The 57,671-nt window shown below is 48.5% G+C and carries 58 protein-coding genes and 2 pseudogenes (2 of these 60 cut by a window edge); 44 read left to right on the top strand and 16 right to left on the bottom strand.

The window, feature by feature from the left end; translation table 11 throughout:
- The 4 genes in view from spoIIIAE to BMW55_RS09700 are tightly spaced (at most 14 nt apart) and all read left to right on the top strand, a layout consistent with a single transcriptional unit that may run on beyond the window.
- Positions 1-1,081, top strand: the 3' portion of a protein-coding gene (gene spoIIIAE, locus BMW55_RS09715; RefSeq protein ID WP_170839852.1) for a stage III sporulation protein AE. 113 nt of this gene lie to the left of the window's left edge; the window shows 1,081 of its 1,194 coding nt (coding positions 114-1,194); its start codon lies off the left edge, out of view; its stop codon occupies positions 1,079-1,081.
- 3 nt (positions 1,082-1,084) lie between these two features.
- Complete coding sequence (spoIIIAF, locus tag BMW55_RS09710) at positions 1,085-1,750, top strand: stage III sporulation protein AF (protein WP_089968021.1); 666 nt, start codon at positions 1,085-1,087, stop codon at positions 1,748-1,750.
- Between the two features lie 14 nt (positions 1,751-1,764).
- Entirely contained in the window at positions 1,765-2,382 is a 618-nt protein-coding gene (gene spoIIIAG, locus BMW55_RS09705) for a stage III sporulation protein AG (RefSeq protein ID WP_089968018.1), read from the top strand.
- A gap of 14 nt (positions 2,383-2,396) precedes the next feature.
- Positions 2,397-2,966 carry a SpoIIIAH-like family protein gene (locus BMW55_RS09700; RefSeq protein WP_089968014.1) on the top strand — a complete coding sequence of 190 codons (570 nt, stop codon included), beginning with the start codon at positions 2,397-2,399 and terminating at the stop codon, positions 2,964-2,966.
- Between the two features lie 93 nt (positions 2,967-3,059).
- On the opposite strand, the gene BMW55_RS09695 is transcribed toward BMW55_RS09700, so the two are convergent.
- The 6 genes from BMW55_RS09695 to BMW55_RS09670 form a co-directional block, all read right to left on the bottom strand.
- Positions 3,060-3,848: a putative hydro-lyase gene (locus BMW55_RS09695; RefSeq protein WP_089968012.1), complete on the bottom strand. Its 789-nt coding sequence runs from the start codon at positions 3,846-3,848 to the stop codon at positions 3,060-3,062.
- Positions 3,849-3,884: 36 nt separating this feature from the next.
- A complete protein-coding gene (locus tag BMW55_RS09690) occupies positions 3,885-5,045 on the bottom strand; it encodes an NRAMP family divalent metal transporter (protein ID WP_089968262.1) in 1,161 nt (386 codons plus the stop codon).
- Between the two features lie 76 nt (positions 5,046-5,121).
- The gene (locus BMW55_RS09685) at positions 5,122-5,886 is read right to left on the bottom strand and encodes a LamB/YcsF family protein (RefSeq protein ID WP_089968009.1); all 765 of its coding nucleotides are present in this window, start codon (positions 5,884-5,886) and stop codon (positions 5,122-5,124) included.
- 21 nt (positions 5,887-5,907) lie between these two features.
- Positions 5,908-6,912, bottom strand: coding sequence for a 5-oxoprolinase subunit C family protein (locus BMW55_RS09680; protein WP_089968006.1), 1,005 nt, complete (start codon positions 6,910-6,912; stop codon positions 5,908-5,910).
- Positions 6,909-7,607, bottom strand: coding sequence for a 5-oxoprolinase subunit PxpB (gene pxpB / locus BMW55_RS09675; RefSeq protein WP_089968003.1), 699 nt, complete (start codon positions 7,605-7,607; stop codon positions 6,909-6,911). Before pxpB ends, BMW55_RS09680 begins: the two co-directional genes overlap by 4 nt.
- A 4-nt stretch (positions 7,608-7,611) precedes the next feature.
- Complete coding sequence (locus BMW55_RS09670; protein WP_089968000.1) at positions 7,612-8,394, bottom strand: IclR family transcriptional regulator; 783 nt, start codon at positions 8,392-8,394, stop codon at positions 7,612-7,614.
- Positions 8,395-9,093: 699 nt separating this feature from the next.
- Here BMW55_RS09670 and accB point away from each other — a divergent pair.
- The 19 genes and pseudogenes from accB to spoIVB all read left to right on the top strand — a co-directional run bounded on the left by accB (position 9,094) and on the right by spoIVB (position 26,830).
- Positions 9,094-9,612 carry an acetyl-CoA carboxylase biotin carboxyl carrier protein gene (gene accB, locus BMW55_RS09665; RefSeq protein WP_089967997.1) on the top strand — a complete coding sequence of 173 codons (519 nt, stop codon included), beginning with the start codon at positions 9,094-9,096 and terminating at the stop codon, positions 9,610-9,612.
- Positions 9,613-9,631: 19 nt separating this feature from the next.
- A complete protein-coding gene (accC, locus tag BMW55_RS09660) occupies positions 9,632-10,999 on the top strand; it encodes an acetyl-CoA carboxylase biotin carboxylase subunit (protein WP_089967994.1) in 1,368 nt (455 codons plus the stop codon).
- Entirely contained in the window at positions 10,992-11,393 is a 402-nt protein-coding gene (locus BMW55_RS09655) for an Asp23/Gls24 family envelope stress response protein (protein WP_089968258.1), read from the top strand. Before accC ends, BMW55_RS09655 begins: the two co-directional genes overlap by 8 nt.
- A 21-nt stretch (positions 11,394-11,414) precedes the next feature.
- On the top strand, positions 11,415-11,978 hold the full coding sequence (gene amaP, locus BMW55_RS09650; RefSeq protein WP_089967991.1) for an alkaline shock response membrane anchor protein AmaP: 564 nt from the start codon (positions 11,415-11,417) through the stop codon (positions 11,976-11,978).
- 14 nt (positions 11,979-11,992) lie between these two features.
- Positions 11,993-12,223 carry a DUF2273 domain-containing protein gene (locus BMW55_RS09645; protein WP_089967988.1) on the top strand — a complete coding sequence of 77 codons (231 nt, stop codon included), beginning with the start codon at positions 11,993-11,995 and terminating at the stop codon, positions 12,221-12,223.
- 49 nt (positions 12,224-12,272) lie between these two features.
- Positions 12,273-12,703: pseudogene (nusB, locus tag BMW55_RS19950) on the top strand (transcription antitermination factor NusB).
- An 87-nt stretch (positions 12,704-12,790) separates the two neighbouring features.
- On the top strand, positions 12,791-14,002 hold the full coding sequence (locus BMW55_RS09635) for a glycosyl hydrolase family 18 protein (protein WP_244527519.1): 1,212 nt from the start codon (positions 12,791-12,793) through the stop codon (positions 14,000-14,002).
- Positions 14,003-14,153: 151 nt separating this feature from the next.
- Complete coding sequence (folD, locus tag BMW55_RS09630; protein WP_089967985.1) at positions 14,154-15,023, top strand: bifunctional methylenetetrahydrofolate dehydrogenase/methenyltetrahydrofolate cyclohydrolase FolD; 870 nt, start codon at positions 14,154-14,156, stop codon at positions 15,021-15,023.
- A gap of 59 nt (positions 15,024-15,082) precedes the next feature.
- Entirely contained in the window at positions 15,083-16,435 is a 1,353-nt protein-coding gene (gene xseA / locus BMW55_RS09625; protein WP_483099583.1) for an exodeoxyribonuclease VII large subunit, read from the top strand.
- Positions 16,428-16,694, top strand: coding sequence for an exodeoxyribonuclease VII small subunit (gene xseB / locus BMW55_RS09620; protein ID WP_089967978.1), 267 nt, complete (start codon positions 16,428-16,430; stop codon positions 16,692-16,694). The genes xseA and xseB overlap by 8 nt, the downstream gene beginning before the upstream one ends.
- Position 16,695: 1 nt before the next feature.
- The gene (locus BMW55_RS09615; protein WP_244527518.1) at positions 16,696-17,592 is read left to right on the top strand and encodes a polyprenyl synthetase family protein; all 897 of its coding nucleotides are present in this window, start codon (positions 16,696-16,698) and stop codon (positions 17,590-17,592) included.
- 728 nt (positions 17,593-18,320) lie between these two features.
- On the top strand, positions 18,321-18,941 hold the full coding sequence (locus BMW55_RS09610; RefSeq protein ID WP_089967975.1) for a hypothetical protein: 621 nt from the start codon (positions 18,321-18,323) through the stop codon (positions 18,939-18,941).
- A complete protein-coding gene (gene dxs / locus BMW55_RS09605) occupies positions 18,922-20,814 on the top strand; it encodes a 1-deoxy-D-xylulose-5-phosphate synthase (protein ID WP_089967972.1) in 1,893 nt (630 codons plus the stop codon). The genes BMW55_RS09610 and dxs overlap by 20 nt, the downstream gene beginning before the upstream one ends.
- Positions 20,801-21,613 carry a TlyA family RNA methyltransferase gene (locus BMW55_RS09600; protein WP_089967969.1) on the top strand — a complete coding sequence of 271 codons (813 nt, stop codon included), beginning with the start codon at positions 20,801-20,803 and terminating at the stop codon, positions 21,611-21,613. The genes dxs and BMW55_RS09600 overlap by 14 nt, the downstream gene beginning before the upstream one ends.
- 104 nt (positions 21,614-21,717) lie before the next feature.
- The gene (locus tag BMW55_RS09595) at positions 21,718-22,251 is read left to right on the top strand and encodes a hypothetical protein (protein ID WP_089967965.1); all 534 of its coding nucleotides are present in this window, start codon (positions 21,718-21,720) and stop codon (positions 22,249-22,251) included.
- A gap of 32 nt (positions 22,252-22,283) precedes the next feature.
- The gene (locus BMW55_RS09590; RefSeq protein ID WP_089967962.1) at positions 22,284-23,219 is read left to right on the top strand and encodes an NAD(+)/NADH kinase; all 936 of its coding nucleotides are present in this window, start codon (positions 22,284-22,286) and stop codon (positions 23,217-23,219) included.
- Positions 23,164-23,610 carry a transcriptional regulator AhrC/ArgR gene (gene ahrC / locus BMW55_RS09585; RefSeq protein WP_089967959.1) on the top strand — a complete coding sequence of 149 codons (447 nt, stop codon included), beginning with the start codon at positions 23,164-23,166 and terminating at the stop codon, positions 23,608-23,610. The genes BMW55_RS09590 and ahrC overlap by 56 nt, the downstream gene beginning before the upstream one ends.
- Positions 23,611-23,622: 12 nt before the next feature.
- On the top strand, positions 23,623-25,350 hold the full coding sequence (gene recN / locus BMW55_RS09580) for a DNA repair protein RecN (protein ID WP_089967956.1): 1,728 nt from the start codon (positions 23,623-23,625) through the stop codon (positions 25,348-25,350).
- A gap of 157 nt (positions 25,351-25,507) precedes the next feature.
- The gene (gene spoIVB / locus BMW55_RS09575; RefSeq protein ID WP_089967953.1) at positions 25,508-26,830 is read left to right on the top strand and encodes a SpoIVB peptidase; all 1,323 of its coding nucleotides are present in this window, start codon (positions 25,508-25,510) and stop codon (positions 26,828-26,830) included.
- Positions 26,831-26,887: 57 nt separating this feature from the next.
- Here spoIVB and BMW55_RS19375 read toward each other — a convergent pair whose 3' ends face one another.
- The 3 genes from BMW55_RS19375 to BMW55_RS09565 are packed head-to-tail and all read right to left on the bottom strand — an operon-like array spanning position 26,888 to position 28,856.
- Positions 26,888-27,061, bottom strand: coding sequence for a hypothetical protein (locus tag BMW55_RS19375; RefSeq protein WP_170839851.1), 174 nt, complete (start codon positions 27,059-27,061; stop codon positions 26,888-26,890).
- Positions 27,058-28,392 carry an MFS transporter gene (locus tag BMW55_RS09570; RefSeq protein ID WP_089967950.1) on the bottom strand — a complete coding sequence of 445 codons (1,335 nt, stop codon included), beginning with the start codon at positions 28,390-28,392 and terminating at the stop codon, positions 27,058-27,060. Before BMW55_RS09570 ends, BMW55_RS19375 begins: the two co-directional genes overlap by 4 nt.
- Positions 28,389-28,856 (bottom strand): MarR family winged helix-turn-helix transcriptional regulator, encoded by a 468-nt coding sequence (locus tag BMW55_RS09565; protein WP_244527517.1) that lies wholly within the window; start codon positions 28,854-28,856, stop codon positions 28,389-28,391. The genes BMW55_RS09570 and BMW55_RS09565 overlap by 4 nt, the downstream gene beginning before the upstream one ends.
- 524 nt (positions 28,857-29,380) lie before the next feature.
- On the opposite strand from BMW55_RS09565, the gene BMW55_RS19695 reads away from it, so the two are divergent.
- Together BMW55_RS19695 and BMW55_RS19945 are read left to right on the top strand one after the other, a co-directional pair.
- On the top strand, positions 29,381-29,605 hold the full coding sequence (locus BMW55_RS19695; RefSeq protein WP_342027749.1) for a dihydrofolate reductase family protein: 225 nt from the start codon (positions 29,381-29,383) through the stop codon (positions 29,603-29,605).
- Between the two features lie 411 nt (positions 29,606-30,016).
- Positions 30,017-30,301 (top strand): CGNR zinc finger domain-containing protein, encoded by a 285-nt coding sequence (locus BMW55_RS19945; protein ID WP_089967947.1) that lies wholly within the window; start codon positions 30,017-30,019, stop codon positions 30,299-30,301.
- Between the two features lie 264 nt (positions 30,302-30,565).
- Here BMW55_RS19945 and BMW55_RS09550 read toward each other — a convergent pair whose 3' ends face one another.
- The gene (locus BMW55_RS09550; RefSeq protein WP_244527516.1) at positions 30,566-31,195 is read right to left on the bottom strand and encodes a DUF2306 domain-containing protein; all 630 of its coding nucleotides are present in this window, start codon (positions 31,193-31,195) and stop codon (positions 30,566-30,568) included.
- 187 nt (positions 31,196-31,382) lie between these two features.
- On the opposite strand from BMW55_RS09550, the gene BMW55_RS09545 reads away from it, so the two are divergent.
- The 6 genes from BMW55_RS09545 (at position 31,383) to BMW55_RS09520 (ending at position 37,777) form a co-directional block, all read left to right on the top strand.
- Complete coding sequence (locus tag BMW55_RS09545; protein ID WP_089967944.1) at positions 31,383-31,976, top strand: TetR/AcrR family transcriptional regulator; 594 nt, start codon at positions 31,383-31,385, stop codon at positions 31,974-31,976.
- Between the two features lie 264 nt (positions 31,977-32,240).
- The gene (locus BMW55_RS09540; protein WP_342027754.1) at positions 32,241-33,035 is read left to right on the top strand and encodes an AAC(3) family N-acetyltransferase; all 795 of its coding nucleotides are present in this window, start codon (positions 32,241-32,243) and stop codon (positions 33,033-33,035) included.
- A 329-nt stretch (positions 33,036-33,364) separates the two neighbouring features.
- Positions 33,365-33,547, top strand: coding sequence for a hypothetical protein (locus tag BMW55_RS09535; RefSeq protein ID WP_089967937.1), 183 nt, complete (start codon positions 33,365-33,367; stop codon positions 33,545-33,547).
- A gap of 427 nt (positions 33,548-33,974) precedes the next feature.
- Positions 33,975-34,847, top strand: a complete 873-nt coding sequence (locus BMW55_RS09530) for an AraC family transcriptional regulator (RefSeq protein WP_089967933.1) — start codon at positions 33,975-33,977, stop codon at positions 34,845-34,847.
- 419 nt (positions 34,848-35,266) lie between these two features.
- Positions 35,267-36,916: a recombinase family protein gene (locus BMW55_RS09525; protein ID WP_089967930.1), complete on the top strand. Its 1,650-nt coding sequence runs from the start codon at positions 35,267-35,269 to the stop codon at positions 36,914-36,916.
- A 207-nt stretch (positions 36,917-37,123) separates the two neighbouring features.
- Positions 37,124-37,777, top strand: coding sequence for a PrsW family glutamic-type intramembrane protease (locus BMW55_RS09520; RefSeq protein WP_170839848.1), 654 nt, complete (start codon positions 37,124-37,126; stop codon positions 37,775-37,777).
- Between the two features lie 209 nt (positions 37,778-37,986).
- Here BMW55_RS09520 and BMW55_RS09515 read toward each other — a convergent pair whose 3' ends face one another.
- The gene (locus BMW55_RS09515; RefSeq protein WP_089967922.1) at positions 37,987-38,439 is read right to left on the bottom strand and encodes a helix-turn-helix domain-containing protein; all 453 of its coding nucleotides are present in this window, start codon (positions 38,437-38,439) and stop codon (positions 37,987-37,989) included.
- Between the two features lie 440 nt (positions 38,440-38,879).
- On the opposite strand from BMW55_RS09515, the gene BMW55_RS09510 reads away from it, so the two are divergent.
- A complete protein-coding gene (locus BMW55_RS09510; protein WP_089967920.1) occupies positions 38,880-39,437 on the top strand; it encodes a hypothetical protein in 558 nt (185 codons plus the stop codon).
- A 551-nt stretch (positions 39,438-39,988) separates the two neighbouring features.
- On the opposite strand, the gene BMW55_RS09500 is transcribed toward BMW55_RS09510, so the two are convergent.
- Entirely contained in the window at positions 39,989-40,372 is a 384-nt protein-coding gene (locus BMW55_RS09500; RefSeq protein WP_089967913.1) for a hypothetical protein, read from the bottom strand.
- A 41-nt stretch (positions 40,373-40,413) separates the two neighbouring features.
- Here BMW55_RS09500 and BMW55_RS09495 point away from each other — a divergent pair, with 41 nt between their 5' ends.
- The gene (locus BMW55_RS09495; RefSeq protein WP_089967910.1) at positions 40,414-41,469 is read left to right on the top strand and encodes a trypsin-like serine peptidase; all 1,056 of its coding nucleotides are present in this window, start codon (positions 40,414-40,416) and stop codon (positions 41,467-41,469) included.
- A gap of 125 nt (positions 41,470-41,594) precedes the next feature.
- On the opposite strand, the gene BMW55_RS09490 is transcribed toward BMW55_RS09495, so the two are convergent.
- The gene (locus BMW55_RS09490; protein WP_089967907.1) at positions 41,595-42,305 is read right to left on the bottom strand and encodes a hypothetical protein; all 711 of its coding nucleotides are present in this window, start codon (positions 42,303-42,305) and stop codon (positions 41,595-41,597) included.
- Positions 42,306-42,806: 501 nt separating this feature from the next.
- Between BMW55_RS09490 and BMW55_RS09485 the strand changes: the two genes are divergently transcribed.
- The 4 genes and pseudogenes from BMW55_RS09485 to BMW55_RS09475 all read left to right on the top strand — a co-directional run bounded on the left by BMW55_RS09485 (position 42,807) and on the right by BMW55_RS09475 (position 46,922).
- Complete coding sequence (locus BMW55_RS09485) at positions 42,807-44,396, top strand: phosphodiester glycosidase family protein (RefSeq protein WP_244527527.1); 1,590 nt, start codon at positions 42,807-42,809, stop codon at positions 44,394-44,396.
- A gap of 646 nt (positions 44,397-45,042) precedes the next feature.
- Positions 45,043-45,165, top strand: a pseudogene (locus BMW55_RS19005) (SpoIVB peptidase S55 domain-containing protein); the annotation flags it as partial.
- A 189-nt stretch (positions 45,166-45,354) separates the two neighbouring features.
- Positions 45,355-46,137, top strand: coding sequence for a sporulation transcription factor Spo0A (gene spo0A / locus BMW55_RS09480; RefSeq protein WP_089967901.1), 783 nt, complete (start codon positions 45,355-45,357; stop codon positions 46,135-46,137).
- Between the two features lie 248 nt (positions 46,138-46,385).
- On the top strand, positions 46,386-46,922 hold the full coding sequence (locus BMW55_RS09475; RefSeq protein WP_089967897.1) for a cysteine hydrolase family protein: 537 nt from the start codon (positions 46,386-46,388) through the stop codon (positions 46,920-46,922).
- A 219-nt stretch (positions 46,923-47,141) separates the two neighbouring features.
- Here BMW55_RS09475 and BMW55_RS09470 read toward each other — a convergent pair whose 3' ends face one another.
- From BMW55_RS09470 to BMW55_RS09460, 3 genes are all read right to left on the bottom strand, one after another.
- On the bottom strand, positions 47,142-47,381 hold the full coding sequence (locus tag BMW55_RS09470; protein WP_089967895.1) for a hypothetical protein: 240 nt from the start codon (positions 47,379-47,381) through the stop codon (positions 47,142-47,144).
- 52 nt (positions 47,382-47,433) lie between these two features.
- Positions 47,434-48,414: a superoxide dismutase gene (locus BMW55_RS09465; RefSeq protein WP_244527514.1), complete on the bottom strand. Its 981-nt coding sequence runs from the start codon at positions 48,412-48,414 to the stop codon at positions 47,434-47,436.
- Between the two features lie 110 nt (positions 48,415-48,524).
- Entirely contained in the window at positions 48,525-48,806 is a 282-nt protein-coding gene (locus BMW55_RS09460) for a DUF2627 family protein (RefSeq protein WP_244527513.1), read from the bottom strand.
- Positions 48,807-48,945: 139 nt separating this feature from the next.
- Here BMW55_RS09460 and BMW55_RS09455 point away from each other — a divergent pair, with 139 nt between their 5' ends.
- The 7 genes from BMW55_RS09455 to BMW55_RS09425 form a co-directional block, all read left to right on the top strand.
- Positions 48,946-51,003 carry a sigma-54 interaction domain-containing protein gene (locus tag BMW55_RS09455; RefSeq protein WP_089968238.1) on the top strand — a complete coding sequence of 686 codons (2,058 nt, stop codon included), beginning with the start codon at positions 48,946-48,948 and terminating at the stop codon, positions 51,001-51,003.
- A gap of 230 nt (positions 51,004-51,233) precedes the next feature.
- Positions 51,234-52,163, top strand: a complete 930-nt coding sequence (ptb, locus tag BMW55_RS09450; protein WP_089967892.1) for a phosphate butyryltransferase — start codon at positions 51,234-51,236, stop codon at positions 52,161-52,163.
- Complete coding sequence (bcd, locus tag BMW55_RS09445; RefSeq protein ID WP_089967889.1) at positions 52,160-53,254, top strand: branched-chain amino acid dehydrogenase; 1,095 nt, start codon at positions 52,160-52,162, stop codon at positions 53,252-53,254. The genes ptb and bcd overlap by 4 nt, the downstream gene beginning before the upstream one ends.
- A gap of 43 nt (positions 53,255-53,297) precedes the next feature.
- Complete coding sequence (buk, locus tag BMW55_RS09440) at positions 53,298-54,407, top strand: butyrate kinase (protein WP_425283836.1); 1,110 nt, start codon at positions 53,298-53,300, stop codon at positions 54,405-54,407.
- On the top strand, positions 54,400-55,827 hold the full coding sequence (lpdA, locus tag BMW55_RS09435) for a dihydrolipoyl dehydrogenase (RefSeq protein ID WP_089967883.1): 1,428 nt from the start codon (positions 54,400-54,402) through the stop codon (positions 55,825-55,827). Before buk ends, lpdA begins: the two co-directional genes overlap by 8 nt.
- A gap of 23 nt (positions 55,828-55,850) precedes the next feature.
- Positions 55,851-56,840 (top strand): thiamine pyrophosphate-dependent dehydrogenase E1 component subunit alpha, encoded by a 990-nt coding sequence (locus tag BMW55_RS09430; protein ID WP_089967880.1) that lies wholly within the window; start codon positions 55,851-55,853, stop codon positions 56,838-56,840.
- Between the two features lie 18 nt (positions 56,841-56,858).
- Positions 56,859-57,671: the 5' portion of an alpha-ketoacid dehydrogenase subunit beta gene (locus tag BMW55_RS09425; RefSeq protein WP_089967877.1), read on the top strand. 171 nt of this gene lie beyond the right edge of the window; 813 of the gene's 984 nt are visible here — the first part of the coding sequence; its start codon is at positions 56,859-56,861; the stop codon falls past the right edge of the window.

Below are 57,671 nucleotides of genomic sequence, written 5' to 3'. Positions count from 1 at the left end.
GATTCGAACCCAATTGAATCAATTGCAGACGGAAGAGGTGGAATCGTTCTGGCGCCAATTGCAGACGGAATACGGGCGCTATTTTCAGGGGCAAAATCCACCCGGTTTGTTTGACCTTCTGCTGTTCAATAAAGAGAACTTAAGCACCAAAGAAGTAGCGACCGCATTTTTGCGCTATTTTTTTCACGAGGTGTTGTACAACGGAAAACTGTTGGGAACCATCATTGTCTTAACCGTTTTCAGCATGATCCTGCAAACGCTGCAAACCGCATTTGAAAATAATCAAGTCAGCAAAGTGGCTTATGCCATCGTTTTTATGGTGATTATCATCCTGGCGGTAGACAGCTTTGCCGTCGCCGTAGATGCGGCAAAAACGGCAATCGGGCGCATGATCGATTTTATGCTGGCGCTGATCCCGCTCCTGCTCACCCTGCTCACCACGATGGGCAATATCGGTTCGGTTACCTTGTTTCACCCGCTGATTGTGTTCATGATTCATGTGATTGGCACATTTATTTACACGTTTGTGTTTCCGCTGCTCTTTTTTGCCACCATTCTCAGCATCGTCAGCAGCTTGTCCGAAAAGTATAAAGTGAATCAGTTGGCCGGCTTGTTGAGGAAGGTGAGTGTGGCTGTGCTGGGAGGATTGCTGACCATCTTCCTGGGGGTGATCTCCGTACAGGGAGCCACTTCCGCCGTCACGGACGGGATCACCATCCGTACCGCCAAATACATTACCGGGAACTTTGTTCCCGTGATCGGGCGGACCATTTCGGAAGCGGCCGATACGGTGGTGGGCGCATCGCTTCTGGTTAAAAATACGGTTGGACTGGCCGGGGTGATCATCTTGCTGATGGTTTGCGCATTTCCCGCCCTGAAAATTCTCTCCCTCGCCTTTATATACAATTTTTCGGCCGCCATCATGCAACCGTTGGGCAACAGCCCCATCATCGAGAGTTTAAGCATCATCGGCCGAACCCTGTTCTACATTTTCGCGGCGCTGGCTGCGGTGGGGCTGATGTTTTTCCTGGCGATTACCATTATCGTAGCCTCAGGAAATATCTCGGTGATGATGAGGTAGGTGATGAATGTGATCGAGTGGCTTGGAGACTGGTTGAAGCAGATAATTCTTTTGATTTTGATCGCGACCTTTATGGATCTCCTGCTCCCCAATCACACGATGGAGAGATATGTGAAGCTGGTGATGGGACTTTTGATTATCCTGGCCATTCTGTCTCCGATTTTCAATCTGTTGCAAAAAGATTTGAACTTGTCTTCCCTGGCTTTTACAACAGATCGTTCAACCGACGCCAAAACGCTTGCCCCCATAGATCAAATTAAACAGAACAGCGAAAAGCTGAAAACCGCACAAAACACTCTGATTCAGGAACAAACGGAACAAGCGATGGAACAGATGATCCAGGAGCAGATTGCGCAAAAATTTCCGGTGGAGGTGATGGAGACGAACGTAACGACACAAATGTCACCCGAACACGTGACCCGGATCAAACAGATTCGACTGGTTGCCAGGATGAAAGATGCTCATTCACCTGACAGCGGAGACGGGATGAGATCACCTCAACCCATCATGCCGGTTCATGTGAATGTGGGCGAGGAGCAACCGGCTTCAACCCGGACGGAGAAACCGTCGCAACAAGCCGGCCTGGTCCGCAGCATCATCGACGATTTGAAGCGGACTTGGAATCTTTCCTCTGAGCAAATACAAGTCCGGCTCGAGCCGGTTCTGTGAAAGGAGGTTAGAAGGTGTGGAAGCAGTGGTTGACCCGTTTTGAAGAAAAAATGGGCGGCAACGAGAAACAAAAAAACCGGTTCCGGCTGATTTTGCTGTTGGGTTTCGCGGGAGCCGGCGTGATGCTGTTCTCTTCTTTTCAGGCGAAGCAAGTAGGGATCAGCGAAGATGCTCCGCCTCCCCCCGAACAGGAGGCGAAAGCCACCTCCGCTTCTTATGACAAGATCAAAACGATGCAGGATTATGAAAGAGAATACGAAGCACAGTTGGAAGAAGTACTCAGCAAAATTGTAGGGGTCGACGATGTCTCGGTCATCGTCAATCTCGATTCCACGGAAGAAGAAGTGGTACAAATGGATATCCGGGAATCGGAGCAAGTGACCACCGAAGTGGACAAAACGGGGGGCAATCGCCGGATCTCCCAGAACACCCATGACAAAAAAACGGCCTACTATCGGAGTGAAGACGGAGAGAAACCCGTTGTGGTGAAACAACTGAAACCAAAAGTGAGAGGCGTTCTGGTTGTCGCCAGAGGGGTAGAAAATCTGCAAGTGAAAGCGATCGTGATCGAAGCCGTGCAGAGAACCCTCGATGTCCCCGTTCACCGCATTTCCGTATTGCCAAAAGGATAAGGAGGAATCATTTCATGACCATGAACAAACAAACCGTATGGTTGGTAACCATGTTAACGCTGATGGTGGTGCTTTCCGCTTACTACATTGTAACCGGACCGGTGGAACCAGTCGGGCAGCCGGCAGCCAAATTAAATGAAGGGGCGAAAGACGAAGCCGGTGTCAAGGTTGACATCAAGAACATCGACACGGCTTCACAGGGTGCAAAAACCCAAGAAATGCTGGATAAAGCAAACGATGATTACTTTGTCGCTTATCAATTGCAACGCAACACTCTCCGTCAAAAGATGACAGAGGACTATATGAAAGTTCTCACCAATCCCGATGCCTCCAAAGAACAGCTGGAAGAAGCCAGGAACAAAATCGATGAATTGATGAAAGTAGACAAACAAGAAACGGTTCTCGAAGAACTGATCCGTCAGGAAGGTTTCAAAGATGCCGTGGTCATCACAGGCGATTCGCATGTCGATGTGATCGTGCAAAGCGACAAACTGACCAGTTCACAAGCGGTAAAACTCATCAGTTTGGTTAAACAGCATCTCAGCGTTGCACCCCTGGATGTATCAGTGGCCTACAAGCCGTAATGCGGAATGTTGAACAGGCAGGAGATGAAGGATCGCAATCTCCTGTTTTTTTTACCCTTCCAAACCGATTTGGAGGGGTTTTTGTGTTTGAAGCTACAACACACCAAACTGTTCATCGCGTAAGTCGGTGATCAACATATGACCGGGGGCATGGGTGATCATCAGTTCCGGCTTCACCTGCATCGCCACCGCCTGTGGGGTTACCCCGCATGCCCAGAAGACCGGGACTTCTCCTTCTTTGATGGTGACGGGATCCCCAAAATCCGGCCGATCCATATTTGAAATTCCGATGGCTTCGGGGTTCCCGATTTGAACAGGTGCCCCATGCACCGCCGGAAAGCGTGAGGTTACCTGTACTGCGCGAACGACATGGGTTTCAGGAATGGGACGCATGCTGACCACCATTGGACCTTCGAACCTGCCCGCTTTGACACATGGGATATGGGTCTTGTACATCGGTACATTACAACCTTCTTCAAGGTGACGGACGGGAATTCCGTTTTTCAACATGGCTGACTCAAATGTGAAACTGCATCCGAGCAGAAAAGCGACCAGATCGTCTTCCCAGAACTTCACAATATCGGTCACTTCCTCAACCAGTTCACCGTGGCGGTAGATGCGATACTTTGGAAGATCGGTTCGCACGTCGGCCTCCGGAGCAACCAGATTCGGGACCGGCGAACCGGGCTCCGTCACATCAAGCACCGGACAAGGCTTCGGATTCCGCTGACAGAACAAGAGAAATTCAAATGCGAGATCTTTTTTTAAAATGACCAGATTCGCCTGTGTATAGCCACCTGCCACTCCGGAAGTGGGCCTGGTCCACTCATTCCGTCGGATCATGGCACGGGCTTCTTCCGGCTTCATACGGGCAACATCCATTTTTTCTCCCTCCGATTCTCAAGTCTGCCCCGACGCTCACATGAACAGCTTCGGTATTTCTTTAAACAGGGTGATACCACCCAGGTAAGACATCACAACAACAACCAGAGCGCCAAAGATTGTCAGCCAGATCGGATGTTTATAATTGCCGACAATCTTGTTCTGATAGGCTGCAATCAGCATAATACCTAAGGCTACCGGAAGAACCAGCCCGTTTAATGCCCCTACTAATATCAAGGTTTTGACAGGACGCCCGATGAGGACGAACACGAGCGAGGACAATAGAATAAATCCGATCGTGATCCATTTGTGGCGCTTTTCCAACTTTTCGTTAAAGGTCCGGATAAACGAGACAGACGTATAAGCAGCCCCGACGACAGAGGTGATGGCTGCCGCCCACATCACAACCCCGAACAACTTATACCCGATCTCTCCTGCTGCCAGTTTGAATACAGACGCAGGCGGATTCTCCGGATCCAAAGTCAGGCCGGCGGCGACCACCCCCAAAGCGGCCAGGAACAATACGGTCCGCATGACCGCGGTGATCAAAATACCCGATACGGAGCTTTTCGTCACTTCGGGAAGGGCATCCTGTCCTTTAATTCCGGCATCCAGTAAACGGTGACCGCCGGCAAATGTAATATATCCGCCTACGGTCCCGCCCACTAGTGTCACAATCGCCATGAAGAACGCGGCCCTGTCTTTTTCTTCCACAACAGGAGCAAAAGTTCGGATGACGGCCTCTCCAACAGGAGGAGCCGATCGAATCGCTACATACAAGGTAAGCCCGATCATGAGAAAGCCGAGCATCTGGGTAAATCGGTCCATCGCCTTGCCTGCTTCCTTTGACAGGAAAATCCCGACGGCAATCAGCGCACTGACAATTGCACCCGTCTTTACATCAAGGCCGAACAGCACGTTAAATCCAAGCGCGGCGCCCGCTATGTTCCCGATGTTAAAGGCAAGACCGCCGATCACGATCAAGAAGGCCAGGAAATACCCAAGTCCCGGCAGTACCATATTGGCAATGTCTTGAGCCCGTTTTTCCGAAACCGCAATGATCCGCCAAATGTTCATCTGTGCACCGATATCCAGAATAATGGAAGCCAGGATCACAAATCCAAAATTTGCGGCAAACTGTGAAGTAAATACGGAAGTCTGGGTGAGGAACCCAGGGCCGATGGCCGAGGTCGCCATGAGAAATGCGGCTCCAAGCAGCAAACTCCAATTAAATTTCTTGCCCAATGGATAGACTCCTTTCCCATTCCGGGTTTTATTTATGTCCAACTGCCCGAATACTCACTCCGGAGGCTGTCAGATGTTCGCGGATCCGACGGGCAAACACCAAAGCGTGCGGTCCGTCACCGTGGATACAAACGGTATCAGCCTTGATGGAAACGTCTGTGTGTTGCTGAGATAACACTTTTCCCTCTTTGACCATTCGGATCACCTGTTGGGCGGCTTTCTCATGGTCGGTGATGAGAGCATCGGGCTGACGGCGTGAAGTCAAGGAACCGTCCTGCTGATAAGTCCGATCAGCGAAAACTTCATGTGCAGTGCGCAGTCCGATTGTTTCCCCGGCTTTCACCAACTCGCTTCCGGAGAGACCGAACAGAATCAATTCAGGATCGACTTTGTATACCGCCCTGGCAATGGCCTGAGCCAGTTCAGGGTGTTTTGTAGCCATATTGTATAAAGCCCCGTGCGGTTTCACATGCTGCATGACACCGCCTTCCGCTTTTACAAATCCGTATAAGGACCCGATCTGGTAAACAATCATGTCGTAGGCTTCTTGCGGTGTGATGTCCATATTCCGCCTTCCGAAGCCGACCAGATCAGGCAGTCCGGGATGAGCACCGATGGCAACTCCATTTTCAAGGGCGAGTTGAACGGTCTTGCGCATCGTTGCCGGGTCCCCTGCATGAAAACCACAGGCGATGTTTGCTGACGTGACATAATGGAGAATCTCTTCATCCGTACCCAGCTTGTAGGCTCCAAAACTTTCCCCCATGTCGCAGTTTAAATCCACTCGGAACATAACGATTCCCCCACGAATTTTTTACGTTTTTAATGCGATAGACTGCTTCAGCATCTCTATTTCCATTTCCCGCTTACGGTACAGCTCTTGAGCTTCTTCCAGGGTGACCGGTTGAAAACGGATCTTCTCACCTGGTTTGACCTGGGCAATCAACGGGAGATCGACACTGGCGATCTGGGCGATTTTCGGATATCCCCCTGTTGTTTGACGGTCTGCCAGCAGGATGATCGGATTTCCCGAGGGTGGTACTTGGATCGTCCCGTTGGACACAGCTTCCGAGATGAGTTCCAGCGGTCCGGATAAGCTTAGTTTTGGTCCCTCGAGTCTGTATCCCATTCGGTCCGATTGCCCAGTGACCTGAAATTCCTGCGAGAAAAATTTTTCTCTGCTGTCCGATGTGAAGCGGTTCCATTGGCCGCCCGGCAACGCACGAATCACTGGATTCTTCTTCCTGTAATCGGCAAGGAAGCCGCTGCTGACGGACCATTCACTCACGAGAAACGATCGGCTTCCGGCTGCTTCGGATCGGTGGCGCATTCGTTTGATGACTTGTTCGGAAGGTGTCCGGAGATTCAGCACATCTCCTTCTTTCAGCGCCCGTCCCTGAAAACCGCCGATTCCGGCACGCAGATACGTGCTGCGGCTCTCCATCACCAGGGGGATATCAAATCCTCCGGCCACTGTCAGATAGGCGCGACAGCCGGATACAGGCGCCCCGAATTCCAGGATGCTTCCTCTTCTTACAAACACGGGACGCCATCCGGGAATCTTCTCACCGTTTAGCCTCGGGGACAGATCTCCGCCGCAAATGGCAATGAATGAATCTCTTTGAAACAGCAGCGACGGCCCCAGCATCGTCATTTCGAGAGCCGCTTCTCCTTCTTCGTTCCCAACCAGCAGATTCCCGATGCGAAGAGCGAACGGGTCCATGGCACCGCTGACAATGACCCCGTGTTTTTGCATGCCGAATCTGCCCAGATCCTGAATGGTCGTGAGCAGGCCTGCCCGGATGACTTTCAGACTCATCGGAAATCTTCCTTCCAAGCATGGTATGCTTCCGGGGAAATCGGCCGGAACCGCACGAGATCTCCCGCCTGAAGCAGACTGGGGGGATTTTGATCGGGGCGGAAAAGGGGGAGCGGTGTCCGGCCAATCAGCTGCCATCCGCCCGGGGTGGCAATCGGGTACACTCCGGTTTGCGTGCCTGCAATGCCGACCGTGCCCGCCGGGATGGACAGACGGGGAGATTCCCGCCTCGGAGCCGCGATGCGTTCCGGCATTCCTCCCAGATAGGGGAACCCCGGGGCAAAACCGATCATATACACCAGGTATTCACCGTTTGAATGAATGTCTATGACTTCCTCCGGTGTCAGTCCGTTATGTTTAGCCACAAACTCCAGATCCGGACCAAACTCACCCCCGTAGCAGACCGGAATTTCAACCGTTCTTGGTTGAACATTCACTGGCTCCCTCAGTTCTGAAACGATCTGTTCCAGCATGGAACACACCGATGAATAGGAGATTTTCAAAGGATCATAAAATACGGCGACCGTTGTAAACGCGGGGACATACTCTACCATCCCGGGGATCGGATGTTGGTCCAAATAGGACGCTAACATTTTGACCTTACGGTGTGTTTCAAGGCTTATCGTTTGGCCGAATTGAATGATAACAGCCGTATCTCCCAGTGGAGCGCATTCAACAGATGCTGCTTTCGACACGTGCTCACCCCCTATTTACGTTTTGCGGCGGTAAGCCTGGCCATCCTAACTGGCGGGAAATTTCCCTGGCTGCATCCTGCACCTTTTCGATCAACAGAGGTAAACGGTCTGCTTGAAAACGAGTCCCGGGTCCCACTACACTAAGCCCCGCTTCCAACTGCCCCCGATGATTGAAGATCGGGGCCGCAACCGCAGATGTATCGTCATGCAGTTCAGAATGGCTGATGGAATATCCTGTTTTTCTCGACTCCGACAATACCGCCCGCAACCGGTCAGGATCGGTGATCGTGCCGGAACCAATCGGTTTAAGCTCAATGTTCTTCAAGTACTGTTCTCGTTCAACCTCGGGCAAAAAGGCCAACAGGATTCGTGGACAAGCTCCTGCATACATGGGGGCTCTTCGTCCGATGGCGGTATATACCCGGACAGGCTGATGGGTGTCCACTTTCTCTATATAAATGGCTTCATTGCCGTCCCGGACAATTAAATTCACCGCTTCCCCCATCTCATCCCGAAGACGTGTCATAACCGGAAGCGCGAGTTGGCGAATCTGCAAACGCTCCGCCACAAGTTGTCCAAACTGGAGAAATAGCAATCCAAGCGAATACTTACCCTCATCGTCTTTTGTAAGAAAGCCTATTTCTTCAAGGGAGCCGATCATCCGGTGTACAGAAGTTTTCGGCATATTTGAGAGCTGTGCCATTTCCTGCAGGGTTAAACGGTCATGGGTAAGAAACAGCTTCAGAAGTTCGATCGACTTGACAATGGTCTTGTTTTTATGCTGCACATGCCGCCTCCTTTAGTGGATCTAGGGAAAGGCTGATGACGGAACGGAAGGGCTTTGAATGAACATTCAAAAGGAACCGCCTTCGAATCCATGACTTGCAGCTGGGATATATGTAGTTGTCGTCTTTTTTAAGTAATTGACAGGGTAGCTGCCAGCGACAAGCTTGGATTGCCCAATGAAAACGAATGGGTCTTCATCACCTGACCGCCTGTTGGCATCCGGGCTGGTGATTGCGATGTTGACAATGAACGACAGGAAGTCATTGATGTAGAGACATGAATTGTTCCGAATTACGGAATATCAATTCCGAAAATGATGGCTTACATAAATCTTATAATTGAATGAATAAAAAAACAAGCGCAAAAAATGAACCATCCATTCACGGCAGGATGACATGAGCGGTTAGGAATTCTTGTCCGGGAAGTTTAGATTTGCGAAGTCAGGGAGGTGTGCCGCTCGCTGAAAAATTCTTTTCCCGGCAAATCACTGCTCCGTACGCGACGGCCTCTCATTCGCAGAGCCTGTAAAAGCGATTTTGCCGAATCACCCGATTGAGGGTTTTTTCCTTCTTTCCAATGGAAAAAATGAAAGAAGTTAACCCTTTCATCATCAGGGGGTGGTCAAACCACCAAAAAAGGGTTATGCTATTAGCGTTAATGTCCAATTCTGAGAGCGGACCTAACAAGGAGTGAATGACGAATGGCTTTTAAAATGCATGAAATTCGTGAACTTATCCGTTTAATTGATGAATCGCAAATCGAAGAGTTTAAGATCGATAATGAAGGAGCGAAGTTGGTCATTAAGAAGGCAACAGGCCGTGCCACTCTTGTGACCCCGGCACCGGAAACGGCTCCGGCAGCGGCGCTGACACCTGCTCCGGCGGCAGAACCGGTCAAGCCGGCAGCACCCGCTCCGCAAGCGGCGCCTCAGGAAGCCAAAGCCGAAGCTCCTGCCCAAGATGCTGCCTTGGATGAGACTCTACATAAAATTGTGTCCCCGATGGTTGGAACGTTTTATCGCGCACCCGCTCCGGATGCGGACCCCTATGTAAAAGAAGGTGACAGGGTCGACGAGAAAACAGTCGTCTGTATTGTGGAAGCGATGAAGCTGATGAATGAGATCGAGGCTGAAGTCCGCGGTACAATCGTCAAAGTCTTGGTTGAAAACGGTCAGCTGGTTGAATATGGTCAACCGCTGTTCTTGGTGAAAACGGACTGAACCGCGGGAGGGAATTCAGATGTTTAAAAAAGTATTGATTGCGAACCGCGGTGAGATTGCCGTACGCATCATACGTGCCTGCCGCGATCTGGGAATCAGTACAGTGGCAGTCTACTCGGAAGCGGACAGGGAAGCTTTGCATGTGACCTTGGCGGATGAAGCCTACTGTATCGGACCGGCCACTTCCAAAGACAGCTATCTCAACATGACCAATCTGATGAGTACGGCGACATTGGTCGGAGCGGATGCCATTCATCCGGGATACGGTTTTTTGGCGGAAAACGCTGATTTTGCCGAATTATGCGCAGCGTGCGGAATTACGTTCATCGGACCGTCTCCGGAAGCCATCGTGAAGATGGGAGATAAAACCACGGCCAAGGAAACGATGAAAAAGGCGGGGGTTCCCGTCATTCCGGGTACGGACGGCCTGATGGAAGATGTGGAAGAAGCGGCCAAAACGGCCAAGGAGATCGGCTACCCGGTGATCGTGAAAGCAACGGCGGGCGGCGGCGGAAAAGGAATGAGGATCGTTCATACCGAAGAAGAATTAAGACGGGCGATCAACCTGGCGCAAAAAGAGGCGGAAGCCAACTTCGGCAACCCGGGTGTTTATCTGGAAAAATTCCTGGTTGAGCCGCGCCATATCGAGATCCAGGTGCTTGCCGACAACTATGGGAATGTGATTCACCTGGGAGAGCGAGACTGTTCGATCCAGCGCCGTTACCAAAAACTGATTGAAGAAGCACCTTCGCCGGCCTTGAGTCCGGAGCTGCGTGAACGGATGGGGAAAGCCGCCGTCGCCGCAGCAAAATCCGTCAATTATTCGGGTGCGGGAACCGTGGAGTTTTTGTTGGACAAAGAGGGCAATTTTTACTTCATGGAAATGAACACCCGGATCCAGGTGGAGCATCCGGTTACCGAGTTGATCACCGGCATCGACCTGGTGAAAGAGCAAATCCGTGTGGCGGCCGGAGAGAAGTTGTCTGTCACCCAGAAGAAAGTCCGTTATGACGGTTGGGCGATCGAGTGCCGCATCAACGCCGAACGGCCGGACAAAAACTTTATGCCTTCCCCTGGAACGATTCGGTTTTATTTGCCTCCCGGCGGCCCGGGTGTTCGTGTCGACAGCGCTTGCTACCAGGGATACCGCATCACTCCGTTTTACGATTCGATGGTGGCCAAACTCATCGTGTGGGGAAAAGACCGGCAAGAAGCGCTACAACGCATGAATCGGGCGCTGAAAGAGTTTGCGATCGACGGGGTGCATACAACGATCCCCTTCCATTTGAAAATCTTGAACCATCCGAAGTTTATTTCGGGTGACTTTCACATTCAATTCTTGGAAACCACCAATTTAGATGAGGAGAGTTCAAGTGGAAATGAATGAAATGATTGATTATGATGCAACTGAGCTGGGCAAAGTGGAGATAGCTCCTGAAGTGATTCAAATTATCTCCGGCTTGGCCGCTTCCGAAGTGGAAGGTGTGGCCGGTTTGAGCGGCGGGGTCGTCAGCGACTTGAATGAACTTCTGGGGAGAAAAAATCTCCGCAAAGGAATCCGCGTGGATCTGAACGAGCAAATGACGATTGAATTGGCCTTAAATGTCCACTATGGATATCATATTCCGGATGTGGGCCGTGAAGTGCAGGAAAAGGTCAAATCAGCGGTCGAAACGATGACCGGTCTGATCGTCGACCAGGTGATCGTTCGTGTGGAAGGGATTCGATTCCCCCAACAGGAAAAAGGCACCGAACCGGACGCAACGCAACGGATCAGATGAAGACTTGGGGGGTAAGCCTGAATGGGGCTGTTGGACCGACTCCTGTTGTTCTTGTTTAGTATCGGTTTCGCCGCACTCGCTGTTGTTGGATTTTTGGCCGGCCTGGAGATTTTGATCGGTCCGAGGGAAGTCATCAGCGGAATCAGGGAATTTTATCAGGATCCCGGACTGAGATGGGCTGTGGCCGGAGTCAGTTTGTTTGCTTTGGTCATCAGTGTTCGGCTCCTGGCGGTCGGGCTGATGAAGAAAAGGGCCTTGGATCCGGGGGTTGATCGGGAAACGGAGATCGGTCACATACGAATTTCACTCAAAACGATCGAGAGTCTGGCTGTAAGAGCGGCGCGAAAGGTCAGGGGAATTCGCGATCTGACTGCCCGGGTCCGCCACAACGGTGACCATTCCTCCGTCGGAATCGGGATGAAAATTATCGTGGACGGAGAGAGACCGATCCAGGAATTGTCGGAACAATTGCAGCTTACGGTCAAAGAACAGGTGGAAAAGATTGCCGGTGTCGGTGTCGATCAGGTCTCTGTTTATGTCGCTCAAACGATTCAACCAGACAAATCCCGGGTTCGTGTTGAATAAGGCGGTGTCCCGGCATGGACAGGAAATTATTTGAGTCGATTTGGTTACAATATGGAGGAAGAATACTGGGGACGCTGATCGGCTTCGTCCTGGGGCTTATCTATCTGTTTGCCGGCTTTTGGAAAACTCTCTTTTTTGCCATCCTGGTCGGTCTGGGTTTTTTCATCGGAAAACAATTGGACCACAAAGAGGATTTTAAACAGATCATCGATCTCATTTTATTGGACAAATGGATGAATAAATAGAGAAGAGACCGGGCCGTTCTGGCTCGGATTTCTTTTTTGGAGGATTGGAATGATGAGTAGGAGAACGGCAAGAGAAACAGCGATTCAAACCTTGTACCAAATGGAATTTCATCCTGAAGACAACGATGCGGTGATTCGGGAACGCGGAGCAGGGCTGAAAGGTCCCGATCATACCTTTTTTCTGCAGTTGGTGGAGGGTGTAAAGAATCATACAGCTCTGATTGACTCCGTGATCGGTCGTTTTCTCAAAGCGGGTTGGTCGGTCGAGCGACTCTCTTCGGTAGACCGCGCCATTTTGCGTCTGTCTGTGAGTTGCTCTTTATAGAGGAAACCCCCCGCAAGGTTGTCCTCAATGAGGCGGTAGAATTGGCCAAGTTATTCAGCGGGGAGGAATCCGGCCGTTTTATCAATGGAGTCTTGGGCGGGATGGTCCGCCAGCTGGATGAAATCCGCGCGGAATTGAATTCAAATCAGCAATGAGATAGAGCTTTCGGGAATCTCAACTGTCATTATCTCCCTGCCATAGGGATGCATGGATATCGCCCGGGTGTAGAAGGTTATATTTAAATGAATCTGAAATGGCAGGGTGATATCATGAGACGAATCGGTCTGATTTTTATGGCGACGATCCTGCTGCTGGCAGGGTGCAACGGAGCCCGATTTGGAGGGGAAGACAAACAAGCCACACCCCAAAAAATGACCAACCGAACTGCTCATCCTGAAGCAGTCCCGATGAAAAGCAGAGGGAGGGTTCTGCCTGACGAAAGAGGAGAGAACAATCTCAGGGGCGGGGGAGGAAAGCAAAGGATAGAGTCGATCGGGTTTCTCGAACCGGTGGATCCCCAAACGGCCGTTTCCGACGTGAGCGAGGTTGCCCGGAACCTGACCTATGTTGCTTTTTTCAGCTACCGGGTTCAACCCGACGGGAATCTGGTTCCCTTAAACGATGCAGCTCCCCTGGCGGCCGCACGGCGGAACAATGCAGTCCCGATGCTGGTCATCACCAACTTTGCGGAGGGCAACTTCTCTCCGGACATCGCCCACCGGCTCTTTACGGACCGAGCTGCGAGCCAACGGCTGATCCGTAATGTGATCCGTGTGATGAAAGAAAAAGGTTACCGCGCGCTTAACGTGGATTTTGAACATATCCGCGAGCAAGACCGCCGACTGTTCAACGGTTTTTTGGAAACATTGTTGCCACGGGTGAAGAAAGAAGGATATGTGGTGTCCACTGCCCTGGCTCCGAAAAGCAGTGACAGGCAGGGGGGACCGTGGCATGGTGCCCATGATTACGCGTTTCACGGCAGAGTCGCCGATTTCGTGATGCTGATGACGTATGAATGGGGCTGGACCGGAGGACCTCCCATGGCAGTTTCCCCCATTCCCCAGGTTCGCAAAGTGGTGGATTATGCCGTGACCAAAATTCCCCGGGAAAAGATTATTATGGGGGCCCCCCTCTATGGTTATGATTGGACTTTACCCTATCGAAAAGGAGGCCCCCCGGCCAAACGGGTATCTCCCCAGGAGGCAAAGGTTTTTGCTTTGCGGAAGGCTATTAAAATTCAATACAACAACCGGGATCAAGCCCCGTACTACTACTACACGGATGACCGGGGCAAAAAACATGTCGTCTGGTTTGAAAACGAGCAGAGCGCCCAGGCTAAATTCAACCTGGTCAAGGAGTACCGGCTTCGGGGAATCGGTTATTGGGTACTTGGAGAAGATTTTCCCGACAACTGGTCCCTGCTCAATGACAACTTCATCATCCGAAAGTATTGAACCGTTAAGCCCCGATTCAGACAGATCGGGGCTTTATTTGAATGGTTTGGATTCGTACGGGTCTTTGGTTCATTGTTAGAGCAGTTTCTGCTCCTTTACACTCGTTCAGGAAAAAGATAAACTTGTACAGTGAATAACGGGGTGTGTGATGATGTCCTATCGAATCATTGATGGAAAAGCGATCGCTCAGCAAGTGAGAGACGAACTGAAAGATGAAGTCGCCCGTCTCAAAAAACAAGGGATTGTCCCCGGCTTAACAGTCATTCTGGTAGGGAACCATCCCGCCTCCGAGTCCTATGTAAGAGGAAAAATGCGCGCTTCGGAAGAAGTGGGAATCCGTTCGGATCTGATCCGCATGAACGAAGATATTTCTCCGCAGGAATTGCTAGCCGAGGTGCGCAAACTGAATGATGATCCGTCCGTACACGGGATTTTGGTGCAGTTGCCGCTGCCGCGTCACATCGATGCCAACCAGGTAATCGCCACCATTTCCCCTGAAAAAGATGTGGATGGCTTTACTCCGGTGAACGTCGGCAACCTTGTGATCGGTCAGGATGCTTTTTATCCTTGTACACCTTATGGGATTATGGAGCTGTTGAAGCGGATCGGCATCTCAGTAGAAGGAAAGCATGCGGTGGTCATCGGCCGCAGCAACATCGTCGGGAAGCCCATGTCCATACTTTTGCAACGGGCCAATGCCACTGTCACCATGTGCCATTCCCGCACGATCGATTTGCCTTCCTACACGAAACAGGCGGACATTTTGATCGCTGCGGTCGGCCGGGCTGAACTGATCACATCCGAATACGTAAAGCCGGGAGCGGTCGTGATTGATGTCGGCATCAACCGTAGGGAAGACGGGAAGTTGGTGGGCGACGTTCTTTTTGCTGAAGTGGCTCCGCACTGCTCGGCCATCACCCCCGTTCCGGGTGGGGTGGGGCCGATGACAATTGCGATGTTACTGAAAAACACCGTCAAATCGGCTAAGATGCATCACCGATCAGCTTCGTCCAATGGTTAGACGGTGAATCGCAAGTCTGAACAATCATCAAACTTGAGGGGACGAATGGTTCCGTGACCGTGGGAAGAGATATTTGGTCGGTATCAGATTTGGTGTCCTATCTGTACCATACACTGAATGAAGATGAGAATCTCAAAAACGTATGGGTCGAAGGGGAAATCTCCAATTTTTCCCAGCACAGCAAAAGCAGGCATATGTATTTTACGCTGAAAGATGAACATGCCAAGATCAAAGCGGCGATGTTTGCCGGTAACAACCGCCGGTTAAGGTTTACCCCCAAAGACGGCGACCGCGTTTTGGCCCGGGGCTACCTGTCGGTGTATGACAAAGAAGGACAGGTTCAATTTTATGTTCAAGACATGCGCCTGAGCGGTGTGGGGGATCTCTATGTCGCCTTCGGGCGGCTGAAAGATCAACTGGCAGCGGAAGGCCTTTTTTCCCAGCCGAAAAAACTGCTTCCTCCTTTCCCGAAAACAGTGGGAGTGATCACTTCACCCACCGGGGCGGCCGTTCGCGATATCATCACCACGATGAGACGCCGCTTTCCGCTGACCAGAATTCTTCTGTATCCCGTTTCGGTCCAGGGTGAAAAGGCCCCTCAAGAGATTGCCGACGCGATTGACCAGATGAACCTGTTAAAAGAAGCGGACGTGTTGATCGTCGGTCGCGGGGGAGGATCGCTTGAAGAATTGTGGGCGTTTAATGAAGAAATTGTCGCCCGCAGTATCTATCGTTCGGTCATCCCGGTCATTTCGGCGGTGGGACATGAAACGGATACGACGATCAGCGACTTTGTGGCCGACCAGCGGGCGGCTACACCTACGGCGGCTGCCGAAATGGCTGTCCCTGACATCAATGATTTGAGAGATCGGATTTGTACCCTGGAAAAGCGTCTGCTTCGCGCCCAGTCTTCTTTGCTTCAAACATGGCGGGAACGGTTGGCGCGAAGCACGGAGCGACCGGTCTTTCAAAATCCCGGTGCCCGTCTTCATCAATACGCTCAGCGCCTTGACCATTTGGAGTCGGACTTGGAGCGCTCCATGGAAAATTGGCTGGTCAAACAGACCAGAAAGCTGGAAAAATTGGAATTTCAACTTCGGCTTCACCATCCTGCCGAACGTCTCAATCAATATCAAGAGCACCTGAAGAGATTAAAACGCGACAGTGTGAACCAAATCAAAACCCTGCTGAAAGAGCGGCGGACCCAGCATGCGCAACTGTTGATCCAGCTGGATGCATTAAGTCCTTTAAAAGTGATGCAGAGAGGTTATTCTCTCGTTTACCGCTATGGACGTAACCAGCTGGTGAAATCGAGCAAACAAGTGCAACCCGGGGATCTGATTCAGGTCCGCATGTCCGATGGGACGCTCAAATGCCAGGTTTGGGGAACGGAGGAAAATAGACATGGGTGAAGAGAAAAATCTTTCCTCTTGCAATTTCGAATCGCTGCCGTTTGAAGAAGCGCTGGAACGACTGGAAGAAGTGGTCCGCTTGCTGGAGGAGGGGGATGCTCCTCTTGAAGAAGCGATTCGCCTTTTTGATGAAGGGATGAAACTGGCCCACATTTGCGGCAAAAAATTGGAATGGGCCGAGCAGCAGGTGGAAATGTTGGTGAAAGAGAACGGTGAGTGGACCAAGAAGCCATTTTTGACAGAGGAGGAACCGGAGTAAATTGGTAAGCATTCAAGATTATATTCAAACAAAAGCAAAATGGGTCCACCAGGCTTTGGATCAATATACCCGGGAGATGACCGGAATTCCGGAGATTTTGCTTGAATCGATGCGGTATTCCCTGCTTGCAGGCGGGAAGAGGCTGAGACCTGTCTTGGTGCTGGCTACTGCGGAGGCGTGCGGAGGGGATGCAGAAAAAGCGCTCCCTTTTGCTTGCGCGCTGGAAATGATCCATACTTATTCTCTCATCCATGATGATTTGCCATGCATGGATAATGATGACTTCCGTCGCGGAAAACCGACCAACCATAAAGTGTTTGGCGATGCGCAAGCCATTCTGGCAGGCGATGCACTGCTCACCGAAGCTTTTGGCCTCATGGCTGCCGGGGCCAAACAGGCGGGACTCTCTGCCGGGACGGCTCTGACGATCATCGAAGAAGCATCCCGTTGTGCAGGGGCCAAAGGAATGGTCGGCGGCCAGGTGAGTGATCTCCTCAGTGAAAACCGTACGATCACCCTGGAAGAACTGGAAAGTATTCACCGTCGCAAAACGGGGGACTTGATCGCCTTTGCAGTCCGGACAGGGGCGCGCCTAGCGGGGGCATCGGACGGGCTCTTGTCCGCTCTCACCCGTTTTGCGTATGGTCTCGGACTGGCTTTTCAAATTCAAGATGACATTTTGGATGTGATTGGCGACCAGCACCTGATCGGAAAGCCGGTCGGAAGCGATCAAGCAAGAAACAAAGCCACCTATCCGGCCCTGCTCGGCTTGGAAGCGTCCAAACAAAAGCTGAGAGAGGTGACGGATGCCGCCAAGGCAGAGCTCTTGGGGCATGATCCCTTTCATCCGAACCGCCTGCTGGAAATCGCTGATTACCTCCTCACCCGGGACCGGTAACGGGATATGTGAAGTCGGCAAAGATGTGCTATAATAGGGATACTATGTTAGAGTGGAGCAGTATTCTAGTCAGCCCATCACCTCTGAAGGCGGGGCTAAAAATCCGCTAAAGGGCACATCGATGAAGTTCTTGGTGTTGGCTTGCAGCGCCCAGCTGCGGGTTGATGCTGGGAGTTAAGGAAGAAGGGCGATCCGCAATGGCATGCGGGCGTTGACCCTTCTTCCGCGGAGGCCCAAGTACGTGGTGGAATCACGACGGCTTGGGGTATGAACCTGCATGCGGGGACTCACTTGTATGCAGCGTAGCCTGCCTTGAGTGGCAGAGTGGGGATATTTAACTGTACGGTTAAGTTGAAAGCTCTGTTGCAAAAGAGGCTAGGAGGCTGATCCGGGCTGTTGAGGAAAACTCCTAGACTGTTTGCCTCAGGCAAGGCTATCCAGGGATTAAAGTGCGGACTAAGTGGCAATCCAGTCCGGCGATTGGCGACAACGCCGAAAGAGGTTATAAAGGGAAACCGCCTGACCGGCAACGGTTGGGATACCTCTTTGGGAAATCCTACTGGACCTAAGCCGCAGAATTTACTTGGATAGTTTCCACTCTAAACCACCACTGATCATCAGTACGGGAAAAAATTACATAGGGTACCACCGTCTGTGTATCAACTAACCGGTCCCGTAGCGACCGGCATTTTTCTGGTATGTACGAGATGAAGGAGAACCGAATCTACATGGGAGAATTGCTCCAAAAATCGGCCCGCTGGGCGATCAGGATCGGACTCATTACAGCTATTCTTGCCATCATCCTGTCTTTAACTTCGACCACACTATTGGGAGGCCTTTCCTGGACCGGGGGGTTACTGGTTCTTTTGTGCATCGTGGGGATTGGGGTCGGTTTTGACATGCTGGGCATTGCCGCCACAGCGGCGCGGGAACAGCCGCTCCATGCGATGGCTGCAAAAAAAGTGCCGGGTTCCAAAGAAGCAATCGGAATCATTCGTCGAGCCGATCAGTTTTCCAACTTCTGCAATGACGTGATCGGGGATATCAGCGGGGTCATCAGCGGAGCTGCTTCTTTTGCTGTCGTCACCTCCCTGATCGCGACATTTCCCTACTGGTCGACCAATCGGGAGCTCATCGATGTTTTGCTGGTTTCATTAATCTCAGCACTAACGGTTGGCGGTAAAGCGATCGGGAAATCGATTTCCATCCATTATGCCAATCAAATCATTTTAATGGCAGGTAAATTTTTTTATTTTATTAATCATAAATTCGGATTTCATCTGTTTGAAGTGAAACCCAAGAAAAGAAAGCGAAAGAGAGGCGTTCTACGTGCTCCTCGAGCAGATTAATTCGCCAGACAAACTGAAACAACTGTCTGTAGAGGAACTGCCTAAATTGGCGAAGGAGATTCGTCAATTTCTCATAAAAAGCTTATCGGAGACAGGCGGACATTTGGCATCCAACCTTGGTGTCGTTGAATTGACCATTGCCATGCATTATCTGTTTGACAGCCCGAAAGATAAGTTTTTATGGGATGTCGGGCATCAGGCGTATGTCCATAAACTGCTTACCGGGCGGCGTGAATTGTTCCCCACTCTCAGACAATACAAAGGATTGTGCGGTTTTCCGAAGATGAGGGAAAGTGAACATGATGTCTGGGAAACGGGTCACAGCAGCACTTCCTTGTCCGGAGCGATGGGGATGGCGGTTGCCCGCGACCTGAAGGGGGAAGATTATAAAGTCATCGCCGTGATCGGCGACGGAGCCCTGACGGGCGGAATGGCATTGGAAGCGCTTAATCATATTGGGGAAGAGAAAAAAGATATCATCGTCATTCTCAACGACAATGAGATGTCCATCAGCCCAAACGTCGGAGCATTGCACAATCATTTGGCACGGCTCAGAACCCATAAAGGCTACAACAAGATGAAAGAAGAAGTCGAGCAGTTGCTGAAAAAAATTCCGACAGTGGGAGAGCCGGTCGCCAAGACGCTGGAACGAATTAAGGACAGCTTGAAGTTTCTCGTCGTTTCCGGAGTGTTTTTTGAAACTCTTGGTTTTACCTATCTCGGCCCGGTCGACGGGCACCAGTTTGACGAATTGATGGAGAGTCTGCGCCTTGCCGGCAAGACGAAAGGGCCGGTGCTGGTTCATGTCATCACCAAAAAGGGACAAGGATACAAACCGGCAGAGGATGATTCCGTCATTTATCACGGGGTTGGGACTTATAAAATTGAATCCGGTGCTTTACAGAAAAAAGCGGGCGGTCCTCCCGCCTATCCGGCAGTATTTGGAGAGACCATGATTCGTCTTGCCGAGAAGGATGAACGAATCGTGGCGATTACACCTGCCATGCTGACCGGATCCAAACTGGAAAAATTTAACAAAAAATTCCCGGAACGCTGTTTCGATGTGGGGATTGCAGAACAGCATGCAGTTACTTTTGCTGCCGGCCTGGCAACGCAAGGCATGAAACCGGTTGTCGCCATTTACTCCACTTTCTTGCAGCGGGGTTATGACCAACTGATTCACGATGTTTGCCGGCAGAAGCTGAATGTTGTTTTTGCCGTTGACCGTGCCGGCCTGGTGGGAGAAGACGGGGAAACCCACCAAGGGGTTTATGATATCAGCTTCATGCGAAATCAGCCCCATATGGTGATCATGATGCCCAAAGATGAAAATGAATTGCAGCATATGTTGTATACGGCTCTCCAATATAACGACGGCCCGGTTGCCGTTCGCTATTCCAAGAGCGCCGGTGTGGGCGTAAAAATGGATGCTGACTTTAAACTGATTCCCATCGGTAAATCTGAACTGATCCGGCCGGGAAAAGATCTTGTCCTGTTAGCATTTGGGAACATGGTTCCCATTGCTGCAGAAGCGGCAGAGCGCCTCGCCCGGGGAGGCATCGACGCGCGCGTGATCAACGCCCGATTTGCCAAACCGCTGGATGAAGAGCTGCTGGATCAGCTGGCAGAGGAAAGAATCCCGATTGTAACGATTGAGGAAGGAACCTTGGTCGGCGGATTTGGCAGCGCCGTATTGGAATACTATGCGCAGAATGATGTCGTCGGCATGAAGATTAAGACGATCGGGATTCCCGATTATTACGTCGAGCACGGAAGTATCCAGGATCAACGCCGGGAGGTTGGATTAACACCGGAGCAGATTGCCGATACTGTTAGTAAATTTTTTCCGAACATGAGGTTTGCAAGTGGATAAAGAGCGGTTGGATGTATTGTTGGTGCAAAAAGGATACTTCACGAGCCGTGAACAGGCACGGCGTTCGATTATGGCCGGCTTGGTATGTGTCAATCAGGAGCGTGTAGATAAAGCGGGGACGAAGGTCCCCGTCGATGCTGTTATTGAAGTGAAAGGGCAGCTTCACCCGTATGTAAGCAGGGGAGGCCTTAAACTGGAAGAAGCTCTCCGCATTTTTCCCATCCGGGTCGCCGGACGGGTGATGATGGACATCGGGGCCTCTACGGGAGGGTTTACGGACTGCGCTTTGCAGCATGGGGTGAAACTTGTCTATGCGATCGATGTCGGTTATGGTCAGCTCGCATGGAAACTCCGTCAAGATCCTCGAGTGATTGTGTTGGAGCGGACCAATTTTCGTTACTTGAAACCGGAGGAATTGAAAGGCGAGCCACCGGATCTGGCAACGATCGACGTTTCTTTTATCTCTTTGACCCACATCCTGCCGAATCTTAAAGCGCTGCTTCTGCCAGAAGGGGAAGTGGTGGCGCTTATCAAGCCGCAATTTGAAGCGGGGCGTGATCAGGTTGGAAAAAAAGGGATTGTCAAAGAGCCCGCTGTACACAGGCAAGTGTTGTCCTCATTTGTTCAGTTTGCTCATTCCCAGGGATTTGAGATCATGGGACTGGCCCCTTCTCCGATTCAGGGTGGCGAAGGAAATATCGAATTTTTAAGTTACCTGATTCATCGCAAACCCGTGCAAGCGAAGGATTGGACGGAGCGAATTGAGGAAGTGGTCAGCGAAGCGCATCGGCGTTTTTAATAAACTCGTCCGCTCCGTTCGCTCCGTTTGATCCGGTTTTTTCGTCCCAACAGAAGAAGGTTTCTTTTTCAGGGCTGCGAATAAGTAGGTAAAGGAGGGGTTTTGTGTCCCATCCGGGTGATAACTTGGTGCTGATCCTGCTTATCGGAGTCATCTTCTACTTTTTACTCAGGAATTGGATCTCTTTTTCCTTTCTCACCGACTGGCTTCATAAATCAGCTGATCAGGGACAGATTGAAATCAGAGGGGATGTCCCGGACCTGTTAAAGAAAAATGGCTATGAGGTGATCAAGGCCAAGCAAAGAGTTCCGATCACCATCGATGTGGATGACCGCACGTATGAAAGCAGATTCTACGTCGATTATATTGCGCGTGCCGATGACGAGTGGTATCTCGTGATCGTGGCGAGAGAGCGGAAACCCGTACGGATGTCGGGACCGGCACTCCGCGACTATTTCTTGCCTTATTACCTCCTCTATCAGCCGGAAGGCATTTTATACGTTAATCGTGAAAAGAGAACCATTCAATTGATTCAATTTGATTTCCCGGACGTTAGCTTGTCCAAGAAGCAGGGCTTTCCTTGGCTCTATATTGCCGCTGTTCTCTTTGGGATGATCCTGGCTTGGCTGATCCGATAAGGTGTGAGCCGACTGTTATGAGGTGGGGTTTATTGAAAACCATCGGGATTACAATCAATCAGAAAAAACCCAAGGCGCAAACAGTAGCTAAGCAATTGCTTCAGTTATTGGAAGAAAAGGGGTCTGTCGTCTATGTGGAGCCGGAAACGGCCAGGGCTTTAGAGCGGCCCGAACTCGGCCTGCCGCTCCCATGCTTTCCGCAGAAAGTGGACGTGGTGTTCGTGCTGGGAGGAGATGGGACGCTTTTGGGAGTGGCCCGTCAATTTGCCGAATACCAACTGCCCATTTTGGGAATTAATGTAGGTTATTTGGGATTTTTGTCAGAAGCGGAGCCCGACGATTTGTCTACCGTGGTAGATCGCGTCTTAACAGGTGATTACTACATCGAAGAACGTTTGATGCTCGAGGCCGAATTGGTTCGTCGGGGACAAGTGTTCGAAAAAGGTGTAGCCTTAAATGATATTGGAATTGCCAAAGGATCGTTTGGAAGGATGATTACCTGTACGGTTCATATGGATGATATGTATTTGGGGACATTTTCCGGAGACGGCTTAATTGTGTCGACGCCAACGGGTTCGACGGCCTATTCCCTTTCCTGTGGAGGACCCATTGTCTATCCGGGAATTCAAACCCTGCTGTTAACTCCGATCTGCCCTCATACACTCACTTCAAGGCCGATGGTGTTACCCGCTGAAGCAGTCTTGGAAATCAAAGTATCAGCCACCCATCACGAAATGGGGATGACGATTGACGGTCAACTGGGATACTGTTTACAGGCGGATGATATCGTCAGAGTGAAACGCTCTCCATTTAATACCTTGCTCATTAAGTGGCAAGAGCGTTCATTTTTTGAAGTGGTTAGAAAAAAACTACAGGGAGAAAATGTTGATGAAAGCAGGGTAGGAGGACAAAATGAAAGCACAGCGACATATAAAGATTCGAGAAATTATCGCGACAAAAGAGATTGAAACCCAGGATGAGCTTGTGGAAGAGTTGAAAAAGGCGGGTTACAACGTAACGCAGGCTACGGTTTCGCGGGATATTAAAGAACTTCACCTTGTCAAGGTACCGACAAACAAGGGAACCTATAAATATTCGCTGCCCGCGGATCGACGGTTCAATCCTTTGCAGAAGTTGAAACGAATGCTGCAGGAGTCTTTTGTTAATATCGACTACAGCGAAAACCTGATCGTCATGAAAACACTTCCGGGCAATGCGCATGCCGTGGGTGCTCTCATCGACCATTTGGATTGGGATGACATTATCGGTTCTTTGGCCGGCGATGACACCATTCTCCTCATTTGCCGCGACAAAGAAAAAGTTCCGGAGATTGTGCAACGCTTGATCGACATGCTTTAGGAGTAGATGAGAATGCTCAGGGAACTGTCCATTCGCCAATTTGCCATCATTGAAGAGATTCAGCTGCGTTTTGAAGAGGGTTTTCATGTGCTGACGGGTGAAACCGGTGCCGGTAAGTCGATTCTCATCGATGCGCTCGGCTTAGTGGCCGGGGGACGTGCTTCTTCTGAGTTTGTCCGTCACGGGGCAGATAAAGCGGAGGTTGAAGCATTATTTGAACTGTCCCCCTCTCACCCGGTCCGCCCCGTTTTAGCAGAATGGGGAATCGAGGAAGACCCGGATTCACTCATCATTCGCCGGGAGATTACCGCTACGGGGAAAAGCACCTGTCGCATCAACGGGCGGATTGTCACCTTGTCCATGTTAAAACAAATTGGCAAGAAATTATTGGATATCTCCGGTCAACATGAACATCAATCCCTGCTCGATGTGGACGAGCATTTGGAACTGCTCGATCAGTTCGGCGGAGAACAGATTTTTTCCATTCGCCGGAAATATGAGCGCGTTTTTGAACAGTATCAGCAACTCTCTAAAGAATTGGATCGCCTCAATTTAAATCAAAAAGAAATCGCCCAGCGCATCGATCTTTTAGAGTTCCAAAAGGATGAAATACAATCCGCAGAGTTGGTTCCGGGGGAAGACGAAGAGTTGGAGCAGGAGAGAAATCGCCTGGCTTACAGCGAAAAACTGATCACCCATTCCGCCAAAGCGTATGATCACCTGTACGGGGAGCAGGAAGGTCTGGATCACCTTCAAGCCGCCTTATCCCACTTGGAAGAAATTCTTCCTCTCGATGAAACGCTTTCTCCTGTATACGAAACCATCCAAACATGCACGTATCAACTGGAAGAAGCGGTACGGGAGTTGAGCAGGTACAGGGATCAACTTGAATTTGATCCGAATCGGCTGAACGAAGTGGAAGAAAGACTCCATCTGATCCAACAGTTAAAAAGAAAATACGGGGACACGATTGAGGATATCCTTCGTCACGGGGAACAAGTGGAAAGGGAATTGGAGCAACTCATGCACCGGGATGAAAGGCAAGCAGAACTGAAGGAAAAAATCGATCAGCTCTACGTGCAAATGGAATCCCTGGCCAAAGAATTGACCATGATCCGCAAGAAAGTTGCCACGGAGCTGGAAGCGAAAGTGGAGCAGGAATTGGCCGACCTCAACATGGCCTCCACCGTTTTTCATGTTGCTTTTTATCCGGATGCATATCGAACGGCCCGCTTTACCTCCGCCGGACAGGATCTCATCGAATTTCAAATTGCTCCCAACCCGGGAGAACCGCTCCGTCCGCTTGCGAAGATCGCTTCCGGCGGCGAGTTGTCCAGAATTATGCTTGCTCTTAAATGTATTTTTGCTGATATTGAAGGAATTCATACACTGATCTTTGATGAAATTGATACCGGAGTCAGCGGGCGTGCGGCGCAGGCAATTGCTGAAAAAGTGGCTGTGCTGGCGAAGAAAAACCAAGTATTGTGCGTGACCCACCTTCCTCAAGTCGCCTGTATGGCAGATTTTCATTTTTACATCTCCAAAGAATCACTAAATGAGAAGACGCGGACGCATGTGGAATTGCTCGCCAGTCAGGACCGAACGCTGGAATTGGCCCGTATGCTTGGCGGAGTCGAAGTGACCCGAACAACGCGTGAACATGCGGAAGAAATGCTTCGTTTGGCTAAGAAGGTAAAACAGAATTTATATTCAGAGAGCCGGAAATCACATGAAGTTTAAGTGCAAAAGTCATGTGCTGCCTTTGATCGATCCATCAAGGGCTTTTTCTTTTTCAGGAATCATTTGTGGGTCATAAAAGGAGAATCCGGAGGTTAACTTAACATTACGATGGTTACCTTATGGCGGAGGTAAGGCAGGAAGCTCAGGAGAGTGGTGGATGTTGCAAAGAAATAAAAATAAAAAATGGATGGGTTTTCTCCTGGTGCTTCTTTTGATCCTGGGAAGTACAACCACAACCTTTCGGCAGTTTACAGATTTCCCTGCGGAAATCCGACTTTTTCAGGGGCAATTTCAAAAGCTGCATTTAAGTATGCCCGTCTCGGCGACGGCAAGCATTTCCAACCCCGACGTCATCCAGGTCAACGGTTCAGCTCAGCGCCATGTACCTGTCGACTTGCACCAGCCGGTTTCCTTATTTTCCCATACATCGGGAAAGGCATTGCTCACATTAAAATTATTTGGCACCTTGCCCATTAAAAAAGTAAATGTGAGTGTTTACCCCGAAGTCAAAGTGATTCCGGGAGGACAATCGATCGGAGTCAAACTGAAATCTTCAGGCGTGTTGGTGGTGGGGCATCACCTTGTCGATGCGGATCGTGATTCAAAGTCACCTGCCGAACAGGCAGATATTCGCGCCGGAGACTATTTGGTGCGCATGAATGGGAAAGTGATTCACGAAGTCGTCGATGTGGTAAAAGCAGTCGAAGAAGCGGGGAAAAATAAAAAGCCCCTGGAGATCATCCTGATTCGTGACGGGAAGGAAAAGCAAGTCTCCGTCACACCTGCTTATGATAAGAAAGAACGTGTTTACCGTTTGGGAATCTACATTCGTGATTCTGCCGCAGGAGTCGGCACGCTCACTTTTTACGATCCCAAACGACATGTGTATGGAGCACTGGGGCATGTGATTTCCGATATTGATACCGGCCAGCCGATCCTGGTGGGAAGCGGGAAAATCGTTCAATCCAATGTGACTTCCATTCAAAAAGGTGAATCAGGGGAGCCGGGAGAAAAGCGGGCAATTTTTTTCCAGGAAGAAAAGGTTCTTGGTAACATCACGAAAAACACTCCGTTTGGCATCTTTGGAAAAATGAAAGGCGATACGGCTCAAAAACTGCAGGCAGAACCCATTCCCGTAGCATTAGCCGAACAAGTGAAACAAGGACCAGCCAAAATCCTGACGGTAGTGGAAGGACAAAAAGTGGAAGCGTTTGACATTCAAATTCTTCATGTGTTGCGCCAGAAGTTTCCGGCTACCAAAGGACTTATCATCAAGGTCACCGATCCGCGCCTCTTAGACAAAACGGGGGGGATTGTCCAAGGGATGAGCGGAAGTCCAATCATTCAGGATGGAAAATTGGTAGGAGCTGTTACCCATGTATCTGTTAACACACTGCGCCAAATTCTTCGGATCTTAGTAAAATCAAGGATTTATTGTACTACAGCACATTCAAATTCACAACGGTTGGGCCCCAGTTGAAACATATAATCCAGAGTGGGATCCGGACTGATTTTCATTCTTGATGGAAATCTAAGATCATCCGGATATAGCAAAAGCCGTGGGACTTGATCTCCCGACGGCTTTCGTGTGGTTAAGCTCAGCGAGGCGGCGTACTGGCAGGACAATGTCGTTAATGTTACTGTCTGTAAATTCCTGTTTGGAAGCATCCACGTAAAAAATCCCCATTTTCTCAAGCAAATATTCGCTCATGTTGCAGACATCCTGCTCACTTTCCCCCTTAGGACAAAAAAGACGATACACATCTGTAGCGCAATAACGATGGCGAAAAACAATAGGATGGCCGGAAATGAAAGGTTCCAATCGACCGCTTTGGTTGTCAGCGTCCCCCCGATCGCACCTGCCAAAAAGCCCGTCAGGCTGAAAATTCCCATGCCAGAGCCTGTTTTCTCCCGCGGAAGCAGCAAGGAAACGAGTTTGGAGAGAGAGGATTGCATCAAGGTAAATCCGATATTCGGCAATATGAGACTACAGGCAACGACAACCGGCCCGAAACCGGATAACAGAGAAATCAAGATAAACCCGATAATCATAAACGATGCCGCTATCAACATCATGGGAATACTTCCAAAACGATCGACCCACTTCCCGCCGATGCGCCCGAACAGGGCAGCCCCCATCGCTGCCGGAAACAGCACGAATCCGATCTGGTCAGCAGGCAGTTGAAACATGGATTTCAGCATCAACGGGATGATCAGCATCATGCTGAACCCCGTCGAGGAGGACAGAAACGCTGCGACGATCGCATAACGAAACGGCCCCTCCGTAAACAGGGATAAGGAAACGAACGGATCATGCGATTTGCGGCTTTTGGCGATGAAGAGAGCGAGCAATCCCGCGAAAGAAGCGATATATCCAAGGCCGGAGGTCGTAATTCCCATCATCAGCATCGCAACGGCAGCTGCCAGTAAGCCCGCTCCGATTGCATCGACACTCCCATCACGCCGCTCTTCGTTCGGGAGCGCTTTACGAAGAAACGGGAGCAGCAGCAGTGTACCGAGAGAAAGCAAAAATAGGTATTTCCAGTGCAGTGCGCCCGTCACAAAGCCGCCTACAATCGGACCGATCCCTGATGAGAAGGCGATAAAGGATGCGACCACGCCCATCACTGTGCCCCGCCGTTCCGGGGGGAAATAGCGTGCGGGAATAATCATCGCAAGTGCAGGCACACAGGAGGCACCTGCCGATTGAACGAGTCGACCAATTAAAAGCCACATGTACCCATCCAGGAAGAATCCTATGACGGATCCGGCCGCGAACAGCGTAATTCCGATTGTCATCAGCCTTTTTAATGGGAACAAATCCGCTAGTTTTCCATACATCAGCGAACCGATTGCGTAAACCATCGCATAGCCAGTGATCACCCATCCCGCCAGCGAAGGTGTAAGACCAAGATCCTTCGCGATGTCAGGAACCGCAACATTGAACACCGTCACATTCATTACCGAGAACAGAAGCAAACATCCAAGCAAGGGGATAATTTGTTTACCGACCTGTGGGTTCTGTTGATGATGTCGACTCATAGCTCCTTCTCCCTTCGGCGAACCTGTTCGCTCACGTTGCACAGCATTTTTTTCAAAAGGGCAAGCATGAGTTCATATTCCTCGTCATCCATGCCAACCCGGCTTTTTCTGCTGATATCATTCAATGCTGCCTGTACTTTCGGCACAACCGCTCTACCTGATTGCGTCAAATAAAGCAAATTATAGCGGTTATCGGTGGGATCTGTTTCCCTTCGCACGTACCCTTCTGCTTCCAGTTTTCTGATTGCCTTCGCCGTCGTTGTCTTGTCAATCAAAAGCTCCTCGCTAAGCGCTTTTTGCGAAATTCCTTCTTTTTTCGCGATCGTCATCAAGAAAATATACTGCCCGCTTCCGATGCGGTAGGGCTGAAGTTGGGCTGTTATGAGGATTTGCAGATGACGGTAAATGGCCGAAATGTATCTGCCAGGAGACTCGCAGGAAGGCATAATCGTCTCGTTGTTCACGAAAGCACCCACTCCAAATAGGATGTCATTGCAACTATCCACAGTATATTTTAAGATAGGATGTCATTGCAACTATTATTTTGGAAATAAATAAAAACGTACTGTCTAAATATGGGGCCTCAAATCAAAGGTTTCACATATGATTCATCGAATTTTATAAATAAGCCCTTTAAGCACAATTCAGCCGGGAACGCCTGTTCAGCCCGCTTGGCTAAATTACAGCAACCAATGTCGGGGAGAGATGATGATGCGAAAAGTTAGAGTTTTAAATCGAGTGTCTGTCGACGGGTATTTTGCCAGTCTTAATGATGCCACCTTCGGAATGGATTAGTTTATTTTGGGTGAAAAGACATATACAGGTTTTGAACATTCTTGGGTACCTATATTGCATGATCCAAATGCTCCTGAAGAGATGAGGGCTGTGGCCGAAGAGTTAACCAACATGACGAAGATCGTCTTTTCAAAAAAAACTGAAAGAAGCAACTTGGGAAAACACGAAAATATTTGATGGTAACATAGCCGAAGTGGTGCGGCAGCTAAAAAACGGGGAAGGCGCAGATATTCTAATCTTTGGCAGCGGTACCATTGTACAGCAACTTGCGAACGAAGGATTGATTGACGAATATTTGTTCATACTTACTCCTGTTGTTGCGGGTGAAGGAAAGCCCCTATTTAAGGATGTCAAACAATTCCCCCTTACACTTCTAGGAGCCAAGGCATTTAAGTCCGGAAACGTTTTACTGCATTAAGAGCTAAAAAAGTAGCTATGTTTCCTTTCATTTGCCAATCGTACGAGATGCTGGTTAAATTGTGTCTAAAACATGTCCAAACATAAAGTATTCTTTTTTGGGTTCGGTGATCATTGGTTGGAACATCATCATCATTCTCCCGGATCAACACGAAATGACTTGAGTTCCCATTTGGCTCTCAAGTCATTTTCCATTTATTGGTCATATGGCGCCTGAATCGAGGGATGCTGCCTTGCCCCTCATATGATTTGAATTAGCTATTGGAAATGTGATCCGCTGTCAAAACTTTTGTTAACCATTCAGAAAAAGTTTGCGTCACCTCAAACGTAGAGACCAGGTCGGGATCCAACGAATCTGGTTCAAATCTTAAACGATTATGAAAAACGTTCTCCCATACAACACCGTTTAGCGATGATGGGAGACGGTTCCTTCGATTATGTCTATGAACAGCATATTGACAGTAAAAGTAGTTTGGCCGATCGCATAGGCGCGATCTGTGCGTTCACGTTGGGAAGAGTGTTGGTGGAGTATGGGAGGGAGAGACTCAACATATGTGCTTCTTCCCCCTGTGAGGAGATTTATGTAGATACATCAAAAAATGGCTTGCAGCGTTTTTGCAGCAAGCGGTGCTCTACCCGTTTTCATGTAAAAAAGCATCGGCATGCCAACAAACTCTTGCAAGGGAACAGAGTATAGCAGAGGTAGAGAGGTGGCGTAGAATTAAGGGGTATTTACCCCAAAGAAGCTGATGCAGACCCCGAAGCTATTTCAAAACCATCTTTTGGAGGATATGGATATGAAAAACGCTTCAAAAACGGGATGGATAAACGTCTGCTTGATGTAGACTAGGTGATCATAGGTCGCATCGGTATTGTTGGCAGAAGTCCGGTTTACCCCATGTTAGTGCCCGGACCCTCCGTTTCGTATTTGCTCAAAAAAATAAAGACGTTCATAATTTCTTCACGTCAACCACTTCTTGCGGAGCACGGCCTCGGCCAAGCCCAAATTGAGAAGCATGCTACCCCATACGGCGAGCGCATACGAAGCTCCGTAGGAAAGTCCGATTGCGTACTGGCTGACTGGCAGCAAGAGATGGATGGTCAGATTGGCATAAGTAAGAAAGAAGCTGCGAACAATCCATTGCCGATGCTTGGCTAAATTTTTCCGGCGAATATGGAGATATCCGAGCCAGGTCGTCGCAAGCCAGAGCAGATTCAATACCAGGAAGCCCGCGACTGTCAAACTTCCCGTCACGAACCATGACAGGTACAATCCCGGGATCAAGTTCAGAACGATGGATACAACGTATATTCGTCCACTCCACCGATGCCAGGCGATCGACTTCAGCCGGATTTTGCGGATCGCGCCGATGGGACCGGTCAAAAGCGAGACGACGGCGAGCACAATGTGCGCTCTTAGCATGAACATCCATAACGAACGGTCGGCGGTGAAGGATTCTTTGGCGGCGATCAGCTTGGTGAAATCGGGATCCGATACGAAGTTTTTGGTCAACGTATGCATCATCCACATCAAGGCGACGACGGACAAAAAAATAGCGGCGGTGTTTTTCTGTTCTCTCCGTTTTTTCACATTAGCTTACCAGCCTTTACTGAGTTAATGTATAATGAAATCAGACCGGACCGTCCGGTCCGATTTCATTATATGATGCCAGCCGCCTGTTTAAAATAGACAACCTTGAGCGATTTGTGACAATATGTTAGGGTAGCGGAAATCGAGTAAGGACAAGGCTGTCAGCCCGACAGGGGGGATGGAGCTCATGAAGAAGCAAGATGAAATACGGGAAAAAATCGTGAATCAGGCCATGCTTTTGTTCAACACGAAAGGCATCGCGCAAACGTCCGTTCAGGATATTATGGCGGCAACGGGGTTGCCTAAAGGGGCCATTTATCGCCGGTTTAAAACGAAGGAACTGATTGTGTTGGCCGCTTTCGAGCAGGCGGGGCAGATTTTGCAACAGTTTTTTGCCCAGGCGGAAAGGGAGGGGACCTGCACCCTCGATAAGCTGATGAAGATCGCAGCCATTTATCAGGATGCTGTCGACAACCCGCCCATTCCCGGGGGCTGCCCACTGCTCAATACGGCGGTCGAGAGCGACGGAACGTTCCCTGAACTGCGGCAGAAGGCTGCTGAAGCTTACGGGGGCATGGTCAGGTTTATCCAAGCGATCATCGAGCAGGGCGTTCGCAACAAGGAGTTTCGTACGGACATCGACGCTGCCGAAATGGCTTCCTTTCTCATCGAATCGATGGAAGGAGCCATCATGGCGAGCCGGCTGACGGGCAGCAACGATCCGATCAAACGGAATATGAAGTATACGGAGATCTTGCTCAGAAGTTACATGAACGAATAGCCATGAAAATCCCGAACTCATGTCCGAAAGGCGTGAGTTCCTTTTTACAATGATCTCGAATGTTCTTTACCGATGTGAAAAAAGAGCGGGGACCGAGTAATCTTTGATTCGCCCCAATTCAGGAAGCGGCGAGTCCATGTACCACCAAACTTGTGCGGCAAATCTGTCCATGAATTCAAGAAAAAATTGAAAAGTGATGATCGCCATCGGGGAAAACCAATTTCTACAACCGTTTTCTCCCCAAAAGGAACAGTTAAGGGCGTGATGGCCTTGTCAAAAATGATCACGAAACAGTCTCTGATCGAGGCGTTCCACAGCTTGGGCATTGAGTCGGGGACCCGTCTCGTCGTTCACAGCGCGTTGCGCAATCTGGGCCCGGTCGAGGGTGGCGCCGATACCGTTCTTGACGCGCTGCTGGAGTGCATCGGCCGGAGTGGTCTTCTGGTGGTACCTACCTTTACCTACAACAACGACGTGTTCGACCCGGAGGTAACCCCGAGCCGTACCGGCATCTTGACCGAGATTTTGCGTAAGCGCCACGGTGCAGTACGTTCATTACATCCCACTCACTCGGTGGCGGCCATCGGCGAGGGGGCCGCCACCATCTGCGAGGGACATCATAAGGTACCGGCACTGGGCATGAACAGTCCGCTGGACCGGTTAGCCAAGATGGGGGGAGGCGTCCTTTTACTGGGGATGGGACATACCAGCAACTCCACTGTGCATGTGGGTGAGGCTTATGCACGGGTTCCCTATCTGGACATCCCTATGAATCCCCACCGCCCCAGCCGAATTCCGGTAGTCGGTTCCGTTCGCCTGGAGGTTGACCTGTACGATCCGCCGGGTTGCAGCCGGGCATTCGGTGTAATCGAAGCCTCCCTGCGACAGCGTCGGGCGATCCGTGACAGGCTGGTTGGCCAGGGCCTGGTGCAGTGGATGCTTGGGCAAGAGGTGATCGCAAGCACGATGGATCTGCTGCACCAGGATGCCGCCGCACTCCTGTGCAACGACCCGGGTTGCTACCGGTGCAGCAGGGGACGCGAGCGACTCGGCCGGTAGACACCGTATTTTTCCTATGAGGGATGACAGTGCCAGATCGGAAAGATGCACGCTTAGGTTAGCCAACAAACTTATGGGCAGAGAACCAGTAAAACATACCCTATCGATAGAAATAGTCGTTATTTTAAAAAAACAAGCTGACTTTTGATAAGTGAAGCCAGCTTGTTTTTTATATTCAGCAATCAAAAAGCAAGTTTCCCCCGGTTGGATTTTACCCATAAAACGCCTTATGGAAGAAATTGTATATATATCTTTTTGGTTGGGATGCTAAAAAGGACAGTTGATTATTGAGAAGTATACCATTCGACACCCAGCGGAGGTAAATGAAAATGAGAGCAGCGAGATCAATGAAAAAGGGATACCAAAATGAAATACCTCAAATAGAAAATTCCGGAGTGGTTTTTAAATCAAAAAACTGCACTTATATTACTGAGTGGGGGAATAAATTAGGCTACGAGCAGACGAAGGATGATCTTTGTCGTGTACTAGCTAAAATCGAACTGGGTATTTAAGGAAGATCCCTGAGAGGGGTCTTTTATTTTGTCGTCGGAGTGTAAACGGTGAAGTTTAAGCGGTAACGAATTTAGAATATAATCATTTCGTGTATCTTTTAGACGAAACCTATGGACAATCTCTGTATGATAAGAACTTTAAACAAGTTGCTATATACATCCGGCGTTCTCGAACAGATGAAGACGGGGATCAGAGTTAAGTCAAAATAAATAGAACTCCTGAGAACGAGTTGAAAAGACAATGGCCCATCCGGACATTCATAACCCGGAGACCGGGTACTGCAAATCGGTTATGGACCCGGGGGATGAATCGAAAAAGCAGCCCTTTTCGCGGATCAAATCGGGCTACCCTGCATCATTGTGCACGAAATGTCGGGTCGATCTATACCAATCCTGTTATTCTGTTGGTGTAGGGGAGGTCATTTGGATGGATTTGCTAAAAAGAATGAACGCAGCCTTAAACTATATTGAAGAAAATCTTACAAATGATATCGACTTTAAAGAGGTAGCGAGACTGGCTTTCTGCTCGGAATATCATTTTAAGAGAATGTTTTCTTTTCTTGCGGGTGTTACGCTGTCGGAATATATCCGGCGACGACGCCTTACCCTTGCAGCATTTGAGCTAATTAACAGTGACAAAAAAGTTATTGATATTGCGATTAAATATGGGTACAGTTCCCCGGATTCATTTACGAGAGCTTTTCAAAGTCTGCACGGTGTAACACCTTCCGAAGCCAGAATGAATGGTCAATTATTAAAGGCTTATCCACGAATGACCTTCCAGTTATCCATTAAAGGAGGCAGTGAAATGAACTATCGAATTGAAGAGAAAGACGCTTTTCGCATCGTGGGTATTAAAAAAAGAGTCCCGATCATTTTTCACGGTGTAAATCCGGAGATTGCCGCTATGTGGAAAAGTTTAAATGATGAAATGATCGATCAGCTGAAGAAACTTTCCAATGTCAAGCCTTTGGGATTGCTTCAGGCATCCGCGAATTTTTCTGAAGGCCGGATGGAAGAAAAAGGGGAGCTTGATCATTATATCGGCGTGGCAACCACGAAGGAGTGCCCGGGTAACCTGGCAAAACTTGAGGTTCCTGCCTCCACATGGGCCGTTTTTGAAGCAGTGGGGCCGTTTCCTGATACGTTGCAGGATGTTTGGGGCCGGATCTATGCTGAGTGGTTTCCGTCGTCAAACTATGAACTGGCAGAAGGGCCGGAAATCTTGTGGAACGAGAATCAAGATGTCACTTCCCCCACTTTTAAAAGTGAAATATGGATTCCCGTTGTGAAAAAATAATCATTCATGTGACCTGCCATCCGTTATGCATGTCAATCGTTTCTGTTTTCTATCCCTTACTTCCCTGCAACAAATTCGCTGGAGGGCTGATTTTCCGATAACAGGAAAATCTTTGTTAGAAGAGAATCTGAGTTCACTATGTCCATATTGGTCGGATATGTCAAATTTGCCGTCTCCCATTGCCTAGTTTGGCAATCTGTGCGCAGTACAGACAACCATACACAGAGATAGTAGTTTTTTAAAACAAAATGATGCTCAAAAAGTCTGTATGGAAGAAATTATATACTACACTCCGGAAGATCCCTCATAGGGATCTTTTTTTATCATCGGAGCGTTAACGTGAAAGTTGAAGCAGTAACGAAATTGGCATATAATTATTGCCATGCATCTTTAGTCTAACCTTGGGGTGTTGACGATCTATGTACGATAAGATGAACAAATATGACTTTAAAAAAGTTGCCCTATACATCCGGCGTTCACGTGCAGATGAAGAGCGTGAGAAGCGAACGGGTGAAGACACCCTGGTAGGACAATTGATGTACATGGAAAAATATTTACGGAATCTTGGAATCACGGATTATGATGTATATAAAGAAGTTGCTTCAGGGGCATCTATTGAAAATCGAAAAGTGTTCAAAGGTTTATTAAAATTGATCGACCAGGGCGTTTATGACGCAATTGCAGTTAAGGAAACAAGCCGTATTACCCGTGGGGCCTATCAAGATTTGGCTGATATTGAGCGGATTTTCAAGAAGAACCGGATCAAGATCATCGTCGACGGCGACATTCTCGATCTAAACGACTATCAGGCTGCGTTTACCTATGACATGCAGCTTTTCATGTCCAGAGCAGAGTTGAAACAGTATACCAACCGTGTAACCTCTGCGAAAAAAGCGTTTGCCATGATGGGAAAGTGGATGCCGGGCGGCAATGCTGTTCCATTCGGGTACCAAGTGGACGAGAAGACGAGAAAGCTTGTTCCGGATAAGGAGAAAGCGGAAATAATCAAATTCATTTACCACACTTACGTTTATGGAAAAGATGGAAAAGAGTTTGGATATCGGGCCATTTCAAATGAATTGTTTCGTTTGGGTATTAAATCACCGCGTGGTTCGGACAGATGGGATCAGTCGGTGATTAAGAATATCTTGACCAATCCTGTCTATAAGGGCGATGTTCGGTATAACTACACGGAAGAAGTGGAAAAGGGTAAAAAGCGGCTGCGCCCGGAAGAAGAACGGATTTATGTGCCAAACGCACACGAGCCGATCGTTGATCCTGAGGTTTGGGAGAAAGCGTTTGAGAAAACAAAAAATCCAAAGCGCAACATGCATAAAGGGAATCCATTTAAGGAAGTGTCACCGCTCACTGGCCTGATCATCTGTGCCAATTGTGAAAAACACATGTTTAAAAGCACACAGTATAAGCAAAAGAAGGATGAAAACGGAGAGTACGTGAAGTTTCCTGTCGTTCAATTACGATGCAGAACTTTAGGTTGCAAAAACAATGTCAAATATGAAGCTGTAGAGGAAGCGGTTGTCGGTTATCTGAAACATTTGTTGGCTTTGGACCGGGAAGAGTTTGCGTACCACATTCAAAATCTGGTTCGCGTTGAAAATAGACTGGATGAATTTCATCTCCAGCATAAAGAAGCGCAGCTTGAGCGGATTAATAAAGAGATCGAGAAGTGGAACAAAAGGCTGAAAGCAGCTAAGGAAATGCGGGAAGACGGCGAATATACGCGTGAAGAGTTTCTTGAACGCAAAAAGGAGATCGAGGAAGAAATAAGGGAACTACGGGCCATCGAACGTCAACTTTTACAAGCAGAAGAAACAGCTGCAGGTTTGTCAGCGGAAGATATCGATAATGCGCGGGAAAACATTGAAGTCATTTATGATTACTATTTACGCGCAAAATCAAATGAAAGGAAGAACGAGCTTCTGTCAGCTATTTTTTATGAAATTGTCGTGAAGAAGATCAGATCGGGTTATGGAACCAAACCACCGGAGTTGGAACTTCGGTGTAAGCTAAAAGAGGTGGTGCGTTTAAAGAATTTACTTCAGGCTTGATTCATGGAAGCGGGGTGGCAAAAACGGTTACAGCTACCGGATTTGCCAACTCCGTTGGAATTGATAAACGCAGCTGGGTGCTTCGGGCATCTAGCTGTTGTTGTTTATGACGAACCAAAATTGACCATTGAACCGTGGAGGACAGGTTGAATGTAAGGAAATGGGACACACTATAGAAAGAACTCTATGGTGTCAGGAGGCTTCCCATTGCTTGTCTTGATTTTTAGCGCTATCATTCCTGCCATTCTCTTGATGATTTGGATCTATACAAGGGACAAAATCAATCCCGAACCGAAACGACAGGTATTACGGTTATTTATAATGGGGATGATTGTTCCTTTTCCGGCGGCACTCATTGAGCGTTATCTACTCATCTGTAAGGCAAATCATGACGGTATCTATGAAATCCTATTCACTGCTTTTTTTGTGGCAGGAGTAGTGGAAGAATTTTTAAAGGCTCTCTTTTTTCAAAAAGGCATCTATCGGCACCTTGAGTTTGACGAGCCGATTGACGGAGTCGTTTATGCCGCAGCTATTTCTCTAGGATTCGCCATGGTCGAAAATATTATCTATGTGAGCAGTTTCGGCCTGGTTGTCGCATTTTTACGATCCGTCACAGCTGTCCCTGCTCATATGTTTTTTGGGGTGATCATGGGGTATTATTTTTCACGTGCAAAAATGGGATTAAGCCCCATTTATTATGCCTATCTCATCCCTGCTTTCTATCATGGAGTCTATGATGCCTTTGCCATGGTGGATGGATTCTGGGGGTATGTGGCATTGATCCTGTTTTTGGTATTTCTGATGATCTTGAGTTCCAGGTACATCCGGAAATTGAGGCATGCAGTGGTATACGAGTAATCAATGTAAGACCCGCCTTTAGAGAAGGATGGGTTTTACTTTGTGGGAATTCTTTTAATTGGTTCGATGGGTGTACGGCCAGCCCTGTATTTTGCACAACTTTGAACACTTAAATTACATAGAAGATTCATTTGGTCAGGATTAAGGGATACCACGTATCATAGCAATATAGCAATCAGGCTCCCTAAATGGATCAAAAATCGTCAGATTTACTCTTTTTTGTACTTGTCTTTAAGAATTTCGGAACCGACGCTTCCACTGATCATCAGAATTAACGGACCAAAGTTCCAAAAAAACGATCCGCCGTACAACGTAATATCCAAAGCGGTGAATTTATTTAAAGCCAGAACGCTGAGTTTGATAATCAGCAGAGCCAGGCCGATCATGACGAAAACATCGAACATCATTTTTAACCTCGGATACGCCAATTGCTTGCTGTCTTTGATCACTTTTTTCGTCAACTCCTCGTCACTCCTTAACAATTCATCAATGGTTACATCAAAGAGGTCGCTTAATTTGATGATGATTTCAATGCTGGGATAGTTCTGACCGTTCTCCCATTTGGAAACAGACTGTCGGCTGACAAACAGCTTTTTCGCCAATTCGTCTTGAGACCAACCTTTCTTTTTCCTCTCTGTTTTGAGCTTCTCTCCAAATACCATATCGACAACTACCTTTCTGACCTTGTATACGTCACTGCCATTATTGATGATCTCTGTTCCGAGAGTCAAGCTAACGGTGTTTGCACCCTCTCGCAACCCTAGGTTGCGATCCCTGATCCCATGACTTCTCGGCCTAGGATGGATAAGAACGAATTTTTTGAACCCGATGGGGAGCATATTAATTACATTTAAAAATCCATCTAAAAATATATTAATGATAGAATACAAATGGGCCATTGGGTAAGACCTTCTGAAAGTGAAATAGAGCAGTTTAGGAACGTCTCTAAAGATTGAAGGTGAGAGTAATGGAATATTCAGCGAGTTGGAGAAATATTCAAATTTGAATGATCAGGTAACATGAACGAGTTGATCAAGGTAGAATGCATGGAACTACTTAAAGAATATCTCTACATTGTTTACAGGAGGTATGATTCATTCAGATGGGCGCTGAATTGTTAGTGGCTTTTGTAGCACTCGGAATTTATCTAGTGATTAGAAGCTTATGGGTTAAATCCAACATTAAAGTGATAGTAAGAGAACGTATTAGTGAAGATGGGAATGAACGTAATTACTTGCTAAGAATTAGTAACATGCATTCGGTTCCGGTTTCGATTGAAGATATAGGAGTTGTTTTCAGTGAGCCATTGCTTCAAAAAATTTGGTTCAATAAGGTGACACGATCTTTAATTGCTTCGAAATCAAAGAAATTCTCATTAGTTCTCCATAATCATGTCAGAGATCGGGAAGGAATCTATTTAAACAGCGAAGAGTTACAGGAAAACCCAATAAAAATCAAGCAAGGTGAATGTTCTAAATTATATAGAGTCAATGTTTTTGGATTAAGCAATATGTTAGATGAAGAATATAAGGGGCCGTTTATTATTGTACGGTTTTTCTTTAAAGATGCTGGTGATAATTATTTCTATTCGCGCCGCTTCCTGGTGAAGAAAAACATCATGTTCTTAAAGATCTCAAAGATGAAAGGGGGACGTATTTAAAATATAAAATGATGCTCCGGGCTGGCGGAAAAAACGGCCTTGAGGAGAAAGAAGGATAAACCGGAGCTGTTCCTACTGCTCCTGCCTAATCCACAGAGGCCATCGCTTGACAGAGGAATTCACTTGCAATGAATTGATTGAAGAGATCGACGATGCTATGGGATTGGCACTGGCAGAAGTACATACAATCTTACAAGAACTTACATTTGAGATCAAAGAATATACCTGGGCCAAGCACCCCTTGGCGATGCGTTCATATGTTCAAACCCTAAATTGTTCACTTCGTTGAACAAGGTAAATCGAAAGCCGGGATCGTTTTAGTGAAAAAACATGTTGAAATTAGCCGTCACTTAAAACTGAATCCATCCATCAATATTTGGAAATAAAAGAGCCCACCTAAAAATGTGGGCTTTCACCTTTTGGGTATTTTCCGGAATACCCTGATTTATCATGTTTTCAATTTATGTACAAATATTTTAATTTTATTTATACTATGAAATATAGCCTATTCCAATTGTTGAAGCATTCAGCGGATGAAAAATACCATCTTCTCATGGAGACGGCATCCCTTTTGGTTCGACAAATCGGATCTCTTTTTCCTGAGAGGAAACCGTAATCTCTTTCGATACCCTTTGGCCAGTGGGGTATGTCAGATCTATCCGAACCTTTGCCCCTGCTTCGAGTTGAATCGTGTATCTTCCGTTTCCATCCGTTTTCCATCCAGTGGTAGCCGGAAGATATTTCGGCTTGAGATAATACGGCATAACATGAGCCCCTTTAACGTAGGAACCGTCTTTCGCAATGGCAAGTACCGTGACTGGGATCATCTGTTTCGTTGACGGTGGCGGGATCTCAGCCTTGGGTATTTCATATTGAGATTGGCAGCCTGCGGCGAGGGACGAAAGAAGAAAAATCCATTTTATTATGCTGGACATTTTATTCCTCCTAAAGAAAATTTACATATATTGTAGAGGAGATGAAATATTTGAAAAGATCGATCGTGTTGTTATTATCTCTATTTCTCGCTTTGCCGTTATTTGTTTCACCGGCACAAGCAAAAACGAAACAAGCTGACGAAGTGGAACTGCCTCGCTTTACTGTCAAACGATTAAGTAATGAAGAAGTGGCTGAAATTTTGCAAGAAAGGCCCAAAGAAATTGGGACCATGGAATCACGCACGCACGATGCGGCCGAAATGAAAATCATCAAAGACAATCCAGAGGGTTTCTCGACTGCCACAGGGGAGATTTATACCGATGCAGAGGCCAGGAAACTGAAACAACAAGTCAGAGCATACGCGGAAGAATCTTCAACAGATGGCGTTCAAGCAAATACGATCATCGGTGGTACGGACGATCGGACACAGATCACGAATACAGAGGTATTTCCCTACAGATCTGTGACCTATATTTATTTCAGGAATCCAAATGATGGGGGCTGGTATGCTTGTACAGGCGCGATTATTGATGATAATACCGTGCTGACAGCAGCTCATTGTTTATATGACACTTATTATAACAATTATATGACTCATTTGGCGGTCGTTCCAGGGAAGAACGGCGGTTACAATCCGTATGGAGTCGCTTCTGATCCAACAAACTTAATTGTAACCAATGCCTGGGCCTCCAAAGTGGCTCCGGATCCCGAGCACGTAACCGGGGATATGATCGCCGTGGATTATGGTGTGGTGAAATTTCCCTCGGGAATGTTTACTGCTCTCGGATCTTTCAAGCTGAAAGCCTCCCCAACGCAAAACACCCAGATTAATGTGACGGGCTATCCCTATGATAAGCCGGATGGGACGATGTGGCGCGCACTCGGAAACATCCAAAGCATTTGGACATACGGAAATGATGCGATGTACAGCCATAACGCTGATGCTATGCAGGGGCAGAGCGGAGGGCCCAATTTCAATTCACCGGACGGACGCAACTTCTACATTGTCGGTGTATCCAGCGCAGAAACGAGCAGCTGGAATTATTCATGCGAAATGACTCCCACCTCGGTTACGAACCTCAACGCTTGGAAATAGACAAATTCCATGGCTCCTGCGATGTGTCCACACTCACATTGCAGGAGTCTTTCCTGGATTTAGGAGAATATGAGATTGAAAAGGGCATCAGGTAGTTCTAGCATGCGTGTGTGGAATTTCAATTTCTAAGTATCCCATGTTACAAAAGGCTTAAGTATGGTCATCAATTCATTTTTCGACTCCTCATTTTCTGCGGCAAGGAAAATTTGGCAGGTCTCTTCAAAAAGAAAGAGACGGCAATCCTTATACCTGAATCGGTATCGATGAACAGTGGAAGCGAGACGGGTGGTTGGTTTCTCTACACACCGGTTCCGTAGTAAGCCAAGAAACTCTTTTTCAGACGTATAACATCCAGTTTGAAAAGAGGGACTATCCATGATTGATTGATCCCAGGCGTAAGCAAAGATAAAGTCACTTAGCTTGTCGCACGCAACGATTTGGGCTTCATCTAAAAGTGATTCGACGATAACGGGTGGATCTTCCGCACCATTTAACATTACCCACCATGACCAACAGCCCTGGCATTCAATAAAAAAGTAGATTCCTTCATTGGCTTGCATGTTTGAGGGAACATGTAGGAATCTCAATCCCAATTCGTATTCCCAATATTCCCGTGTTTCCAGTTCCAAACGTTGAAGAGGAACCAATTGGTCCCCGTTTCGGCTTTCAAACCATTCTTCAATTTTCTTTACTGCGTAAAGCTCCCTTAAGGACAGAGGAAATCTCCTGTTAATCTCTGTTTCTTTATCTGCGATTAATTTTAATCGTTCAGGTGAGTATACAGGTTGGATTCCCATCAGATTCAATGCCTCAGTATGAAAAAATGGCTGATTCATTTTTCCCCCTATTAGACTTCTGATTTAAGTATTCCCCGACCTCCAAAATGAGGCGGCCTGCAGAGCCAACTATAGAAAGAATTTTCCCGTTATCAATTGTTCCGGTGCGGCATTGCCGAATGCTGCGATCAGTTGGGCCATCCATTGGTACGTAGCCGCAATGATAATTATATCTTGAGGCTGTTGACTTTTCTTTGTCAACGATTTAAGAAATGAAACAGAAGATGAGATCGGCGACTTTAAGCTGGTTCAGATCATGCAGAGATATTTGACGAATCCCCCTCATATACCATCCAGAAAAGAGAACGGACTGGAAAGAATAATCATTTCCGTTAATTCGGCTTCAGAGTCTGAAAATGCGCTTAATAATCTATTTGATAGCAGGGGTTCTAAAATTTACATAGGGTTACGGTTATCTACAATTTCTCTCTAAATTAGATTCGTACAATGGCAGTATCAAGGTCCGATTCAGTAGATTGTAACAGGAGGTAGAATCAATTGATGCAGCGAAGTGGTGAAAGATCTCTTCGGAAGTTATTGGCTGTCTCGGTCATTACAACAATGGCTTTTACGTCTTCAGTCGTTTCCCAACATGTATTACCTTTGAATGTTGTACAAGCATCGGCGGAATTGGAAAAATCCCTTCCACTCGGACAGGCGAACCTTAGAGAAACACGGCAGAAAATCGTACTTGCTCCCGGACTTACCCATACACGAATCGTACGTGGGAAGCAATCGGAGAAAGATGTTTACATAGTGGATGTTGCCTTTTGTTCTACTCGTGAAGAAGCAGAAACAATAGCAAAGCGCCTGAATAAAGATGGATATCATTCCCGAGTACAACGTATTTCGGAAAGGGCTCCTGATGCCCCCGATCATGGTCCGCTTGGATATCTTGTGCGTGTCGGATCTTTTAAAACGGAAGCAGATGCGATCAAATTGCGAGATGAGCTTACAGCGAAAGGATATGAGAAGCTTCGTGTGGTCTACTCCGGAGAAGACGGGGGAAAAACAACTGGTCCATGGGTTGTGAATGTACTGGAAGTGGATCCTAAGCAATTCAAGGGAAAAATTGTTCCCGAGCTGGGTACGGAAATTGTGCCCGGAAAAGAGAAATTGTCCAGCATCGCGGATCGTACCAAAGCACTGGCTGCTATCAATGGAGGATATTTTGTAATGGGGCCAAATGACGGTACAGAAGGAGACCTGGCCGGTGTCTCCATGATTGGCGGAAACCTTATTAGTGAAGCGGTTAACGGCAGAACAAGCTTTATTCTAAACAAAACAGGAGCACAAGTGGCTGCTGTCGAGACTCATCTCTCAGTTACAGCTTCCGATGGCGCAAAACGTGAATTGGACGGCCTTAACCGTAAACCTGGTCTTATTCGGGGATGTGGTGGTACAGGTGATACAACGGATCACCCGAAACATGACTTTACTTGTACAGATACAGGCGAACTCATTCAGTTCAATCCTATTTTTGGCCAGACCACTGAACCCGGGGACGGAGTGGAAGCCGTACTGGATTCCGCAGGAAAAGTAATCGAAATACGTGATCAGCGCGGTGGTTCTATTCCGCGTGAGGGATCTGTCTTGGCAGGAACAGGGGATGCTGCCGATTGGTTGCGTATTCACGCCAAAGTGGGAGCAAAGATTACCGTGGATACACAGGTTTTGGCAGATGGATCACTGCTTCAAGTCGATAAAACAACAGGGATTGTAAATGGCGGCCCACGCTTGCTGCGTGACGGTAAAGTGAGTATTACAGCCATGGCAGAAGGATTCCATTGGACCGACAATCCGGAATTTTTCTACCGTTTCGGCGAGCGCCGGAATCCGCGGACTCTTGCAGGAGTGACATCTGATGGGAAAATCCTTCTCGTTACGGTAGATGGTCGTCAGCCGGGATATAGTGTAGGTGCTAGTTTTAAGGAAAGTGCTCTTATTATGAAATCTCTGGGAGCAACTGATGCTGTGAATCTCGACGGCGGCGGATCCACCACCATGACGATCGGAGCCCGTCTCATCAATCGACCGTCTGATCCAGCCGGTGAACGTGCAGACGGAGATGCAATTGTAATTTTGCCATAACGTTCTTATTGAGACAGGAACTGAAAGATTTGTGCAACCAGATATAGATATGTCCTACAAGCCGATTCCCTCGACTCAAGACAAAGGAAATCGGCTTTTTTGTCTACATTGAACCTGGATAGGTACCTTTTTTAAAAATGCCGGAGGTTCCTCAGTCAATCAATAATCAACTTACAACTTTTCCTAGCAACACAAAATAAAAGCCTCTTAAAACTGGTTCGGGCCGGATGCTCACCTTCTGGAGAGTGCGGCTGAAATCGGGCTTGATGAAACGAGAAGCTCGCAATTCATTGGCGAGAAACGGGAAGTAGATATAATTAGTTGTATCTTCGAATACACCGGGTTAAAGTTGAAACCTTGTATTTTATAGGGCATGTCAGTTTTTTCGATACTCTTTAGAGATAAAGTTAATGATTTGCACTCCCAAAAGCGGGAAATATATTGACGAATACGGTCCGTATCGCCAACTTTTGGAACATGAGATAACAATAAGGGGCGATATGTTATCCATATTTTGAAGAATATGGACACCTTTTCGATTCATGGAATTTAATTTTAAGATATACTCCTGATCGTCAACGGAAACAAGGCGCCATGCCGGATGCTGCGTCCGTACCAAGCTCGCAATATAAGTTGGTGCATCGTGTTAACCCATGTATTTGTCAACGATCCGACTTCAGGATATGGAACGTTTATCGAATGGATGCTTCAAGATGCGGGTGTATTTCAATCCTCAGCGGGTTCCTCTCAGGGATCCGCTTTTTTATGAATCGAAGCGGCTCGCGATTTACAAATTTTCAAATGTATAATAGAATTAATGCTAAAAAATTCATCATGATGAGCGCCTTGTTTGGTAATTTTTTGAAATCAACACGGGATGGAAGAAGGAAGAGCCACATGTTTGTCGAAAGGTTAAGAGAAAATGAAGAATTCACTCTTTCGAAAGGAAGGGTCTCCCTTGGATAAAATTCGAGTAATTCTAGCAGATGATAACCGGGAATTTGCTGAGTTATTGAAAGAGCATCTCGGTAATCAAGAGGATATGGATGTGATCGGTGTCGCCCACAACGGCGGGGAAGTCATCGAGATGTTAAAAGAACGGGTGCCCGATGTACTGGTGCTGGATATCATCATGCCCCATCTGGATGGATTGGGTGTGCTGGAGCAAATCCAGGCAATGAACCTGCAACCCGCTCCCAAAGTTATCATGTTAACGGCATTTGGGCAGGAAGAAATTACGCAGCGTGCGGTAGAACTGGGTGCTTCTTACTATATTCTGAAGCCGTTTGACATGGATGTACTTACTCACCGCATTCGGCAGATGAAGGGAAATGGCGCTGCCGTCCCAAGAATGAGAGCAAGCATCAGTGCTGTCTCCAACCGGCCCAACAATTTGGATGCAAATATTACAAATGTAATCCATGAGATCGGAGTCCCTGCTCACATCAAGGGATATTTGTATCTTCGTGAGGCCATCACGATGGTTTACAATGAAGTGGATTTGCTTGGAGCGATTACAAAAACACTCTATCCCAGAATTGCCGAAAAATACAATACTACTCCAACCAGGGTGGAAAGAGCGATTCGACATGCCATTGAAGTGGCATGGAGCCGTGGGAATATGGAGTCGATTCGCAACTTGTTTGGCTACACCATCAACGTCTCCAAGGCCAAACCCACCAACAGTGAATTTATCGCCATGGTCGCGGACAAACTGCGTATTGAGCATAAAGTGGGATAAGGCCGAGAAAACGCAAGGATTTCGCAAGAATTACATAAGAAGTTTTATTCGGATGCAGAAACCGAAAACACGAACAGAACCGACAATTACATAGCGCTTAACTTCAGAAGCATCGCTATTTACTCGGACGTTTGTACAGCCGGTAAAGGCGGTGCTTTTTTGTGTGAATTCGGATTCTGTTTAGGGAGGTTTTTTATTTATCATGTCAAACAGTACTTTCATGATGAATAAATGGGGAGAGATGAAACATGCAAAAGACCGCTTTGTTAGTGATAGACGTTCAAAATGCCATGTTTGACGAATCTTGTCCGATCTACGACGGAGAAGGGCTTCTCAAAAATCTTCAGGTCTTAATTAATCAGGCACGTTCTGCCAACGTCCCTGTCTTTTTTGTTCAACATAATGATGAAGAATTCAAATTTGGAACTCCTCCATGGGAAATTCATTCTTCCATTGCTCCCAATGCGGGGGAAGTTGTGATCCAAAAACATACGCCGGATTCTTTTCATGAAACTGAGCTTCATGAGAAGCTGAAAGCTGCACAAATCCAACATCTCGTTGTCGCCGGAAATCAGACCGAGTATTGCGTAGATACGACGATTCGCCGTGCATTTAGTCTCGGCTATCATGTCACACTCGTCAAAGATGCCCACCGGACATGGGATTCCGATTCCTTAAGCGCCAAACAAATTATGGATCATCACAATCAAGTGTTGGGTAATGCTTTTGCTACTCTTAAGGAAACAGAAGAGATACAGTTTTCCGGTGAGGAGTTGGTTATATGAATCCCGATTGTTTGGTTTCGTTGGAATCTCTTTCCGTATTCGGAAAAGCATTGTGAACGAACGACCCACCGTAATTTTACTGGAATCATTTAATTCAGTAAAGACGGTGTTTTTTTCTGTAAGTCTGTATCGTTTAAAGCCCTCCAATAACTGTCCGGTTGGTGACTTAGATGCGTCTCACAAAAAAGCCCGGTCCCCGGTGGACCAGACTGGAGATGATTATCTGATGCGGATCATTTCCTTTTTATGCAGGAGGAAGCGGTGTTGCTTTTTTGCTTCCCTGATTTGGTTGAAAAATTGTTCCGCTTCCTCATAATTTTTTGCCCCCATGGACTGCTGATATGCTTTCACTAGCGGAGCGATCACTTGGCTGTAAAACAGATTGGCTTTTAATGTGTAGCGTGGTTTTTGCGGCGGATTAGGGTGCTTTTCTCGAGTACTTCTTTTCTTTTTTCCCATCGTTTCCGACCTCCCGGCCATTCTTCATCAGACAGGCAAGCGAAAAATGAATTCAGTACGGCTTCCAAGTGACCTGGCGGGCCACTCTCCAGCGCCGCTGCACCTCGGGCCAATGGACAACGTTCCACCACGCTTCAATATAATCTTTTCTCTTGTTGGGATATTTCAAATAGTATGCGTGTTCCCACACATCCAGCGGCAGGAGGGGGATCACATCCCACTGTGATAAGTTTTGGTGCTTTTCCGCAGTTAAAATCTCTAAGCGGTGGGCACGGGGGCTCCATACGAGAATGGCCCAGCCTCCGCCTTCCACTTTTTCTGCTGCTGCTGAAAAGTGTTTTTTGAACGCATCAAAGCTGCCGAAATCCAATTCAATTTGTTTTCGCAATGAACCAGTGGGCTCGCCGCCGCCCTGCGGACTCATGATTTCCCAAAAAATGGTATGCAAATAATGGCCGGCTCCGTTAAAAGCGAGTTCTCTTTCCCAGTGTTTGACCAGTTCGAAGTTTCCGCTTTCACGGGCCAATTGCAGCATTTTCTCCGCCTTGTTAAGCCCCTCCACATAACTTTTATGGTGTTCATCGTGGTGAATCCGCATCGTTTTTTCATCAATATAAGGTTCCAGAGCATCATAAGGGTAAGGGAGTGGAGGCAATATGTGTTTTCCGATGGGAACGCGCGGTTCACTGATCGGGTTGGAAAATTGTTCCGGCATATCGGGTTCGCCTTCGTTCAAGACAGAGATCGAAGAGGTTCTTCGGGGGACAGATAATGATTTCGCCCAACGTGTCACTTGTTTATAGGAATGGACCACATGATTGAACCAGTCATACAAAAATACAGGATCCGTCGCCGAAGAGGTTGCCGCTTGCTCGATTTTCCGCAACTCCCGCTCAAGGCGGCCGAGTGCGGAAGAAATATCTTTGTTTGTTGTTTCAAGACGCTCTCTTTGCATCCACTCCCGGCATAATCGGGTGGTAGAGAGCAGCGGCTGTCTTAAAACAGAAAACCATGTCTGGCTTGGATGGTACACATCATTCCCTCCCCTGGGTGCATCATCATACCCAGGATATGTACCTACTTCGGTGATGGTTACATCGGTAAAAAATCAAAAAAACATCCGTTCAACTTGAAACGGATGTTTTACCGGCCGGATTTTTGTTCCGTTGCTGCCTTGTCATTTTTGCGGAGCAATTTAGGCTGTATTTTGTTCCGCTTTTTGTCGTGGTGAAAGATGAAACCGCCCAGGATGAAAAGGCCGAAGAGGAGTAAAAAAAGTCCGCCGAGAAAGGGCAGCCAGGCAAACCCTTGCCCCGCAAAGTAGTTAAACAGGATATCCCGCAGCAATGTCCAACCGTAGATGGCGAGAACTCCCGGAATACACATGATGAGGATCGCAAGAATGCGCTGATAAATGATCTTCATGGACCTTTAACCGCCTTTCCTCTGTTCAAGCCTTATAGTACCTTATTTGTAGCAGGATTGCCACCCGTCTGGACGGGAGGGTGGTGAGGTATATGGTAAGATAGGGAACGGAGAGACTGGAATGGAGGGGGGAACCCTTTTGCAAAAGTTTTTGATCGTAGGTGGTGGAAAGGGTGGAAAAGCGATTTTGGAGACCCTCTCCACCGTTGAATTTGTGAAAGTGATCGGAATTGTGGATGTACGGAGGGATGCCCCGGCGATCCTGGAAGCACGAAAACGGGGAATTCCAACCGGTCAGGAAGTGGAGCCTTTTTTAAAACTCTCGCCTGATGTCATTTTGGAGGTGACGGGTGACCCGGCTGTTTTTCCGAGGCTCTGCGAGCTTGATTTACCGGGAACGCTGGTCATCTCCGGAGCCATCGCCAATTTGATGGTGCGTCTGGTGGAGGAAAAAGACCGTTGGTTTCAAGCATGGAAACAAAGGCAGCGCGAATTGGAAGCGATTATCAACTCCACGCATGACGGAATGATTGCGGTCAATCAAAAAGGGCAGATCACACTGATCAACCGGGCGGCAGAGAAGATGATTCAAACCAAAGCCGCCCATTCCTTGGGAAAGCCGATCGCTGAGGTGATTCCCAACACCCGTCTCGACATCGTGCTTAAAAACGGCGTATCGGAGTTAAATCAAAAACTAAAACTTCCGAGCGGTATTGAAATTGTTACCAATCGTGTTCCCGTCAAAGACCCCGAAGGAAAAGTGATTGGAGCGGTGGCGGTATTTCGCGATGTCAGCGAGCTGGAGAGTTTAACAAAACAGGTGACCGACCTGGAAAGCATGAAAAGCTTGCTGCAGGCGATTATCAACTCATCTGATGATGCGATCTCCGTCGTGGATGCAGATGGAATAGGCATTCTGATCAATCCGGCTTATACCCGGCTGACCGGCTTAAACGAAGAAGATGTGATTGGCAAACCCGCAGAGACGGATATCTCCGAAGGGGAGAGCATGCACATGAAAGTGTTGAAAACGCGCCAGCCGGTCAGGGGAGTACACATGAAGCTGGGTCCACATCATAAGGAAGTCGTAGTCAATGTGGCCCCGATCATCGTGGATAATGAATTAAAAGGAAGTGTCGGCATCGTTCACGATGTGTCCGAGTTAAAACAACTGAATCGCGATTTGGAACGAGCCCGGCGGATTATTCGCAAATTGGAAGCCAAATACACGTTTGACGACATCATCGGGACGAGCGAAGCGATGCGCATTGCCCGGGAACAAGCCGAACAGGCGGCGAGAACCAGAGCGACGGTCCTGCTGAGGGGGGAGTCGGGAACGGGGAAAGAATTGTTTGCCCATGCCATTCATAATGCCAGTGACCGGAAATATAACCAGTTTGTCCGCGTCAATTGCGCGGCTCTGTCTGAGACGCTGCTGGAGAGCGAGCTGTTCGGATATGAGGAAGGGGCGTTTACGGGAGCGAGAAGAGGCGGGAAGAAGGGATTGTTTGAGGAAGCGAGCGGAGGAACGCTTTTTTTGGATGAAATTGGTGAATTGAAGCCGAGCACACAGGCGAAATTGCTGCGGGTATTGCAGGAAAAAGAAGTGATCCGCGTCGGAGGGACCAAGTCCATCCCGGTGGATGTCCGGGTGATTGCGGCGACCAACGTTTATTTGGAAAAAGCGATTCAAGAGAAACGCTTCCGCGAAGATCTTTATTATCGCCTCAATGTGTTGCCGATTCAGATCGCCCCGCTCCGGCACAGAAAAGAAGATTTATATGACCTGGCGATCCACCTGATTAAAAAGTTCAACCAGGAATACGGAAGAAGTGTTGAAAACATTGACCGGGAAGCGATGGATGTTCTGTACCAATACTCCTGGCCGGGAAATGTGCGGGAGCTGGAAAATGTTTTGGGCAGAGCCATGATTAATATGGCGTTTAATGAGAAAATGATCAAGCGAATTCATCTTCCCCCTCTGGACCTAACCCAATCTTCTTCCCCCGAGATTGTAAAGCTTCGCGCTTCTCAGGATGAAGATCGAACCTTAAAAGAAGTATTGGCTGAAGCTGAAAAAGAGTATATTCAGCGGATCTATCAACTTTGCGGAGAAAATAAAACAGAGACGGCCCGGCGGCTGGGTGTTTCCGTTCGCAGTCTCTATTACAAATTGGAGAAATACGGCTTGCTGTAACGTTCTTTGCAAAAAAATGCATGAATTACTTTGCTTGCACTGTGCAATCTTTTGCAGACAAAAAACAGGGAAAAAATGATTCTCTTGCCTTCATTGAGCGTTTGCGGGAAATGACGCTCACTTGGCATACCATTTGCATGTATTAGTATGACGGCCGGCCAAATCGAGAAAAATATGTCAAACAACAAGTTGTTCCCAATGCCAAGGTCGGAAAAAATGAGGTGTAACGGATGATTAAAACATTTGAAGAGATTGTCAAAAAAGCAGAATCTTTGCCGCCTGTGACGGTGGCGGTAGCGGCGGCGGCTGACCAGGAAGTGCTGGAAGCCGTTCGGGATGCGCAACAGCGAGGAATCGCCCGGTTTTTGCTTTTTGGTGACAAGGCGAAAATAGAGGCGATCAGCAAAGAAATCGGCCTTGATTTCGATGAATCAGCCGTAACAGACGTCTCCTCTCCCGTTCAAGCCAGTCAGCAGGCGGTTGCTGCGGTGCGTGCGGGCCGGGCGGACGTGGTCATGAAAGGGATGGTTCAAACCGCGGATTTCTTGCGCGCGGTGTTGAATAAGGAGAACGGTCTCCGGAGCGGAAATGTGTTAAGCCATGTGGCCACTTTTGAAGTTCCTGGGTACGACCGTCTCATTCATGTTACCGATCCGGCGTTAAACGTTGCTCCCACCCTGCAAGAGAAAGTACAAATCATACAAAACGTGATCCGGTTCTGCCATTCTCTCGGCAATACCGATCCCAAGATTGCCGCCCTTGGTGCAGTAGAAGTTGTCAATCCGAATATGCCCCCAACATTGGATGCAGCGGCGCTCGCACAGATGAACCGCAGGGGGCAGATCAAAGGAGCCACCATTGACGGCCCGTTTGCGCTGGACAATGCTGTTTCCGTCGAAGCGGCCGAGCACAAAGGCATTCAAAGCCCGGTCGCCGGAAAAGCCGATGTATTGTTGGTGCCGGATATTGAAGCTGGAAACATTTTATACAAATCGATGGTTTACTTTGCCAAGAGCAAAATCGGAGCATTGGTGTTAGGAGCTACAGCCCCGGTCGTTCTCACTTCCCGGGCGGACACGCATGAAGCCAAGATGTATTCGATTGCGATGGCTGTTTTGCAAGCGGAATATCTGAAACGTTCCAAGGAGGAATCCGTATGATTCTGTTCGATTACATGGAGAAGTATGATTATGAACAACTCGTGTTTTGCCAAGACAAAAACTCGGGACTGAAAGCCATTATCTGTATTCATGATACGACTTTGGGGCCCGCTCTTGGCGGAACGCGGATGTGGACCTACGATTCTGAAGAAGATGCCATCATTGATGCTTTGCGTTTGGCCCGGGGGATGACTTATAAAAACGCAGCCGCCGGTCTCAATCTCGGCGGAGGTAAAACCGTCATTATCGGTGACCCGAAAAAAGATAAGAGCGAAGAATTGTTCCGCGCTTTCGGTCGTTTTATCCAGGGACTGAATGGGCGTTACATCACGGCTGAAGATGTGGGAACCACCGTGGAAGATATGGATCTTATCCATCAGGAAACCCGTTATGTAACGGGCATTTCCCCCGCTTTCGGTTCCAGCGGCAATCCTTCGCCCGTAACCGCTTACGGTGTCTACCGCGGAATGAAGGCAGCAGCAAAAGTAGCTTTCGGGGATGACTCGCTGAAAGGGAAGATTGTTGCGGTACAAGGTGTCGGAAACGTTGCGTTTAACCTTTGCAAACATCTCCATGAAGAAGGCGCCAAACTGATCGTCACCGATATTAACCGGGACAATGTGGAGCGGGCCGTACAACAATTTGGCGCTGAGGCAGTCAACCCGGATAAAATTTACGATGTCGATTGCGATATTTTCGCTCCCTGTGCGCTGGGCGCGGTTATCAACGACGAAACCATTGACCGTCTGAAATGTAAAGTGGTTGCCGGTGCCGCCAACAACCAGCTCAAAGAAGAGCGTCATGGGGATATGCTGGAACAAAAAGGGATTGTCTATGCTCCCGACTACGTGATCAATGCCGGGGGAGTCATTAATGTTGCCGATGAGCTGTTGGGATACAATCGCGATCGCGCGATGAAAAAAGTAGAAGGTATCTATGACAGCATCCTCAAGGTGTTTGAGATTGCCGAACGCGACGGTATTCCGAGCTATAAGGCAGCGGACCGGATGGCTGAAGAACGCATTGAGTCCGTTAGGAGATCACGGAGCATGTTTTTGCAAAATGAGCGGAGTCTGTTGAACTCCCGTTAAATAAAACATTTCGATGGCAAACAGAAGAAATGGAGTGTTGGATGTGCATGAACCGATTCGGGTTCTCGCTATAAATCCTGGATCCACTTCGACCAAAATCGGAGTTTACGATGACGAAAAGCCGATCCTGGAAGAAACATTGCGCCATGATCCCAAACAGCTGGCCAAATACACCGATTTGTTTGATCAATATCCGTTTCGTAAACAAGTGATCTTGGATACACTGGACCGGGAAGGGATCAACTTGACCCGGCTGAACGCCGTCGTTGCCCGCGGAGGGCTGCTTCGTCCCATCCCGGGTGGGACCTACCGGGTCAACGAGGCGATGATTCGAGATTTGCGTGCAGGTGAAAACGGAGTACACGCTTCCAACCTGGGAGCGATCATCGCCCAGGAAATCGCTGAGCAACTTCACATCCCTGCATTTATCGTCGATCCCGTCGTTGTGGATGAATTGCAACCGGTCGCCCGGATTTCAGGGATTCCGGAAATTGAACGCAAAAGCATTTTCCATGCCCTGAACCAGAAGGCGGTTGCCCGCCGGATCGCCAAACAAAACGGAACCTCTTATGAAAAAGTGAATTATATTGTGGCTCATATGGGTGGCGGTATCACAGTGGGAGCCCACCATCACGGACGGGTCATCGATGTCAACAACGGTTTGCACGGGGAGGGGCCGTTTTCGCCGGAACGCGCGGGAACAATTCCGATCGGTGATCTGGTGGCCCTCAGCTACTCAGGGAAATATTTTGCCAGTGAAATCATGCGCATGCTGGTAGGGCGCGGCGGACTGATGGGTTACCTGGGCACCTCCGATGCAAGAGAAGTGGAAAAGATGATTGCCGGGGGAGACGAAAAAGCCAAGCTCGTCTATGAAGCGATGGCTTATCAAGTAGCCAAAGAGATCGGCGCCTGCTCGGCCGTTTTGTCCGGCAAAGTGGATGGAATCATTCTCACCGGAGGGCTGGCCTATGGTGAGATGTTTACGAACATGATCAAGGAACGGATTTCCTGGATTGCTCCCGTTTATATCGTTCCTGGAGAAAATGAATTGCAAGCTCTGGTGGAAGGGGCTTTGCGCGTAATCAGAGGCGAAGAAGAAGCGAGAACCTATCTGCCGAGCGAAGAAGGAGTGGAGACGTTCCATGGCTGAAAATTATGATCTGGTCGTATTGGGGGCCGGGCCCGGAGGCTATGTAGCCGCCATCCGGGCCGCCCAATTGGGAATGAAAGTGGCAGTTGTAGAAAAAGAAAAAGTGGGCGGCGTTTGTCTACATAAAGGGTGTATTCCAAGCAAAACACTCTTGCGAAGTGCCGAACTCTACCACGATATGAAAAACAGCGAAAATTACGGGATCCACGTGGCGGATGTCAGGCTGGACATGAGCCAGGTGCAACAACGCAAACAAAAAGTAGTCTCCCAGTTGCACAAAGGTGTCGAACACCTGTTGAAGAAAAATAAAGTAGACGTCTATAAGGGAACGGGACGGATCTTGGGACCCTCCATTTTCTCTCCCATGCCTGGAACCATATCGGTGGAAAAAAGCGATAACAGCGAATCGGACATGCTGGTCCCCAGATTTGTCCTCATCGCCACAGGTTCGCGTCCCCGTACGCTTCCCGGTCTGGAGATTGACGGCCGGTATGTGATGAATTCCGATCATGCCCTGGAAATGGAGTCGCTTCCCAAGTCGATCGTGATCATCGGAGGAGGTGTGATCGGCATCGAGTGGGCTTCCATGCTGAACGATTTTGGCGTGGAAGTGACAGTGGTGGAGTTTGCCGACCGCATTCTGCCGTTTGAAGATGAGGACGTCAGCAAAGAGATGGCAAGGATTCTCAAAAAGCGCAAAGTAAACATTCTGACGGGAACCAAAGTTCTCCCTGAAAGCGTTACCATCCAGGACGGAATGGTTACGCTCAGCGCAGAGAAAGGAAATGAAACGGTTTCCCTGTCGGCGGAGCGCGTCCTGGTGTCCGTGGGAAGACAGGCCAATATTGAAGATATCGGTTTGCACAACACATCGATCAAAGTGGAAAAAGGCGTCATTCAAGTGAATGAATTTATGCAAACCGCGGAATCTCACATCTATGCCATCGGTGACGTCATCGGGGGTTATCAGTTGGCCCATGTGGCTTCGCATGAAGGAATTTTGGCTGTTGAGCACATGGCTGGTTTGGACGTGCATCCGATCAATCCGCTTCACATCCCGCGCTGTACCTACAGCCGTCCGGAAGTGGGCAGTATCGGGCTGTCGGAAGCAGAAGCGAAGGAAAAAGGATATGAAGTGAAAGTGGGTAAATTCCCGTTCCGGGCAGTCGGTAAATCCCTCGTATTCGGCGAAACGGATGGCTTTATTAAGATGATTTCCGACAAGAAAACCGATGATCTGCTGGGTGTCCATATCATCGGGCCGCATGCGACCGATCTCATATCCGAAGCCGGGCTCGCCAAAGTATTGGATGCAACCGCCTGGGAGATCGCCCATGCCATTCATCCGCATCCGACGCTGTCGGAAGTGTTTGGAGAAGTCGCATTGGCGGTTGACGGGGAAGCGATTCACGCAGGTTAAAAGGAATTGAGGAGGAAAAACTCATGAGCGAATTGAAGCATACCGCTTTAGGTTTATCGGATGAGCAAGTGTTGGACATGTACCGCTACATGCTCCTGGCCCGCAAAATTGATGAGCGGATGTGGCTCCTGAACCGCGCGGGAAAAATTCCATTTGTGATCTCCTGTCAGGGACAAGAAGGGATCCAAGTGGGAGCGGCATTTGCCTTGGACCGGGAGAAGGACTGGCTGTGCCCCTATTACCGTGATTTGGGAATGGTGCTCGTATTTGGCCAATCGGCAAAAGATCAAATGTTGTCTGCTTTTGCGAAAAAAGAAGACCCCAACAGCGGCGGAAGGCAGATGCCGGGACACTACGGGGATAGACGTTTTCGCATTTTAACCGGTTCCAGCCCCGTTACCACACAAGTTCTGCATGCCGTCGGTATCGCCTATGCCGGAAAACTGGAGAAAAAAGACCATGTGGTGCTGACATCCTGCGGTGAAGGTTCCAGCAACCAGGGGGATTGGCATGAAGCATGCAACTTTGCCGGGGTGCACAACTTGCCGGTGATCTTCATGGTGGAAAATAACAAATATGCTATCTCCGTGCCCCTGAACAAACAGGTAGCAGGCGGAGATGTGTCCAAACGGGCTCAGGGATACGGGTTCCCAGGTGTCAAAGTGGACGGCAACAATCCGCTGGAAGTATATAAGGCAGTGAAAGAAGCAGTTGAACGGGCCCGTCGCGGTGAAGGGCCAACTTTGATTGAAGCCGTTTCCTATCGTCTGGTTCCACACTCCAGTGATGATGATGACCGCAGCTACCGTGCGCGTGAGGAAGTAGAGGAAGCAAAGAAAAACGATTCCCTGGTCATCTTCAGAAATTATCTGATGGAAGCGGGAATCCTGACGGAAGAGAAAGAGCAAGAATTGAACAAACAGATTGCCCGCGAAGTGGATGAAGCAACCGACTATGCGGAAAAAGCTCCGTATCCGGATCCGGAAGAGACTTATAAGCACGTGTATGCTTAAGGCAGGAGGAGAACATTTATGCCAGTCATTTCCTATATTGACGCTGTGACACAAGCTCTCATGGAAGAAATGAAACGCGATCCGCGCGTGTTTGTGCTTGGAGAAGACGTAGGTGTGCGCGGCGGTGTGTTCCGTGCAACCGTAGGCCTGATCGAAGAGTTTGGGGAAGATCGCGTCCTGGATACTCCGTTGACGGAATCGGCCATCGCCGGGGTTGCGATTGGGGCTGCCGCTTATGGTATGCGCCCGGTGGCTGAAATGCAGTTCGCTGATTTCATCATGCCGGCGGTCAACCAAATCGTCAGCGAAGCGGCCAAGATTCGTTACCGTTCCAACGGAACCTGGAGCTGTCCGCTCGTGATTCGTGCCCCGTACGGCGGAGGCGTCCATGGCGCTCTTTATCACTCACAAAGCGTGGAAAAGATTTTCACCGGTGTTCCCGGCCTGAAAATCGTGATGCCATCTACCCCTTATGATGTAAAAGGTCTTTTAAAATCTGCGATTCGTGATGAGGATCCCGTCCTCTTCTTTGAACATAAACGCTGTTACCGTTTGATTAAAGGTGAGGTTCCCGTCGAAGACTACACGGTTCCCATCGGCAAAGCGGAAGTGAAACGGGAAGGTACGGATGTGACGGTCATTTCGTATGGGCTGACGCTCCATTTTGCCCTGCAGGCGGCGGAACAGTTAGCCAAAGAAGGAATCAGCGTTCATGTACTGGATTTGCGCACATTGATCCCGCTCGATAAGGAAGCGGTATTGGAGGCGGTGGCCAAGACAGGAAAAGTGCTCATCGTCCATGAAGACAATCTAACCGGCGGATTTGGCGGT

Origin of the sequence: Lihuaxuella thermophila (assembly GCF_900110165.1) — a bacterium.
Lineage (GTDB): Bacteria > Bacillota > Bacilli > Thermoactinomycetales > Thermoactinomycetaceae > Lihuaxuella > Lihuaxuella thermophila.
This window is presented reverse-complemented; position numbering and strand designations above follow the sequence as displayed.

What these genes read in the sequence shown, in the direction of transcription:
- spoIIIAF (WP_089968021.1), top strand. Translation starts at nt 1,085, where the DNA reads ATGAATGTGATCGAGTGGCTTGGAGACTGGTTGAAGCAGATAATTCTT.
- BMW55_RS09700 (WP_089968014.1), top strand. Translation starts at nt 2,397, where the DNA reads ATGACCATGAACAAACAAACCGTATGGTTGGTAACCATGTTAACGCTG.
- BMW55_RS09695 (WP_089968012.1), bottom strand. Translation starts at nt 3,848, where the DNA reads ATGGATGTTGCCCGTATGAAGCCGGAAGAAGCCCGTGCCATGATCCGA.
- BMW55_RS09690 (WP_089968262.1), bottom strand. Translation starts at nt 5,045, where the DNA reads ATGGCGACCTCGGCCATCGGCCCTGGGTTCCTCACCCAGACTTCCGTA.
- BMW55_RS09685 (WP_089968009.1), bottom strand. Translation starts at nt 5,886, where the DNA reads ATGTTCCGAGTGGATTTAAACTGCGACATGGGGGAAAGTTTTGGAGCC.
- BMW55_RS09680 (WP_089968006.1), bottom strand. Translation starts at nt 6,912, where the DNA reads ATGAGTCTGAAAGTCATCCGGGCAGGCCTGCTCACGACCATTCAGGAT.
- accB (WP_089967997.1), top strand. Translation starts at nt 9,094, where the DNA reads ATGGCTTTTAAAATGCATGAAATTCGTGAACTTATCCGTTTAATTGAT.
- accC (WP_089967994.1), top strand. Translation starts at nt 9,632, where the DNA reads ATGTTTAAAAAAGTATTGATTGCGAACCGCGGTGAGATTGCCGTACGC.
- BMW55_RS09655 (WP_089968258.1), top strand. Translation starts at nt 10,992, where the DNA reads ATGAATGAAATGATTGATTATGATGCAACTGAGCTGGGCAAAGTGGAG.
- amaP (WP_089967991.1), top strand. Translation starts at nt 11,415, where the DNA reads ATGGGGCTGTTGGACCGACTCCTGTTGTTCTTGTTTAGTATCGGTTTC.
- BMW55_RS09645 (WP_089967988.1), top strand. Translation starts at nt 11,993, where the DNA reads ATGGACAGGAAATTATTTGAGTCGATTTGGTTACAATATGGAGGAAGA.
- BMW55_RS09635 (WP_244527519.1), top strand. Translation starts at nt 12,791, where the DNA reads ATGAATCTGAAATGGCAGGGTGATATCATGAGACGAATCGGTCTGATT.
- folD (WP_089967985.1), top strand. Translation starts at nt 14,154, where the DNA reads ATGTCCTATCGAATCATTGATGGAAAAGCGATCGCTCAGCAAGTGAGA.
- xseB (WP_089967978.1), top strand. Translation starts at nt 16,428, where the DNA reads ATGGGTGAAGAGAAAAATCTTTCCTCTTGCAATTTCGAATCGCTGCCG.
- BMW55_RS09610 (WP_089967975.1), top strand. Translation starts at nt 18,321, where the DNA reads ATGGGAGAATTGCTCCAAAAATCGGCCCGCTGGGCGATCAGGATCGGA.
- ahrC (WP_089967959.1), top strand. Translation starts at nt 23,164, where the DNA reads ATGAAAGCACAGCGACATATAAAGATTCGAGAAATTATCGCGACAAAA.
- recN (WP_089967956.1), top strand. Translation starts at nt 23,623, where the DNA reads ATGCTCAGGGAACTGTCCATTCGCCAATTTGCCATCATTGAAGAGATT.
- spoIVB (WP_089967953.1), top strand. Translation starts at nt 25,508, where the DNA reads ATGTTGCAAAGAAATAAAAATAAAAAATGGATGGGTTTTCTCCTGGTG.
- BMW55_RS19375 (WP_170839851.1), bottom strand. Translation starts at nt 27,061, where the DNA reads ATGAGCGAATATTTGCTTGAGAAAATGGGGATTTTTTACGTGGATGCT.
- BMW55_RS09570 (WP_089967950.1), bottom strand. Translation starts at nt 28,392, where the DNA reads ATGAGTCGACATCATCAACAGAACCCACAGGTCGGTAAACAAATTATC.
- BMW55_RS19945 (WP_089967947.1), top strand. Translation starts at nt 30,017, where the DNA reads ATGATGGGAGACGGTTCCTTCGATTATGTCTATGAACAGCATATTGAC.
- BMW55_RS09545 (WP_089967944.1), top strand. Translation starts at nt 31,383, where the DNA reads ATGAAGAAGCAAGATGAAATACGGGAAAAAATCGTGAATCAGGCCATG.
- BMW55_RS09540 (WP_342027754.1), top strand. Translation starts at nt 32,241, where the DNA reads ATGGCCTTGTCAAAAATGATCACGAAACAGTCTCTGATCGAGGCGTTC.
- BMW55_RS09535 (WP_089967937.1), top strand. Translation starts at nt 33,365, where the DNA reads ATGAGAGCAGCGAGATCAATGAAAAAGGGATACCAAAATGAAATACCT.
- BMW55_RS09530 (WP_089967933.1), top strand. Translation starts at nt 33,975, where the DNA reads ATGGATTTGCTAAAAAGAATGAACGCAGCCTTAAACTATATTGAAGAA.
- BMW55_RS09525 (WP_089967930.1), top strand. Translation starts at nt 35,267, where the DNA reads ATGTACGATAAGATGAACAAATATGACTTTAAAAAAGTTGCCCTATAC.
- BMW55_RS09515 (WP_089967922.1), bottom strand. Translation starts at nt 38,439, where the DNA reads ATGGTATTTGGAGAGAAGCTCAAAACAGAGAGGAAAAAGAAAGGTTGG.
- BMW55_RS09510 (WP_089967920.1), top strand. Translation starts at nt 38,880, where the DNA reads ATGGGCGCTGAATTGTTAGTGGCTTTTGTAGCACTCGGAATTTATCTA.
- BMW55_RS09500 (WP_089967913.1), bottom strand. Translation starts at nt 40,372, where the DNA reads ATGTCCAGCATAATAAAATGGATTTTTCTTCTTTCGTCCCTCGCCGCA.
- BMW55_RS09495 (WP_089967910.1), top strand. Translation starts at nt 40,414, where the DNA reads ATGAAATATTTGAAAAGATCGATCGTGTTGTTATTATCTCTATTTCTC.
- BMW55_RS09490 (WP_089967907.1), bottom strand. Translation starts at nt 42,305, where the DNA reads ATGAATCAGCCATTTTTTCATACTGAGGCATTGAATCTGATGGGAATC.
- BMW55_RS09485 (WP_244527527.1), top strand. Translation starts at nt 42,807, where the DNA reads ATGCAGCGAAGTGGTGAAAGATCTCTTCGGAAGTTATTGGCTGTCTCG.
- BMW55_RS09475 (WP_089967897.1), top strand. Translation starts at nt 46,386, where the DNA reads ATGCAAAAGACCGCTTTGTTAGTGATAGACGTTCAAAATGCCATGTTT.
- BMW55_RS09470 (WP_089967895.1), bottom strand. Translation starts at nt 47,381, where the DNA reads ATGGGAAAAAAGAAAAGAAGTACTCGAGAAAAGCACCCTAATCCGCCG.
- BMW55_RS09460 (WP_244527513.1), bottom strand. Translation starts at nt 48,806, where the DNA reads ATGAAGATCATTTATCAGCGCATTCTTGCGATCCTCATCATGTGTATT.
- ptb (WP_089967892.1), top strand. Translation starts at nt 51,234, where the DNA reads ATGATTAAAACATTTGAAGAGATTGTCAAAAAAGCAGAATCTTTGCCG.
- bcd (WP_089967889.1), top strand. Translation starts at nt 52,160, where the DNA reads ATGATTCTGTTCGATTACATGGAGAAGTATGATTATGAACAACTCGTG.
- lpdA (WP_089967883.1), top strand. Translation starts at nt 54,400, where the DNA reads ATGGCTGAAAATTATGATCTGGTCGTATTGGGGGCCGGGCCCGGAGGC.
- BMW55_RS09430 (WP_089967880.1), top strand. Translation starts at nt 55,851, where the DNA reads ATGAGCGAATTGAAGCATACCGCTTTAGGTTTATCGGATGAGCAAGTG.